Below are 43,626 nucleotides of genomic sequence, written 5' to 3'. Positions count from 1 at the left end.
TATCTGCAATCTCTTCTCTCCAACAGAATGCAGAAATTACTTCGCAGCCGCAGGGTATGGACTCACATGAAAGTCCGCCGCTCTAATGATCACGTCATCCCCGATTTCGATCTTCTCAGCCGCCACGAGGTGGCTCTTGCCGATATAGGATCTTTTTCCAACGGTGATCTTTGCATCGGCGCGATCGAAGGAAAAGACGCTGTTGATGATGCATTCTTCGCCAATCGCATGCTTGCCTCGCCGCAAACTGCGGACGCTCCGCAAACTTAGCTTCGTTGCGGGGCCGGAGTTGATGCCGGCTAGGCGGTAGAGGAATGGTGGAACGAATGGCATATCAGTTGCGGCCGAAGCGCGACTTTCGCACCCTCTCAGCGAAAAGCTGCGATCGCTCGAAGAAATGCTTCCAATGTTGGTGTTCAGATACCCCTTCGAAGAATGCCGGCGCCGCGTCTTCGAGGTCCGAATCAATAATTGCACGTGGGATCGGTGGCTCGTCGGCTAACTGAGCCGACAACCGAAATCGGCTGTTCGCAATAGACAGGTCAGCCTCCATCATCCATGCGTCTCTTTACGGCCTAGCTATTGCGACAAGCGGCGGCGGTTTGCAAGCTTGCGAGACGACCGCGTCCGCCAATATAGACGCCGTGAAAATCGCCGAAAGACGTCAGAAGAATCGGGAGCCGCGCGAGGTCACACCAACATGGCGCTGCAACTCGACCAGAAATCCTGGGGGGAGAGGTTTCGGCAAGAGTTTATCGCTGACGCCGACCCAGACCCACCGCGGCGGAGCCGCTACCGTCTGCTGTCCTGCGGCTTCTGGTGCGGGTCCTGGCTTTTCGACCACCAGACAAAATACAGCGAGCCCATCTTCATTACAGGCACGCGGCGGTCGCGTTCCCTGGCCCGCAACTCACGATAGGTCTTCATCTTCAGAGTGCCGCCAGGCAACCTGATACGCACTGCCATCGGTCCAACTCCCGTTGTGCAACGCAGCAATTTTCGTGCAATGCGGTAAGTAGAGACCTTCCGTTACGGAAGAGTCAACAGCAGGATCATCAACTTATTTTGCGAGCTGCGGAGGCTTCGCGGTGCCGGGCGGGCAGGCCCGGCCGAAGGAGCTTTATCCTGGCGACTGATCATCAATCAGGCGCTGGCGGTTCGACCACCAGGTGAAATAGATCCGGCCGATCTTGACGACGGGTATGCGGCGGGCGCGTTCGCGGTCGCGCAATTCGCGGTACACCTTCACCTTCAGTGTGCCGCCAGGCATCCTGATACGCACCGCCATCGATTCCGCCACCCCATTGTGCAATGCAGCATCAGAGACCTTCCGCTGCGGAAGAGTCAATGCCTGCCCGCTGACTATTTCTGGGACTAGTCGAGCGGTCTCGGAAGTTTTGGCGCGCACGGCGGTTCCTGATCACCGAGGCGTCATTGCCCAGCCGGCATCGTCTGGTGCGCGGGCTATTTCCTGGGCGAGGATTTTCTGGGCGAGGACGGGCGATCGGACACGCCGCTCGGCCACCAGATGACGAAGTAATTGCCGAGCTGCCAAACCGGCACCTCGCGGTTCTGCTCGCGGCGCCGCAGCTCGTTCCTTTTCTTGATCTTCAAGGTGCCGCCCGGAAGCCTGATTCTTATCGTCACGTGTCCTCCCGTACCCGCTACAGGTACGAACGATAGACGGGAACAGTTTCATCCCGGCTAAGCAATTTCATCCAGGTCGAGCAATTTCAGGCGCGGTAGACGCAGGAACCGGGACCTGAGCGAGATCGCCGGAACCGGCTTCATTTGAAGAAATCCGCAATGCCGTTGATGGCCAGCACCGCATAGACGATCGGTCCGACGATAAACGCACAATAGAGGCAGAGGATCGCCGCCAGCACCAGCAGCAGCGGCTTGTCGCGAGCGACGGCGCGGAGCTCGGACTTCACCGTCCAGCGCGCCGCAGCGGTTTGTTCATCATCAGACATGTGCACCATCCCGCGGCCATTTCACACGGCGGATCGAAAACATCAACCTTCCTTGCAACATCGGCACGGGCTGCCGCCCAATTCTGCTTTGCCGCCACGCATCTGCTTTTTCAACCGCAAAACCTTGCCCGCGAGGGCGGAAAGGACTGCCCATGGACATGACGTTCAGGGGCGCCGCCAGGCGCCTCGATGATATAGACTTGCCGAAACTCGGTGCCCGGATCGGCGTCGGCGAGGACGAGATGCACGCGTTCCTCGATGTTGAAACCAGCGGGCACGGCTTCGACGCCGTTGGCCGGCCGGTCATCCTATTTGAACCGCACGTCTTTTACCGCAACCTGTCGGGTGCCAAGCGGGCACAAGCGGTAGCCGCCGGCCTCGCTTATCCGAAGTGGGGCGAGAAGCCCTATCCCATGGATAGCTACCCACGGCTCAGGGCAGCTTGTGCGATCGACGAAACCGCGGCGCTCAAATCCGCGTCATGGGGGCTGGGTCAGGTCCTCGGCGAGAATTTCAAGGCCGCGGGCTTCCTTACCGTGCAGGCGATGGCCGAGGCAATGATGGCGGACGAGGCGCTGCAGCTCGGCGCGGCAATCGACTTCATCGTCGAGAACCGGCTCGACGGCAATCTGCGCAATCATGACTGGTCGGGATTCGCCAAGGGCTACAACGGCGCCGGCTATCGCAAAAACTCCTACGATACCAGGCTTGCCGAGGCCTATCGCAAATGGTCGCGCATCAAGGACACGCCCTGGCCGTCTGCCGGTCCGGCGTCATCCGCGGTCGTCCCTGCAGCCCCGCCAGAGCCCGCTAAGCCAATTGCCGTTCCACAAGCGACCGCTACGCCCTCTGTGCCTCCTGTGCCTGCCGCCAGGCCCGGCTTCTGGGCAGCGCCGATCGCCGCCATCCTCAAACTATCAGCCATCCTCAAACTGTTTGGAAGGAAATGACATGTGGACCCGGATCAAGAGCTTTTTCCGCGACAGCGAGACAATATTCTGGGCGCGGCTTCAGGCGGCCATCGGCGTCATCGCGGCCATCGTTACCTATGTCGACCCGCAGGTTCTTTCGCCGATCATCCCGGGGGAATGGTTCCCCTGGTTCCTCGTCATCAACGGCGTTTTGACCGAGTTCCTTCGCCGTCGCCGCGCGGAGGATCTGTGATGGCAGCGCTTCTCAGCATTCTCAGCGCCATCCTCGGCAACAAGGTCGTCATGACGGTATTCGCCGCTGTGGCCGGCGGCATCGGCCTTTATGTTGCGGGCGGCATCAACCGGGCGAAGAAGGAGGCGGTCAAACAGGCCGAGGCAAAAGTCGCGGCCGCCGAAGACCGCCTGGAAATGAGGCGCGAGGCCGCCGCCGAAGAGCGCAAGGCCGCCGGCATGCCCGATGCGGCAGCAAGAGCGGAGGCTGAGAAATGGGCAAAGCGCTGATCCTCTGCGTGGTGCTCGCCGGCTGCGCGACAACCGCACCGGCCGGCAATCCGCGCCAGGTCTGGTGCGACCACAACCAGCCGCGCCGGCCATCGGCGGCCGTGGTCGCCGCCATGACCCGGCCAGAGCTCGACGAGATGAACGCCTTCAACGGGCAGGGCGCCAGATGGTGCGGTTGGACGCCATGATGCACGAATTGCTCGATGTTCTGGGCATCAAGGCACCGGTGTTGGTCGCCGGCCTGTCCGGCGGCATTTTGCGGGCCTTGTCGCGCCATCGCTATAAGGTCCGCGAAATGGTGGCCTCGCCGATCTGCGGCGCGCTGGCGGCGGCCTATCTGACGCTGCCGGTCGTGCATTATTTCCGCGCCGCCGGCCTGCCCATCCCTTCTCCGGACGACGACACCACGACGCTGGCCGCGGCTTTTCTGATTGGCGTCTCGGCGATGTGGATTTCGGACATCGTCTTCGAGGTTATCGTGCGCCGGTTCGGGCCGGTGAAGGAGGAATAAGCCGCCCAAGCCCGACGAAATAGTGACGTTCGGTTGGAGCCCGCCGCGCCGCAAGGTGCGGCGGGCTTTTTGCATTTTCCCTCGCATTCTGTACGATCTGCCTCTGCGCGACGGCGGCTCGATCCGGCGCTGCCCGAGCAAGATGCGGGTTAGGCATGGGAGATGGTGTCATGCTTGCCAAGGTCCTGACACAAGCGGCGGTCCTGACAGCCGGGGCGCTTCTGTTTGCCGCGACGGCCCACGCCCGGCCGGACAGCCGCGCGATGACGTGCGAACAGGCACAGCTTCTGATCCAGAGGCATCGCTCGGTGGTGCTGACCACCGGCCAGAACACCTACGACCGTTACGTCCGCCAATTCGGCAATGAATGCGACTGGCCGCAGGTGCCGCGCGCCGCTTATATCAAGACGCGTGACGGTCAATGTCCGGTCTATCGCTGCCAGGATCCGGTCTTCGACCTCCCGGACTGAAAGCAAGGGTTTTTCATCCGGCCGCCGATGCAGAATGCGGAAGGCGGTGGCTCATTCCTCGTCGAAAGCACCACGTTCCCGTTCGAGATCGCGCGAAATGACGCGTTCATCGGTGTCGTCCGGCAAGGCCTCGTCGCTTTCCTGGTAAGCGTTATCGTCGTCCTCCTCCGGCAGTTCGCCGCTTTTCTCGACGTCATAGCGAATATCGCCGTTTTGCGGCACGCCGTTAGGGAGGATTCTCCCGCTCCGGATGGCATCCCAGTCCTGCTGCTGGATCGTCGGGCTCTCCGTCTCGTCGTCGGTTCGTTCTTTCCTGCGCGGTTCCATCGCCGGTTCTCCATAATGTCAGCGGCCCTGAATTGGCTCAGTGGTTGAACTCATAAGTCTGGCGGCCGGTTCCGTGCCGCTGCGGTCCGGGCGCATTGCCGCACGACGGAACCAATCGCGCCTGCCCGCCTTCACATTCAGAAGATACTGGCGCGAAAGGAGCTCGATATGAGACCGCTCATTTTCTTGCCGTATATGCTAGGTGCGCTGCTGCTGGCGGTGCCGGCGGCCGCGCAGCCGGGCGAACAGGCGCAATCCGACCGCTGCAAAGTCGAGCTGCCGGACCAGAACAGCGAGCAGCAGAAGCCGGCCGGCAACAATTTGTCCGATACGCTCGAGCCATGCGGTGGGGTCCTGAAGCCCCCGCCAACGGGCGATCAGGGCATGGCGGCGCCACCGCCGGACGAGGGCAGGACCCCGGTGATCAAGCCCGGCGAGGTGCCGCCACAGCCGCCAAAGCAGTAGCAGCGACGAGCGGCAACTTCGCGCCGCTTGCGCCGGCAGGTTTGTTGCAGTCGCTTAGGAACATTAGCTTGTCCTAAATGTTATTTCAGACGCAGTAGATATCACCCCCCTCCGGTATCGCTGCTGATCGGGAAACCGATCGGCCCGCGTCTTGCGACGCGGGCCACCGCAGTTCATTCGCAGTCCATTCGCCGCATCGCGCAGGCACTTCACCGCTGTTCGATTAGCCGCCACTTACGGAACAACAAGGTGGCGTGGGCGTTTCCCTAGAGGGTTCGCCGCTTCGACCGGAATGCCGCGTCGCAATTGTAAGGGCGAGGCCCGTAACAACAGGAGTAGACGATGAAAATCCACCTTGTTCCTGCTGCGGCGGGATTGGCGTTGCTTGCCGGCGTCGGCGTGGCCACCGCGGACCAGGTGATTGTCACGCCCGAACAGCAGACGGTCATCCGCGAATACGTCCACAAGCACCCGCTTGCGTCGATCAGTCTTCTGGGGGTGGAGCTCAATATCGGTTCCACGTTGCCCGATACGGTCGAGCTGCAACCGATCGATGTTCCAGACGTGCGGTACAGATACGTCGTCGTCGGCAATCGCACCGTGCTCGTCGACCCAGGCACCCGCAAGATCGTGCAGGTCATCGAGTGATCGGCGTTGCCAAACCGCGAACCGGGTTTGGAAAGGTCACGGTCTAATAACCAAATCAGAGCTCCATCCCGAGCGATCGGGATGGAGCCCTTATCGTCTCGAAACAAGGAAAGGAGCCATTCCCATGCTGCCGCATGTCGAGCCGGTCAACGTGGCCGCCGCCGTCGACAAACTGCTTGCTGAACGAGGCGATGGCCTGCTGTCGATGAAGGCGGCGATAGCACTGTTGCGCGAACGCACCGGAACCGAGCGCTCGGACGCGGACCTTGAAGGGCTGATCATCAAGAAGGCGGCGCTCCTCGGCGTTGCTGTCCTGTGTGACAGAGAGGTTCAATAACGGTGTTGCCTGCCGCTCATGACGCGGGTCGAAATTTCAGCTAGAACAAGGTTGCTTACGCATGAACCGAGCCGACGGAGGTATCAGTGACGGACAGGCAGGAACGGATTCGCCAGCGGGCACACGCGATCTGGGAACAGGCAGGCAGGCCCGATGGGGCACATCAGCAGCATTGGGATCAGGCTACCGCCGAAATCGACGCGGAAACCGCCGCGCCGGGGACCGCCAGCCGACCGAAGCCGAAAGCACGCCAGCCTAAGCCGGCCGCCGCCAAGGAGGAAACCAAATCCAAGGCGCGACCACGCAAAGCGTGAACTCGAGCGGATTTGATTCCATCGCTGGATCTCGCCGTTCGGTTGGACGGGACCAGTCCTAACCGGTCCCGCTGCCGTAAGCCCACCCGCGATTGTAAACCCGATTGTCGCGGCTAACTACTTACCGCAATTGTTGTCGTTGACAGTCGGTGAAACCGTCCCGGCAGGCTTGTTGGACGCATCGGGTTGAGCTCCCTGCGGGGTTGCAGGGCAGTTTTCATCCGCATTGGAGTTCGTGGCACCCGTCGTACCCATCGTGCTGCTGGTCGTGCCAGGGTCAATACCGTTCGGCTTGGGCTGGACGACGATGCTCTTCTCGCTGCCAGGCGCATTGTTGTCCGAGCCGGCGTTCTGGGCCATCGCCGCCGTCGCCAGACCGGCCGCAAGTATGGAAGCTGTCACGATTTTCGTAAGCATGCTGATCTCCATCGTTCGGTTATCATCATGTGGTGACTACAGAGAAAGCAACCCGGGTGATGGAAGGTTCCGGCAAAAATGACGCAGCACGGTGAAGCAAACCCGCGCAGCGCGGACCTTCTCGGTCCATTGTTCTATTGCCGTAGGTAGGTTTGATGTTGTGGGTTGCAGATTAGGAATTCGCCTTCTTTTGGCCGCCGACCGTCGCGACGTCCGTCTGTTGCGGCGCCATCAGCTGAGTCTCGCATCGCTTCAATCGGTAGAGGCCGTCCCAAAGTAAAACTTTCGGAAAATTTCACTACAAATTTCACGCGGCTGTTATTTGAAAATATACCATGGGGCCAGCGAGTTGACCGGCAAAGAAACCGATTATCTTCTTGCAAATTAGTAGGTATGCAAGCGGCGGCGTCGCGGGCTGTTCAGCGCAACTACAGCAAGGAGAGTGTTATGATCACAATAATCAAAACAATCACCGATGCGGTGGCAGGCAGCGCAGTTATTTTCATGCTCTCGATGCCCGTGAATGCCGCGGACGGAATTGCCGTTGGTGTTGGAACATCCATCGGCGGCATCAAAGCCGGCCTCGGCGCGACGGTTGGCGGTCGCGGCGGCATCAACACCGGTGCCGGCGCGACGGTTGGCGGCAGCGGCGGCATCAAGGCAGGCCTCGGTGCCTCGGTGGGCGGCAGCGGCGGCGTTAACGCCGGTGCCGGCGCAACGGTTGGCGGTTCCAGCGGCATCGCCGCGGGCGTCGGCGCGTCGGTCGGGGGCAGAAGCGGCATCAACGCCGGTGCCGGCGCGACGATCGGCGGTCCCAGTGGCATCGCCGCGGACGCCGGCGCATCGGTCGGGGGCAGAAGCGGCATCAACGGCGGTGCCGGCGCGACGATCGGCGGTCCCAGTGGCATCGCGGCGGGCGCCGGGGTAGGTATCGGCAGCGGCGTTAATGCAGGTGCCGGGGTCAGGGTCGGCAGTGGCATCAATGTCGGCGCAGGTGTCGGGATCGGTGGTGGAAGCAATCCGTCCAACCCGGGCAGCCCGTCCAATCCCAGCAATCCCAACAATCCCAGCTTGCCCCAGGTCGTTGCCGACATGTCGGGCGACAAGTTGGCCAGGATGAAGAAGCGCTGCGTTGACGTGCTCAGCAGCGCAGGCACTTACGACAGCGATCTGCGCCAATTGTGCCTGCTGATCGCCCGCCGCTAAGGCGAATACATCGGAAGAAATGTCGGACCGGGCCGAGAGGCCTTCGTCCACCAAACCTCCAGCAGTCCAAAGCCCGCCATTGCGGCGGGCTTTTTTGCCGAGCACGTGGCGGCAGCATGGCGGGGGCTCACACGAGCACGCGCCTCAGTGTGTTTGACGGCCAGGATCCGGCGAAGCGGACGCTCCGTCTTCCAAGGCGTCCCAGCCCACGGCGGGGCTGCTTTGCATCAGCTGAGGGCACGCAAACTCCGCCAGATCGGTTTCCGCGAAGCCGTCGAACTCGATAGCCGCCCCGTAGAGCTGGGCTGCTTGCATGACGAGCCATTCGATGTCTTCGCGCGCAACATTCTCGGCGAGGTTCTGCAGTCGCGCGGCTTCGGCGACAGCAGTCAGATTGATGGCAATCCCGGACCGCAATGTAGCCCGAACTCGGGAACTGACGTCTTCGTGCAGGCGAACTGAAAATCCGTAGCGCATGGAAAAACCTTCCCTTCAGGAGCGGTTTGTCCCTCGTGTTCCACGATGCGCCCAGGATTCGCGATTGGCAAGCGAAATTCCTTAAAACTCGTTTTATGTCAAATAGTTAGCGTATTTTGTTGATTGCCCATTTGATGCTTGTTCCGCTTCATCGGACTTCTGCATGACTCGCTGATCTGAAGGCCTTGACGCATTCTGCTCACGTACCTAACTATACAGAAAATTAGGAACATACTAACTCAGCTGCATTTAGGCTGGTATGACTGGAGGCCGAGATGTCCGAACTGGAACGCCCGGAACGATTGCAGATCATGCTGACCGCCGATGAACTGGCGGCGTTGGAGAACTGGCGCTTCGACAAGCGCATGCCGAGCCGGTCGGCCGCGGTACGGGAACTTTTGAGGCGAGGCCTCACAGCCGATGGTTTCCTGACGGCGGCGCATGGGATCAAGTCGCGCGACTTCGGCATCCTGCCGCATTCTGCAGATGGTGACGGGGCAGTCGAGGGGTCTTCCAGCAGCGAACAGTGACATCTCCAGCGACCCCGTTTGCCCGCTCCACCTCGTATGGCCTTCACGGCCTCTGGGTACCATCAAGCAGCTTGGTCTATCTGTGTGGCCCTCCGCGGTCGGTTGACAGAGCTGGCGTTGCAGATACATTGCACAGGACTATACAGGTGCAATGAACAGGTATGCCTATGGTCCGCCGCGTGGTCCCATCGTCTCCCGGTACGGGCAAGCCCGAACAGATCGCCACGGTTCTCGAACATGAAATCCGCTCCGGTGTTCTGGGCTTCGGCGACCGGTTGCAAAGCGAGAACGAGCTCGTCCAGCGTTTCTCCGTCAGCCGCAACACCGTTCGCAAGGGCCTCGAGGAACTGTCCAGCCGCGGGCTGATCACCACCAAGGTCGGCATCGGCTCTTTCGTCACCTTCGATGGCAAGCCCGTTGATGACTCAATCGGTTGGTCGCGGGCGCTCGCCAACGCCGGCGCAAATGCCGAGACGCGGACGCTGCGGCTCGAGGTGATCGAGGACCCCGATCTTGCCGCACTGCTTGGTATAGAAAACCCGTTTTTCATCGCTGTCGATCGGGTGCGCACCAATGCCAGCGACGGCCACGCTATCTCCATTGAGCGCAGCCGCCTGCCATTGTCACCCGAACTGGAGGACGTGCCGTTGCGCGGCCTGCGCGAAGGCTCACTCCACCAGACGCTGCGCGGCGCCGGCCTCATTCCCGACCATGGCGAGGAATGGGTCGGCATTGAAATGCTCAACGCCGACGATGCCGCAATCCTCGGCTGCCCGCAAGGCACGCCGTTCCTGCGTGGTCGCCGGTTAACCCGCGCCGCCGATGACCGGCCGATCGAATATGTGACCAGCCTGCTCAACCCGGCGCATTTTGCGCTGCATATGAGGTTCTGAGAGATGCCGGACGACACCGGGAGCATAACCGATCGGGCCATGGGAGCGCTTGTGGGCGGGGCACTGGGAGATGCGCTGGGAATGCCGACGCAGCTTTTGTCGCCGGCGCGGATTGCCGAACTCTACGGTCATGTCGAGGACTTCATTGCTCCTTTCCCCGACCATCCGGTGTCGAAGGGACTCCCGGCCGGGACGATCACCGACGACACAGAACAGGCGCTTCTGCTTGGCCGTATCCTGGTCGAATCCGGTAACCGGTTCGACCATGCGAGGTGGGTCAGCGCGCTGCTCGACTGGGAACGCGATGTCAAGGCGCGCGGCAGCTACGATCTGCTGGGACCATCAACCAAACGCGCCATCGACGCGATCAATAACGGTATGCCAGCCGAGGAAGCGGGACGCAGCGGCGACACAAATGGTGCAGCCATGCGCATCGCGCCGGTCGGCATCATGATGCCGCCAGAGCCGCTTGACGCATTGGTCGGCAAAGTGGCCGAAACTTGCAGGGCGACGCACAACACGTCAATCGCAATCGCTTCGGCCGCAGCGGTCGCTGCCGCCATCAGTCGCGGCATCGCTGGCGGTGACTGGCGCGCCGCTTCCGACAGAGCCATCGCCGGGGCGAGGCACGGGGCAACGCTCGGCTATTGGGTGACCGGCGGTGACATCGCCGCGCGCATTGGGTGGGCGCAGAAGCTCGTACGCGGCAAGGAGACGAGTGACGCGATCCGGCTGATCACCGATCTGGTCGGCACCGGCGTCGCCAGTCAGGAGTCCGTTCCGGCTGCATTCGCGGTGCTGGAAGTCGCCGGCGGCGATCCCTGGCAAGCGGCAGTCATCAGCGCCAATCTCGGTGGCGACACCGACACGATCGGCGCCATCGCGGCCGGCATGGCCGGTGCCTGCACCGGCTTTTCCCGATTGCCACAGAAACACATCGCCCGGATCAAAGGCCTAGACATTGGGCGGGTGCGCGCGCTCGCCGCCGACTTGGTCGCCCTGCGGGCGGCGAAGAGCAGGTCCGGCAAGGATGCGGCAGCATGAGCGGGCGTCTCGTCCATATCGGCAGCGCGGTGGTCGACTATGTCTACCGCATCGATTCCTTGCCGGCACCGGGCACGGAGAAGACCGCGTCAAGCTATGCACAAGTCGCCGGCGGCGGCTTCAACATGATGGTCGCGGCCAGCCGCACCGGCATGAAGGTGGTGTTCGGCGGCCAGCTCGGCAGCGGACCCAATGGCGACTTCCTGCGCGCGGCCTTAGCCAGTGAGGGAATCGAGACACTCACGCCGCCATCGGCGGTTATGGACAGTGGCAATTGCGTCGCCATGATCTCGAGCGATGCCGAGCGCACCTTCGTCTCATGGCCTGGTGCGGAGAGTGTGCTCAGCCTTGACATGATGGCGCTCATCTCGGTCGCACCGGGCGACTGGGTGTTCACCTCCGGCTATACGCTTAGCTATCCGGGAAGCCGAGAGGCGCTTGTCGACTGGATCGAGGTGCTGCCGGCGGAAATTCCTTTAGTCTTCGATCCGACGCCGATCATCTCAGACATTCCGCGCACCATTCTCGACCGGGTGCTGGCGCGCACGAGCTGGCTGAGCTGCAACGCCGCCGAAGCGGCTGAGATCGCCGGCACCGGCGATGTAGAGGCTATTGCTGCCCGGCTGCTGGCCAGCCACTGCCCCAACGCGGCAGGCGTTGTCGTCCGCGCTGGCGCAAAAGGCTGCTTCGTGCGGCTGGCCGACGGCACCGCCCAAGATGTGCCCGGGTTCAAGGTCGCGGCGGTAGACACTAACGGCGCCGGCGACACTCATATCGGCGCCTTAGTCAGCGCGCTGTCGCACGGCGTGTCGCCGTTCGAAGCGGCGCGTTACGCCAATGCGGCGGCGGCGCTCTCGGTCACCCGCCATGGCGGGTCGTCGGCGCCGAACGACCAGGAGATCCAGCGATTCCTCAGCCATGACGATCGACCGACGACCGTGCATGGCCGGAAGCAAGAGGCCCATTTGTGACAGCCTAATGGGATAACAAGCCCGCCAACCGGGCAATAATGAGAGGAACGAACATGCGCATGCCCAAACTGACTGCTTTTCTGACGGCAACCGCTGTCTTCGCTTCGGCGCTTACGCTGGCCGCCAGGGCCGACGAGGTGCACGTACTCAACTGGAAGGGCTATGGCGCCGACGAGCCGTGGGCCATAGCCGCCTTCGAAAAGGCAACCGGCAACAAGGTCGTCAACGACTTCTTCAATTCCGAACAGGAAATGCTGACCAAGCTCAGGACCAATCCCGGCCTTTACGATGTCGTCATGATCAATGCCGCCTTCAACGATCAGGCGATGGCGGAAAAGCTCATTCAGCCGATCGACACGTCCAAGCTGCCGAACTATGCCGACATCAGCAAGGACAAGGCCGGATCATCGATGCTTGTCCATGACGGCAAGGTCTATGGGGTGCCGTGGGTTTGGGGGCTGACGGCGCTCGCCATCAACGACAAGTCATTCGACAAGCCGCCGACCAGCATCGCCGAAATGTGGGATCCCGCCCACAAGGGCCGCGTTACCATCCGTGACGATGCCGTCGAGGCCGTGCAGTTCGGCGCCATCGCTACCGGCCAGAACATCAACGACGTCAAGGACATGGAGGCGGTCAAGGCGAAGCTGACCTCGCTGATGCCGCAGATCAAGACGTTCTGGAGCTCGGAGAACGACTGGAACCAGATGGTTGCCTCCAACCAGATCGACATCGGCACCTATTGGAGCGGCTCGGCCGACCGCGCCAAGACGCATTTCAAGCTGCCGGTCTCGCTGGTCATTCCCCAGGAGGGTGCCGTCGCCTGGCTTGACGCCTTTTCCATTCCGGTTGGTTCCAAGAACGTCGCCGGGGCGCAAGCCTTCATCAACTACATGATCGACCCGAAGTTCTATGTCGAATGGGTCACCAAGGTCGGAGCCCCGGTATCCGCCAACACCAAGGCTGTAGAAGCACTTCCCGGGGATGCGTTCAACCGCAAGGTGATGGGTGACCCGGCAGTCGCCAAGCGCATTCAGTTCCAGGCGCCGATCACAGACGCCCAGCGCGAAACCTATCTGTCGCTCTGGCAGCAGCTCAAGGTCGACGTGAAGTAACAGCAGAAGCCGGGATCAGCCGACCAAACATGTCGGCTGATGCTTCCCCATCCTGGGAGGAGGATGTCATGGCAGCACAGGTTGCGGCCGCGTCGCGCAGCGGATTGAGATCGGCCTTGCCGCTGCTGGCGCCTGCCTATCTCTGGCTGACGGTTGCGATCTTCCTGCCGCTTTCAGCCATGGTCTTCTTCTCCTTCATGACCGACCTGCCGCTGTCGGGAAAGCCGTGGGCATTCACGCTTGAAAACTATGCCGCCTTCTTTTCACAAAGCCTTTATCTGACATTGCTTTTGGCCTCGCTGCGCCTCGGCCTCGAGGTGACGCTGTGGTGCATCGTCATCGGTTATCCCGCCGCTTATGTGCTGGCCAAGGTGCTGAAAGGCCGCAGCCGAGAGGCGATTTTCCTGCTCGTCATCCTGCCGTTCTGGTCGAACGGGCTGGTGCGCATCTTCTCCTGGGCGATGGTGCTGCGTGAAGGAGGCATTCTCGACACCGCGCTCAACGCCGTGCTGCCGTTCAAGATCAACATCGACCTGATGTATTCTTATCCGGCTGTCATCATCGGGCTGGTGCACTCCTACGTGCCTTACATGGTGCTGACCTGCTACTTGACCCTGCAGGCCATCGATGACTCGCTGATCGAGGCCGGGCGCTCGCTCGGCGCCTCGCGGCTGCAGGTGCTGAAGCGGGTCATCATTCCGCTGTCGATGCCGGGGCTAGTGGCGGGCGCAGCCCTCATCTTCGTCCCGGTCGTTGGCTCGTTCATGGAGCCGCGCATCCTTGGCGGCCGTATCGGCACCTTTTATGGCACTGTCATCGAGGACCAGTTCGTCGCCGTGTTCAACTGGCCGCTGGGTGCTGCGCTCTCCTTCATCCTGCTGGCCGTCGTGCTGGTCATCCTGGCGGTTGCCTCGCCGGTGCTGAGGAGGGCTACGTGATGGCGACGACACGGGTCCTCGAATGGCTCGGCCGCCTCTACATCTGGCTATTGCTTGCCTTCCTCTATGTGCCCATCATCATCATGGCTCTAATGTCTTTCAACGTTTCGCCCTTCTACCAGCTGCCGTTCGAATGGACGACGGAATGGTATGCTTCGCTGTGGCAGAACGACCAGCTCATCTCAGCAACCTGGAACAGCCTCGAGATCGCTGTCATCACCACCATCATTTGCGTGGTGCTTGGCTCGGCGGCGTCACTGGCGCTCTACCGTTATGAGTTTCGCGGCAAGAAATTCCTGCAGGCGCTGCTGTTTCCGCCAATCGCCATTCCGTGGCTGATTACCGGCACGGCGATGCTGATCTTCTTCTTCGGCGTCGGCATCGGGCGCGGCCTGTTCGCCATCCTGCTCGGCCACGTCGCGCTTGCACTGCCCTATGTCATCGTCGTGGTGTCGGCGCGACTGCAGACCTTCGCGCCCGAGTTGGAAGAGGCGGCGCGCTCGCTCGGCGCCAATCAATGGCAGGTGACGAACCGCGTCACGCTGCCCTGGATCATGCCGGGCGTCATCGCCGGAGGGCTGTTCGCCTTCGCCGTGTCCTTCGACCAGTTCGTCGTATCCTACTTCCTGTCGACGCCCGGTCAGACGACGCTGCCGGTCGAAATCTACGCCGCGATCCGCAAGGGATTCACACCAGAGATCAATGCAGTCTCGACAATCATCATTGTCGTGTCGATGGCACTGATGCTGCTGACGGCGCGCTCCTTCAAATTCGGCGGAGAGAAGTAATGGCTGGCGTCCAAGTAGCGAACGTGTCGCGCGCTTTCGGTGCCCACAAGGCGCTGGACGATGTGTCTATCGATTTCGCCGATGGCGGCTTCTATGCCCTGCTCGGGCCGTCAGGCAGCGGCAAGACCACGCTGCTGCGACAAATCGCGGGCTTCGACTTCCCCGATTCCGGCCGCATCACCATAGGTGGTGAGAGCGTCGAACGGGTGCCAGTCGAAAAACGGCGCATCGGCATGGTGTTCCAGAACTACGCCCTGTTTCCCAACATGAGCGTTGCTGGCAATGTCGCCTTTGGCCTGTCGGTGCGCGGCGAGCCCAAGGCGGTAATTGCCAGCGAGGTACAGCGCGCACTCGACCTCGTGCAACTCGGCAGGCTCGGCGGCCGCCGGCCGCATCAGCTGTCCGGCGGCCAGCGCCAACGGGTTGCGCTCGCTCGCGCGATCGTCATCCGGCCGCGCGTGCTATTGCTTGACGAGCCACTCGGCGCGCTGGACAAGGCGCTGCGCGTCGACATGCAGATCGAGCTCAAGCGCATCCAGCGCGAGATCGGCATCACCACCATCTTCGTCACCCACGACCAGGAAGAAGCGCTGACGATGAGCGACCGCATCGGCATTCTGCGCGATGGCAAGCTGGTGCAGGAAGGCTCGCCCGAGGAGATCTACGATCGGCCGAAGAGCGAGTTTGCCGCCACTTTCCTGGGCGACGCCAACATCCTTCGCGGCGACAGCACGGGCAACGGCATCCGACTGCCTGACGGAACGGGGATTGCCGCAGGCGCGGGGGCTACGCTTGTCGCCGGCATGAAGGCGAGCTGCGCCGTGCGGCCCGAACGAATCCGCATCGCCACCAATGCCGGCGTTCCGGACCGAGCCCATGCCAACATGCTCACGGGTCGGGTCTCCAAGCGTATCTTCGCCGGCAACAACAGCACGTATTTTGTCGATCGCGATGGCCAGACAATCAAGGTCATCGTGCAGAACACCGGCATCGAAAAGCTGGCGGAAGGACAAGAGGTGGTGCTGCGCTGGTCGCTGGAGAGTACGGTGCTGATCGCCGCGAGCTAGCAGATTCAATCCTTCAGTCTTGCCAGACGCCCCGCAGTCGGGGAAAGCATGGTTGGGCAAACTCCGAAGCGGAATACTCGATGCCCCTTGAATTGAATGCCGGCGACCAGTCGATGCTGCATGGCGAGCAAGGCTCGGCAGCCGCTGCCGCCATGAAGATCCTGATTGCCTTTTCGAAGGCGGTCGGGGCGCGCAAGTTGCTGGACATTGCCGGTGCCCATATCGACGGCTGCCTCTATCACGGCCAGGCCAGCCTCGATTTCGTCGAAAGGCTGATCGAGGGCGGCGGCCGCGTTCGGGTGCCGACGACGCTGAATGTCGGCTCGTTCGATCTGATCCATCCCGGGCTGGTGAAGATGACGGCCGCGGAAGAAGTGCCGGCGCGCCGTCTGATGAAGGCGCATCTGGAACTCGGCTGCCAGGCGACCTTCACCTGCGCGCCCTATCAGACGCGGTTCCGGCCAGGGTTTGGCGAGCAGATCGCCTGGGGTGAATCCAACGCCATCGTCTTTGCCAATTCGGTGATCGGCGCGCGGACCAACCGCTATGGCGATTTCGTCGATTTGTGCTGCGCAATGACCGGGCGCGCGCCGGCATGGGGGCTGCACCTGAGTGAAAATCGACGAGGCCAGGTCCTGTTCGAGCTGACCGACGCTGCCTTAGAGCCAACCGACGCTCTGTTTGTCGGGGTTGGGCTGATCATCGGGCAAAGGGCTCGCGACCGCATTCCGGTGATATCGGGCCTGCCGCAGCCGCGCGACGAGGACCAATTGAAGGCGCTGGGGGCGGCGGCGGCAACGACGGGTGCCGTGGCGCTGTTTCATGCCGTCGGCATCACGCCGGAGGCGAAGACGCCGGATGAGGCGTTGCACGGCCTGGCGCCGGAGGAAAAAATCCGGATCTCTCGCGCTGACATCCACCATGCGCTGGCCAGGCTGTCGAGCGTCCCCGATGGCGTGCAGCTTGCAGCCGTGTCGTTAGGCACGCCGCATTTCTCCTATGACGAGTGGATGCGCCTGTTGCCGCTGCTGCGCGAAGTCGGTCCAGGCAAGGGTGTCCCAATCTATGTCAACACAGGGCGCGCGACGCTGACGCGGCTGCAGGACGAAGGCGCACTGGCCGGCATGGAAGCCTTCGGCCTCGTTCCGGTCACCGACACCTGCACCTATGTCACGTCGATCCTCGAGCGTCTCGATGGCGTGGTGATGACCAATTCGGGCAAATGGGCGCATTACGCACCTGGCAATATCGGTGTCTCGGTGGCCTTCGGTGACATGGAAGACTGCGTCCGCTCGGCTGCGGCCGGCCGCGTCGTGCGAGGCGCGCCATGAAGACGCCGGCCAGAACCGGTACATTCCACCTTTCCGGCTCGGCACAAGGCCCAGCGCTGGTGCTTTCGCAGGCGCTCAGCTTCTGGGGCGGGATCGACGTCGAAACGGGCGACATCATCGACCATTCGCATCCGGACCTGGGCGGCAATATCGCCGGCAAGATCCTGGTGATGCCGAGCGGGCGAGGGTCGTCGTCCTCGTCTTCGGTTCTGGCCGAAGCGATCCGCAGAGGCACGGCGCCGGCCGGCATTATCCTGGAGCGGCCGGACCCGATCCTTGCCGTCGGCGCCATCGTTGCCGAATTCCTCTACGAAATCAGCATGCCGCTGGTTGTCTGCGACATGTCAGGCATTGTCTCCGGCGACCGGATCGCAATCGGTCTGGGCCAAGATGCGCAAGCGATGGTGAGCAAGCTCTAGCCGGCCATCAGTCCCGCCGTGCCCCGCCGCCAGTAGGCTGCCGCCAGTGTTTCGTTGCGGCCGAGCGCCAGCGTGCCGCGCCAGTGTTCGCGCACCGTCGTGGCGGCTGCCGCTTCGGCCGCGAACCAGCCGAATGCCGAACCGGCCGGCCATGCGACCAACCTTACCCACAGGAGCGAAATGGCATGGTCGGCAGTGATAGCGGGCAGATGCGCTGGTTTCGATCGGGCAGCATGACGGTTATGCTGCCGCTGGCGTGTCTGTCCTTGCGCCGTCTTGCGGGTTCAAGGCGCTGGCCGCCGAGACGGTCGTCGCCGGCGGCGGAGACGAAGGCGCTGTTCGTATTGGACGGCGCATCTATGATCGGCTTCGGCCCTCCTTTCAGATCTCCGGAATGCTTTCCCTGAAGATCACCTGCAGCCTTGGCTGGTGCAATTCGTAAGGCAAGCCCCTGACCGCATGGCTCAAGGTGTTGAGCGCCTCGCGGGCTTCGACGCGCGGGTTCTGGTCGATGACCGCGTCCAGCGTGCCGTCGAGCAGAAGCTCCTTGGTGCCTTCCGTCACCTCATGGCCGAGAAAGACCGTCGACAGCGCGCGCCCGCGCTCCTTGAGTGCGCGGGCGATGCCGGTGTTGCCGGCGCCGACATTGTAGATGGCGGCCAGGTCCGGGTGCCGGTCGAGCAGGGCGGAGGCCTCCGAATAGGCCTTCTCCCGGTCGTCGAGCATCTCGCGCATCTCGACGATCTGCAGATTGGGCGATTCTTCCGCCAGTATGTGGCGGAAGCCCATCTCGCGCTCTTCGTGGCCGCGGTAGGAGAGCGAACCGGCGAACAGCGCGACCTTGCCCGGACGCCCGGCACCCATGAAGCGGTTGAGCAGATAGCCGGCGAGCCGGCCGGCGGCGCGGTTGTCGATGCCGATATAGGCAACCCTCGGCACATGCAGGATGTCGGAAGCGATGGTGACGACCTTGACGCCGCTGGCCGAAAGCGAGCGGATCGCCTCGCGGACCGTCGGATGGTCGAGCGCGATCACACCGACGCCCTGCGTCTGCCCGTGCAGTTCCTGCAGCAGACGCGCAAGCCGGTCCGGATTGAAGCCTTCGATAGTAGCGACACGGACGTCGAGGTCGGGCCGCGCCTGCGCCTGCGCCTCGATCTGGCGGTGCAGCATCTTGATGAAGGAATTGGTGCCGGCGGGCAGGGCGAAATCCAGCCGTATGACCTCGCCAGTAACCGCGTTGAGCGAGCTCGGATTATTCGAATTTTCAGCGATATAGCCAAGCCGCTGTGCCGTTTCGAGCACGACCTCACGGGTGCGCGCCCTGACCCCGGCGCGGTTGTTGAGCACACGGTCGACCGTGGCGGCCGAAACGCCGGCCTCCCGGGCTATGTCTGTCAGGGTGGACCGCACTGTCGATCACCTCATTCCAAAACGCGCCAGGGGCGCATCGAGATCACGCATTTCATGGGTCCACCGTCGGAGAGCGGCTTCATCGCCGTCCGCGATTCTGATGGGAAATGATGTAACCGGCCTTGGCCGATGCGCAAGCCGTTGCGCTACACCAGAGTGCCCAAGCAGACCAAAGCGGGGAGGTGGGCAGCCGGGCTCCCTCAAATTCAAGCACCGGCTTCAGTATGAGAGCCCTTACAAACGCCATTCTTCCCCTCCCGTGAGATGTTATGATGTATTTTGATTATTTATGATGTTGACAGGCTTCGTATAGTGCCGTCAATATCCATCATAAGGGCCGTGGAGGAAACAAGGCCCTGAGGGAGGAGTTCCAATGTCGAATTTGGTCCGCGTGTCGCGGCGCCGTTTGCTGGCGTCCGGTGGAAAGGCGGCAGTCCTTGTTGCCGCCGCAGGTATTGCACCGAAATTCATTCGCCCGAGCCGTGCCTATGCGGCCGATGCCCTGGCGCCCGGCATGATCGGTGGCCCGACGGGTTTCGACGGTTCGGAGCGCTATCAATATGGCGCCGATACGCCGGAGGGCCGCGCCATCGAGGCGGCCAAGGCGATGAAGGGCGCCGGCAAGGCGCCGGCCAAGATCGTACTTGGCCTGTCCGACGGCTCGATCGGCCAGTTGACCCAGCCGTTTCCGGCCGGCGCGCCGTCGATCAAGGATCTCTGGGAGAAGGAAACCGGCATTCCGTTGGAAATCGTCGGTGTGCCAAACGGCCAGGAATTCACCAAGACGATGCAGGACATCTCCACCAAGGGTGGGGCGTATGACATCTACGCGGTCGAATGGAACCGCCTTGGCGACCTCGCCGAAACCGGCGGCATCCTCAAGCTCGACGACTTCGTCGCGCAATACAAGCCGGAATGGGACGATCCCGAGCGCGGCTATGTCGACGGCGCCAAGGGCGTCTCGCTGCTCAATCAGTATCGCGGCTCGACCTATGGCGTGTCACTGGATGGCGACTTCCAGACCTGGGTCTACCGTACCGATCTGTTCGGCGACGCAAACGAGAAGAAGGCCTTCTCCGACAAATACGGTTATGAACTGGCGGCGCCGAAGACGTGGAAGCAGCATGACGAGATCGCGGCCTTCTTTCAGCGCCCGGACAAGGGCCTGTTCGGCTCGACCGATCTGCGCAACCAGGGCTGGGGCTACACCAACTGGTATCAGCGTTATGTCTCAATGGCTTCGCCCAATCAGTTCTTGTTCGACGATGCCGGCAAGCCGCTGATCAATTCTGAGCAAGGTATCGCGGCGACCAGCGAGTACATCGCTTCGCTTTCGCACCATTCGCCGGATGCGATCTCCTGGGGCTGGCCGGAGCAGTACGGCAATTTCGCCAAGGGCGGCGCGGCCATGACCTGCGCCTTCTCCAATCTGCCGAAATTCCTCGACAATGCCGGCAACAAGGATTCAGCTGTCACCGGCAAGATCGGCTCGATGCTGCCGCCCGGCCGCGAAATCGACGGCAAGCTGGTCAGCCGGTCGGTGCTGTGGCTCAATCTGTCGGCGTCGGTGTCCTCGCAAGCCAAGAATCCGGAGGCCTGCTACCTGTTCCTGCAGTGGCTGGGCTCAAGCCGCATCTACGCCTGGATGACTGCCAATCCGGGCGGCTACTTCGATCCGTTCCGGCTATCGGATTTCTCGGATCCGCTGGTTCGCCAGACCTATCACGCCTACCACATGGACGTGGTGCGAGAGACGGTCGCCCGCACCGTGCCCACCATCAACTATCCCGGCGCTACCGCCTTCCACAACGCGCTGGACGAGAACCTCGTCGCCGCGCTGACCAAGGCCAAGACAGCCGAGCAGGCGATGGCCGACACCGAGGCCGAGTGGAAGAAGATTGCCCGCCGCACCGGCGAGGAGAAGCTTCTCGAAGCCATCAAGACCAACAAGGAGGCCTGGCCGACCGTCCTCGATCCGATCGCCTGATCCTTCCAGGATCCTACCAAGAAGGGGAGGAGCGGTCGCTCTTCCCCTCGGCAACGAAGGGCCCAGCAAAGCCGCAAGATGAAGCGTTCAGTTCCTTTCGAGATATTCCGCTATGCCGCGATCCTTGCGGCGATGGCGGTGACGCTGGTGCCGATCCTGTGGATGGCGTCGATGGCGTTCAAGCCGATCGCCGAATGGTCGGCGACCGGCGCCGACCTGACATGGTGGCCGAAGAACCCGACACTCAGCAATTTCCGCTTCGTCTTCGGTGAATCGACCAACAATCTGATCGTCGCCCTCGACCGCACAGCTTTGAAGCCGATCCTGTCGTCGCTGCTGTCGGCCACATTCGGTACGGCAATCGCCATGTCGGCGGGCACCGCGGCGGCCTACGGGCTGTCGCGCTTCGGCTCGGGCCAGAACCTGCCGCTGGCGCTGATCCAGCTTCGCCTGTTTCCGCCGATGGCGGTCATGACCCCGGTGATGATCATGTGGGCCTTCCTCAATTTCACCGACAGCTGGTGGGGGCTGTCGTTGATCTACGGCATCGTCACGCTGCCTTTCGCCTTCTGGCTGATGAAGACCTTCTTCGACGACATGCCGCGCGAGATCGAGGAGGCGGCACTGGTCGAGGGCTGTTCGCGGTGGCGCGTCTTCATCCGCATCACGCTGCCGATGATGCGCGCGCCGCTGGCCAGTGCCGCGCTGTTCGTCTTCATCCTCAACTGGTCGGACTATCTGATTGCGCTGCTTCTGACGACGCGCGAATGGGTGACGGTCCCTGTCTACATGGCCTCGCTGTCCTCCTCGATGACCGGCCAACTCTACGGCGCCAAGGCAGCCCTCGGCCTGATAGCCGCAGTGCCGCCTGTCATCATGGGCATCGCCATCCAGCGCCATCTGGTGCGCGGGCTGACCTTCGGGGCGCTCAAGCAATGAGCGCGGTGACTGCGACGATTTCGGAGGGCGACATGCAAGCCTCCAAAGCGGCGTCGGTGCTGCCGGACGAGGGCGCAAAGCTCGGCTTCCGGCTGACGCTGCCGGCGCAGATCCTGGTGCTGTTCATCGCCGTCTTCCCGCTCCTGATGCAGCTCTACATCAGCCTGACCGACTGGTCGCCGCTGTCGGGCACCGGCTGGTGGAACGCCTGGTCGATGTGGAACAGTTTCGCCAACTACACCGACCTTGCCGCCGATGCGCGCTTCTGGAGTGCGCTGAAGCGCACGGCCATCGTCATGATCGTCTGCGTGCCGGCGGAGTTCCTGCTCGGCTTGGCGCTCGCGACATTGTTTGCCGACGAGTTCCCCGGCAAGCGGATCTTCTACTCGATCCTCTTGATGCCGATGATGGTGGTGCCGGCGGTGGCCGGCTACATGTTCTTCATGCTGTTTCAGTCAGGCGGCCCGGTCAACGACATCCTGTCGGCGATCTCAGGCTTTCCCGTCACCATCGCCTGGCTGTCGGACCCGACGCTGGCGCTCATCGCCGTCATGGTCGCCGATATCTGGCAGTGGACGCCGTTGATGTTCCTGATCCTGCTTGCCGGCCTGGTCGGCGTGCCTGAGGACCAGATCAAGGCGGCGACGCTGCTCGGTGCCAACCCTTGGCAGCGATTCATCACCATCGTGCTGCCGAAGATGAAGACGATCATCATCATCGCGCTGGCGATCAGGGTGATCGAGAACTTCAAGATCTTCGACACGCTCTACATCATGACCGGCGGCGGTCCTGGCGTCGCTACCGAAACCATCTCCGTTTACATCTATAAGCTCACCACCCAGGACCTGATCTGGGGCTATGTGGCGGCAATCGCGCTGGCCATATTGATCGTGCTGTCCATCGCCGCGGTGTTTGCCATGAAACGCATGGCTCGGGTACGCGAGGTGGCGGCCTGATGAGCACCATCCATCTGCAGAACCTGGTCAAGAAATTTGGCGATTTCACCGCGCTGAAGACGATGGACCTGGCCATTGCCGACGGCGAGTTCATGGCGCTGCTGGGGCCGTCCGGCTGCGGCAAGTCGACGACGATGAACATGATCGCCGGCATGGAAGAGCCTACCAGCGGCAAGATCCTGTTCGGCGAGCGCGACATGGCCGGCGTGCCGATGGGGCGGCGCGGCGTCGGCTTCGTCTTCCAGAACTATGCGATCTTCACTCATATGAGCGTGCGGCAGAACCTCGCCTACGGGCCGAAAATGCGCGGCGCACCAAAGGCCGAGATCGGCCGCCGTGTCGGCGCCATTGCCGAGATGCTGCAACTGACGCCGCTGCTCGACCGCAAGGCGGACAGACTGTCGGTCAACATATTGCAGCGGGTGGCGATCGGCCGTTCGGCGATCATGGAGCCGGCGATCTTCCTGCTCGACGAGCCGCTGTCCAATGTCGATGCCGCCTTCCGGGCGGTGATGCGGACCGAATTGAAGCAGTTGCAGCGGCAGTTCCGGCAGACCATGGTCTACGTCACCCACGACCAGCTCGAAGCGATGACCATGGCCGACCGCATCGCGGTGATGGACCACGGCGTGCTGCAGCAGGTCGGCACGCCGCTCGAGGTCTATAACAATCCGGCCAATGTCTTCGTCGCCCGCTTTATCGGCGCGCCGGGCATGAACCTGCTCAAGGGCAGGCCGGCGGAAAGCGACCGTGGTCTGGTCATCGATCTCGGCCCGCTCGGCGTGACACCGCCGCTGCCGGTCGAGATCGCCGATGCCGTACGCAGGATGCGCGGCGAGGTGTTTTATGGCTTTCGACCGGAGCAGGTGACGCTGGCTGAAGGTGGCCGTGGCCTGTCCATGCCGGTGAGTTTCGTCGAGCGGATCGGCGCGCGCACCATCATCCACCTTGGCGACGGCGAGACTGCGGTGAAGGCGGTGTTCGACAATGATGTCGGGCTGGCGATCGGGCAGACAGCTGTCGTCGCGCCGGCGGCGGAGGCGGTGCGCGTCTTCGACGCCGCCACCGGTCTTGCATTGAGAGCAGGTTGAGATGGCCGATATCGTTTTCCATAATGTGACAAAACGCTACGGCAACACGCTGGCCGTCGACGATGCGTCATTCGCGGTCGACGACAACGAGTTCTTCTGCTTCTTCGGGCCGCCGCTGTCGGGCAAGTCGACGATACTGCGTCTGGTGCTCGGGCTGGAAACCCCGGACGCGGGCGAGATCCTGATCGGCGGAAAGCCGGTCAACACGGTGTCGCCGGCCGAGCGCAACGTCGCCATGGTGTTCCAGAATTTGGCGCTGTTTCCGCATATGAGCGCGCGCGACAACATCCGCTTTCCGCTGGTCGAACGCCGGGTCGTCGAAGCCGAGATCGAAAAGCGCGTCGCCGACGTCGCGGCCAAGCTGCATATCGGCCATATCCTGCACAAGCCGCCGGCGCAGCTTTCGGGCGGCGAGCGGCAGCGCGTGGCGATTGCCCGCGCGCTGGTGCGCGACCCGGCCGCCTATCTGATGGATGACCCGATTTCGGCGCTCGACGCCCGGCTGCGCGAGGAGACGCGCGTCGAGCTCAAGCGCATCCAGCGCGAGCTTGGCAAGACGCTGATCTATGTCACGCACGACCAGGAAGAGGCGATGTCGATCGCCGACCGCATGGCCATACTGGAGAACGGCAAGATCAGGCAGATCGGCGCGCCGGCCGAGATCTATGACCGGCCGACCAGCACCTATGTGGCGCGGCTGCTCGGGTCGCCGATGATGAACATATTGAAGTCGGTGCACGGCGCTGAAGGCGTGGAGGCGGCGGAAGGCACGATCCGCATCGCGGACAAGGCTGCGCCGGCCGATGCCGTCGAGATCGGGCTCAGGCCGGAAGACATCAAGGTTAAGGCCTGGTCGGAGGAGGGCGCGGGCCGCCCGGCGCGAGTGTTCGAGGTCGAGCCGCTCGGCGGCTACACCGTGGTGACGCTCGCCGCCGGAAAGACGCGTCTGCGGGCGCTGTTACGCGGCCAGCCGGACGTCAGGCCGGACGCGATGGTGGTGATATCCTGCGAGCCGGGCAGGGTGCATTATTTCGGACAGAGCGGGGGAGCCTTGGCACGATGACGGCGGCTGCAAGGAACGAGCTTCGGGAGGAACATATGGCAAGCCAAGAAATGGTGGGCAACGGCTTCGAGCCGGACGTTAAAGTCCGCACCAGGGAATACAGGATCGGCTGCGTCGGCGCCGGCATGATCATGGCCGAATGTCACCTTGCCGCCTACAAGGAAGCCGGTTTCCCCGTGGTGGCGATTGCCTCGCGGACCAAGGCCAGCGCCGAGAAGGTCGCCAAACGCTGGGATATCCCAACCGTCCACGACACGCCGGAACAGCTCATCGAGGACAAGAACGTCGAGATCATCGACCTTGCCTTTCCACCGGACCAGCAGCCGGCGCTGATCCGCCATGCTCTGAAGCAGGCACATATCAAGGCGATCCTGGCGCAGAAGCCATTGGCGCTGTCCCTTGAAGAGGCCGTCAAACTTCGCGACGAGGCGGCCAAGGCAGGCAAGATCCTCTCGGTCAACCAGAACATGCGTTACGACCAGTCGATGCGCGTCTTGAAGCAGATCATCGATAGCGGCGCGCTCGGCGACATCGTTTTCGCCCAGATCGACATGCATGCGATCCCGCACTGGCAGAGCTTCCTCGAGGACTATGACCGGCTGACGCTCGCCAATATGAGCGTCCACCATCTCGACGTATTGCGCTTCCTGTTCGGCGATCCCCTGGAGATCACCACCCTGACCCGCAAGGACCCGCGCACCCGCTTCGACCATTCGGACGGCATCACCGTGTCGACGATCAAGTTCCCGTCCGGCGTGCTCGCCGTATCGCTGGAGGATGTCTGGTCCGGGCCGCGCCAGGAGGGCTACAAGGACGACCAGCACATCAATTGGCGCGTCGACGGCACCAAGGGCGTCGCCAAGGGTACCATCGGCTGGCCGACTGGCGCTGCCTCGACGCTGACCTATGCCTCGACCGAGACCACCGGTGGTGAATGGGTGACACCCAGCTGGGACACGATGTGGTTCCCGCATGCTTTTATCGGCGTCATGGAGCAGCTCCAGCACGCGGTCAAGACGGGCGAGCCGCCGGCGCTGTCGGTCGCCGACAACGTCAAGACTATGGCGCTGGTCGAAGCCGGCTATCGTTCGATCGACAAGGGCCGGACAGTCAAACTTTCCGAAATATCAACTGACTGAATCACTTACAGGGAGGACTTCACACCATGATGCAGGCAGGTATTTTCACGGGTTATTTCCCGTATGGCCTCAAGGAGACCGCGCAGAAGATCCGTGCGCTCGATTTCAACACCGTGCAGCTCGACCTGCATTTCAGGGATATCGACCTTTCCGCCGGACAGATCACCAAGGACAAGGCCAAGACTGTCCGCGATACGTTCCGCGACCACAATCTGCCGATCTGCTGCGTATCGGGCTACACCAACATCATCCATCCGGATATGGCCGAGCGCGAGAGGCGCGTCGGCTATTTGAAGGAGATCATCCGCAACGCACGCCATTTCGGCACCCCTTACGTGATCTCGGAAACCGGTACCTACAACACCGAGTCCGACTGGGTGCATCACCCGAAGAACAAGACCGAGGAAGGTTTTGAGGAATGCCGCAAGGTCATCGCCGACCTTGCCCAGACCGCCTATGACCACGGCGCGGTCTTCCTGCTCGAGACCTATGTCAACAATGTCGTCGGCTCGGTCGAGGAGACGGTGAGGATGTTCGCGCAGGTCGACCACCCAGGCCTCGGCCTGCTGATGGACCCGACCAACTATTTCGAAACGCACAACATCGACAGGATGGACCAGATCCTGAACCAGGTGTTCGACACGCTGACCGACAAGATCAAGATAGCCCACGCCAAGGACGTCAAACGCTCCGGCGGCGACAAGTCGGAGAAGCACGCCGACATCGGCGACGAGGACGCGCTGGAGAGCCACACTTTCCGCGGCGTCGGCGAGATCGAGCTGCCGGCGCCCGGTCTCGGTTCGCTGAACTACGACCTCTATCTCAAGCGGCTGGCCGAAAAGCACCCGAACATCCCGGTCATCATCGAGCATCTTTCGGAAGACGACGTGCCGCGCGCCAAGAAATTCCTCGACGGGAAATTCCGCGCCAACGGACTGTGATGGCGCGGTTCGGCTACGAAACAAGGGAGGAAGAGAAATGTTGAAATTCGCGTTGAAAATCGCTGCCGCGGCGACCGTTCTCGCCGGTGTGGCGCTGGGTACGCCGGCGCTGGCGCAGGACGCTCAGAAGACGTTCTACCTGCTGTCGCATGGCGGCCCGTCGGATGCCTTCTGGATCGACTGGAATGCCGGCGCCACCAAGGCCTGCGACCAGCTCAAGGTGACCTGCAAGATCTCGTTCAGCGGTGGCGACATGGCGGCGCAGAAGGAGGCCTTCAACTCGGCACTCGCCGCCAAGCCGGACGGCATCGCCACGACCTCGGCGCAGCCCGGCCTGTGGACCGAGGAGGTCAAGGCAGCCAAGGCGGCCGGTATCCCGATCGTGTTCTTCAACACCGACGATCCGGCAACCGGCCGGCAGGCCTATGTCGGCGCCGACCTCAAGGAGGCCGGTGTCATCTGGGCGAAATATCTGGTCGACCACAAGATGGTGAAGCAGGGCGACAAAGTGTTCCTGCCGGTCGAAGTGCCGGGCGCCAGCTACCAGCAGCTCGAGACCGAAGGCATCGCCAGCGTCTTCGATCCGCTCGGCATCAAATATGATGTGGTCGATTGCGGCACCGATCCGGCCGGCATCATCGCCAAGATGACCGACTACATGGTGGCCAACAACCCGCCGGCAATCATAGCGCTCGGCGATTCCGTCGCGGCCAGCGTCAAGCGGGTGTTCGACGGCGCCGGCGTGCCGGCCGGCAAGATCCCGGTCGTCGGCTGGGGCAATTCGAAGGAAACGGCCGAGTCAGTGAAGTCTGGGTTCATCAACGCGGCTGCCTGGCAGTTCCCATCGGCGCAGGGCTTCATGCCGGTGGCGCTGCTCGGGTTGGCCGCCGCTGGCGAACCGATCGGCTACGACATCCACACGTTCAGTCTCTACGACGCCTCGAGCGTCGAACCGATCCTGAAACTCTACAACAAGTGATTGGAACTGACGCTCGCCGCGCAGGCGGCGGGCGTCACCTTGAGATATGGTCGAAACAGTCATGACAATTGCCGCAGAAGAGGAAATGCCGCGTGCCAAACGCAGGTCGAGCCTGATGCGCTCGCCGCAGTTCTCTTCGCTCGTCATCCTGATTGTCCTGCTGGCGGTGTTCGCGATCGCCGACGCCAATTTCCTGTCGCCGCTCAACATCTCCAACATGATGGCGTTCCTGCCCGAGCTCGGCATCATCGCGCTCGGCATGACGCTGCTTCTGACGGCGGGCGAGTTCGACCTTTCGGTCGGTGCCGTGTTCGGGCTGGCGCCGGTCGTCGTCATGCTGCTGGTGCAGAACGGCGGGTTTGATATTGGCGTCGCGCTGCTGGCCGGCCTGCTGCTCTGCATAGCGATCGGTGCGATCAACGGGCTGATCGTCACCAAGATCGGCATCTCGTCCTTCCTGGTGACACTGTCGATGTTGCTCGTCGTGCGTGGGGCAGCGCTTTACATCACCCAAGGCTTTCCGCTGAAATCCTGGGACCAGCCGGGCTTCTTCGTAACGCTGCTGGCCGGCAGCTTCAATATCGGAACGTTCCGTTTCTATACCTCGCTGTGGTGGTTCATCGGCCTGTCGCTACTGGCGATCTATGTGCTGCGCTACGCCAAGCTCGGCAACTGGATCAGTGCTATCGGCTCGAACCGTAACGCTGCCGTGGCGCGTGGTGTGCCGGCCGATGCGGTCAAGATCTGGCTGTTCATCCTGACCTCGGTGCTTGCCGGTCTCGCCGGCATGATCAGCGCCTTTCGCATCTCTGCCGCCTCGCCGGTGGCCGGCACCGGGTACGAGCTCGAAGTGATCGCCATGGTGGTGGTTGGCGGCACCGCGCTGACCGGTGGACGCGGCACCATTTTAGGCACCATCGTCGGCGCGCTGATGCTGCGCAGCATCCGCAACGGCATCGTGCTGATCGGCGTGCCTGGGCTCGCCTACAACATCTTCGTCGGCGTCATCATCCTTGCCATGCTCATCCTGCACGCTTTGCTGCAGAAGAACGCCGCCAGGAGCTGATCATGGAAGTGCTTCGGCTGCAGAATTTGCAAAAGTCCTTCGGCAGCGTCCGCGCCCTGAAGAGCGCCTCCCTCACGCTCAACGAGGGCGAAGTGGTGGCCTTGCTCGGCGACAACGGCGCCGGGAAATCGACGCTGATCAAGGCGATCTCGGGCGTGTTTCCGGTCGATCGCGGCGAGATCTATGTGCGCGGCCAGAAGGTCTCCATCCGCTCGACGCGCGACGCGATGGATCTCGGCATCGAGACCATCCACCAGGACACCTCGCTGGCGCCCGACCTCAGCATCGCGCGCAATCTTTTCCTCGGCCGCGAACCGGTCAATCTCAAATGGCTGGGCGTGTTCGCGCCGCTCGATCTTGCCAAATTGCGCGATGCCGCCTCGGCGCTTTTGAAGCGCGTCGGCATCTCGAAGAAACTCGACGCCGATGCACTGGTCAGCACGCTGTCGGGCGGCGAGCGCCAATCGATCGCCATTTCGCGTGCCATGCAATTTGCCGCCAAGGTCATCATCCTCGACGAGCCGACCAACAATCTCGGCGTCGAGGAAACGCACGGCGTGCTGCGCTTCGTCAAGGAAGTGCGCGACGCCGGTCATTCGGTGCTTTTGATCACCCACAACATCCATCACGTCTTCCAGGTCGCCGATCGCATCATCGTCATGCGCCGCGGCGAGATCGTCGCCGAGCAGACGGTCGCCGATACCGATCTGCTGACCGTGGAAAGCATCATCACCGGTGCCGACATGTCGGCCCTGCTCAAGGAGACGAGAGCGAAGTGAAGGACGGGAGCAAAGTGAAAGAACTGGCCGTCACATGGTAGAGCTTTACGGCAAGACGCTGTCGCGCCGGCAGGTCTCGGAACGCTCGGGCATGCTGTCGCAATTCGCCGGCGTGCGGCTGATGACGCTTGGCGATGGCGTCGAGCGCGGCATCCGCATGCTCGAATTCCGCACCGGCTCCGGCCTGCGCTTCACCGCGCTGGTCGACCGGGCGCTCGATATCGCCGACTGCGACTTCAAAGGCCAGGCGATCGGCTGGCACTCGCCGAGCGGTTTTCGCCATCCCGGCCTGCACGAGTATGAAGGCGAGGAGGGATTGGCGTGGGCGCGGTCGTTTTCCGGCCTTCTGCTGACCTGCGGCCTCGACCATATATTGTTCATGAACGAAGTACCGGCCGATACCTACAACTACCCGCCGAAGAAGACGGTGCGCCATTCGCTGCACGGCCGCGTCAGCACCATTCCGGCGCGGCTGACCGGCTATGGCGAGACCTGGGACGGCGACCGCTGCGTGTTGTGGGCCGAAGGCATCGTCCAGCAATCGACTGTATTCGGCGAAGATCTGCACCTGCTGCGGCGGATCGAGGCCAATGTCGGCGGCAACGAGATCCGGCTTTCGGACCGTGTCGTCAATCACGGTTTCAACCGTACGCCGCATATGTATTTCTACCACATCAATGTCAGCCATCCGGTGCTCGACGAGGGCGCGCGCTACCTGGCGCCGATCCGCGACGTCGTCTGGGCAGGCCATGCCGGCGAGCGCTATGAAGCGCAGAAGGTCGGCTACCGCACGGTGCCGGCGCCGCAACCGGGATTCAAGGAACAGGTCTGGCAGCACGAACTCGGCGCCGACAGCGCCGGCGAAGTCCCGGTGGCGGTGGTCAACGATAGGCTCGGCCTCGGCTTCGAGGTGGTCACGCGCAAGGACCAATTGCCCTGCGCCTATCAATGGCAGAATTTCCAGGCCGGGCAGTACGCGCTTGGGATCGAGCCCTCGACGCATCATGTGCTGGGAAATCTGGCGGCGCGCGAACGCGGCGAGATGATCTGGCTGGAGCATGGCGAGAGCCGCTCCTACAATGCCGTTTTCCGGGTTCTCGACGGCGCCGGCGAGATCGCCGTCGCCGAGAGCCGGATCGCGGCAATCGCCAGGCAGCCGCAGCAGGATTATCCCCAGCCGTCGGGCCATTTTCCTGTTCTTGGAGGCAGGTCGTGATAATGGCGAAGACGATACGGGACACCAGTTGGGAGGCTGGCTCCGGCCGGAGCGGGGAGGGCTCGCGGCAGATCGGGAATCGGAGGTCACAATGGCTGGCACGGTAAAGCGCGATTACAGCCTGGTCGGCGAAAGCACGCGCAGGGCGATCGAGACGGGACTGGCCTCGGCGGAGTGGTACCACACGGATGTCCCTCGCAAGGCGATCAAGGAGCTGATGCAGCGCTCAGACAGCCCGGCGATCCGCGACACGATCATCTGGATCGTCGCCATCCTCGGCTCCGCCGCCGGCGCCATCTATTTCTGGGGCACCTGGTGGTGCGTGCCGTTCTTCTTCGTCTACGGCGTGCTCTACGGCTCCTCCAGCGACTCGCGCTGGCACGAATGCGGCCATGGCACTGCCTTCCGCACGCGCTGGATGAACGATGTCGTCTACCAGATCGCCAGCTTCATGCTGATGCGCAACCCGGTGACCTGGCGCTGGAGCCATGCCCGCCACCACACCGACACCATCATCGTCGGCCGCGACGCCGAGATCGCCGTGATGCGCCCGCCGGACCTTTTGCGTGCGGCGCTGGCTTTCACCGGCATCCTCGATTTTCGCTATTCGCTTCCGGCACTGGTACGCCAGGCGTTCGGCAAGCTGACGCCCGACGAGAAAAGCTACGTTCCCGAGATGGAACAGCACAAGGCCGTCATCGCGGCGCGCTGGCACATCGCCGTCTACATCGCCACGATAGCACTCGCCCTCACCATGCAGTCGTGGGTGCCGGTGGTGCTCATCGGCGTGCCGCGCCTCTACGGCACCTGGCACATGGTGATGACCGGCCTGCTGCAACACATCGGTCTGGCCGACAACGTCGTCGACCACCGGCTCAACACCCGTACCGTGTACATGAACCCGATCAGCCGGTTCATCTACTGGAACATGAACTACCACGTCGAGCACCACATGTTTCCGATGGTGCCCTATCACGCGCTGCCCAGGCTGCATGAATTGATCAAGCACGATCTGCCGGAGCCGAACCCGTCGATATGGCATGCCTATCGCGAGGTCTGGCCTGTCCTGCTCAGGCAGCTCAAATACGAGGATTATTTCCTCAAGCGCGAACTGCCGCCAACGGCGAGGCCCTATCGTGGCGAGTTCCACGAAGTGAACATGTCGGCGGCGGCTGAATAGGCACCGCACCGGCGCCATGCAGAAAATTTCAGGAGAGATATAGAATGGCCGATTGGGTCGAAGCGTGCGCCGTGGACGATGTCGACGAGGAAGACGTCATCCGCTTCGACCATGGCGGCCGCACCTTCGCGATCTACCGTTCGCCGGACGATGAATTCTTCGCCACCGACGGGTTTTGTACGCATGAGAAGGCGCATCTGGCCGACGGGCTTGTCATGGGCGACATCATCGAATGCCCCAAGCACAATGGCCGCTTCAATTATAAGACCGGCCAGGCGAAGGGCGCTCCCGTTTGCGTCAATCTCGCGACCTATCCAGTCAAGGTCGAAGCTGGCAAGGTGATGATCCAGATCGCCTGACCGGCCTTCTGTCACGTAGCAAAGGGAACCAAAATCCATGAGCCGGAAAAGACCGACCGTCGCAGACCTGCGGGCCATGAAGGGCAAGCGGCAGCTGACGATGCTGCGCGTGCTGACGATGGATGAGGCCGAGGCCGCCGAACGCGCCGGCGTCGACATCGTCTCGGTGCCGCCGGAGCTGGTGCTCAATCCGCAATACCGCGATGCGGCACCCAGCCTGTTCACCATGCCGGGCGAGAATTTCTTCGAGATCGGCACCGCCGACGATTTCGTCCGCTGGGCGTTCCGGCTCTACAAGGCCAGCGCCGATGCGGTCTATTGCAGCGCCGGCTATGCCACCATCAAGCGGATGGCCGACGACGCCATTCCGGTAATCGGCCATGTCGGCCTCATCCCGTCACGCGCCACCTGGACCGGCGGCTTCAAGGCTGTCGGCAAGACCGCCGATACCGCCATGCAGGTGTTCGAGGCGGTGAAGCAACTGGAGGCCGCCGGCGCGATCGGCGCCGAGATCGAGGTGGTGCCGGTCGAGGTGGCCAAGGCGATTTCGGAACGCACGTCGCTGATCATGCTGTCGATGGGAGCGGGCACCGGCTGTGACGCGCAGTATCTGTTCGCCGACGACATCCTCGGCCAGAACCGTGGCCACATGCCGCGCCATTCCAAGGTCTATCGCAATTTCGCCGCCGAATACGATCGCCTGCAGGCCGAACGAATCGCTGCCTTCTCCGAATATGTCGCCGATGTGAACAGCCTGGCCTATCCCGAAGACAGGCACGTCGTGCACATGGACCCGGACCAGCTCAGCCTGTTCCTGGAGAAGATCGAAGCCGCATAAGACGCCCCGGCAGCGGCACAAAGCATCATCGCGGATCGTGAAAGGCCGGTTCGGCGCCAGGGCCGGGTCATCGCATGGCCGGCTGCGATGCCACACGAAAGTTTGTTGGACCAGGTCTGGACGGCACCGGCCAGATGCTGTTGAAGCCGGTGCGTCATCGGTTTGCCGGACAATTGTGCGGTTGCCGATGGAGCGGGTGAAAATTCCCCTTCGGACAGTTCTGTGCATGACCGCCATTCCCGAAAACAAAGCCTTGCCCGAAACCGCGCCGGCGGCGCGGCAAGCCCGGCGGGTGGCGCTGATCGTCGCCGTCGCCTTCTTCATGCAGCTTCTGGATTCGACCATCATCTCGACGTCGCTGCCGCAGATGGGAGAATCCTTCGGCGTGCCGGCGGTGGCGATGAGCATCGGCATCACCGTCTATATGCTGACCATGGCGGTGTTCGTGCCGCTGTCCGGCTGGGTTGCCGACCGTTTTGGCGCGCGCAACATCTTCCTCGTGGCGATCGCCCTGTTCACATTGGCCTCGCTCGTTTGCGGCATCTCACAGAACCTGGCCGAGTTCGTCGCCGCACGCGCGGTTCAGGGCCTGGGCAGCGCGCTGATGACGCCGGTCGGCCGCATCCTGGTATTGCGCAACGCGCCGAAATCCGAGCTTCTCAACGCCACGGCGCTGATCACCTGGCCGGCGCTGTTTGCGCCGGTGGTCGGGCCGGTGCTTGGCGGCTTCATCACCACCTATCTCTCCTGGCACTGGAATTTCTTCATCAACATCCCGCTTGGCGTTGCCGGTTTGGCACTGGTCGCCCGCTTCATTCCCGGCGACCGCGAAGCTGGGGCCAAGCCACTCGACTGGCCGGGCTTCCTGCTGACCTCGGTGGGGCTCGCCGCGATGCTCTATGGCCTCGAGCGCATCGCGCATCCGGAAGAGGGTGTGTTGCCGACCGTGGCACTGCTCGGCACGGGCATTTTGGTCGGCTGGCTGGCGGTGCGGCATCTGCAACGCGCCAACCATCCGCTGCTCGACCTCACAGCTTTCAAGGTGCAGACCTTTGCCATCTCGACGCTGTCGGCCGGCACGATCTTCCGCATCGCCATCAACGCCACGCCGTTCCTGCTGCCGCTTTTGTTCCAGGTCGGCTTCGGCCTGAGCCCGGTCGATGCCGGCATGATGATCCTGGCCTATTTCCTCGGCAATCTCGGCATGAAGGCGGTGACGACGCCGACACTGAGGCGCTTCGGCTTCCGTTCGGTGCTGATCGTCAACGGGGTGATCGCCTCTTTATCGATCATGGCCTGCGCGGCGCTTTCGCCGCAGACGCCGCAAGCGTTGGTGGTGGTGCTGATGCTGATCGCCGGCCTTTCGCGCTCGATGCAGTTCACCGCGCTCAACACACTGGCCTTCGCCGATGTGGCCCCACCGCAGCGCAGCTCGGCGGCGACGTTGTCCAGCATGCTGCAGCAGATGGCGATGCTGTTCGGCGTAGCGGTCGCCGCGGCACTGCTCAACCTGTCGCAGATCGCCAGGGGCGCTGCGGCGCTCGATCTCGTCGACTTCCGACTTGCCTTCGTGGCGATCGGCGTAATCGGGCTCGTCGCCTCGTGTCGCTTCCTGGCGTTGCCGAAGGCTGCCGGCGCCGAGGTCTCGGGCCATGTTTTGCGGATTTGACGCAGGAATCCAGCGGCAATCGCGGACATAAATTATGCCTGCTTCGCTCGCTCCGGAGCAAACCTTTGCCGGCGCTTCGATCGGCGCGATCAATTGCAAAACAGCTTGAGTTCCCGGCATTGCGCCAGCCTCGCCAATCGGTGCATCCAAGCGCGGAATTTCCTCGCAAGCCGGCCTGCAATGCGCGGATTCATTTGACGAATTGGTCTTGAGCCGATTAGCTTTCGTTCCGATGGCCGCAGAGGGAGCAGGGCGTAGCCATCGCGGGTGAAAGCGGGCAATGAACGCGACCGGCTGGCTAAACTGGAGAAGCCTTAACCAGGAGGGCGTTGTCTTTGCCATCGCGGTTGTGCTGTTCATTGCCGCCGCCATCGGACTGCCCGGGTTTATCAATTCGAACAATCTCGTTGCCATCGTGCGCTCGGTCTCGGTGCTGGGCATATTGGCGCTCGGCATGGCGGTCGTCATCATCGGCAGGGGCATCGACCTGTCGGCGGTGGCGATCATGGCGATGTCGGTCGCGTGGTATCTGCAACTGCTGAATTCGGGGATGCCCGACGGGCTGGCCTTCGCCTATGTGCTCGCCGGTGTTCTCGCCATCGGGCTGTTGAACGGAATCCTGGTCGCCTACGCCGAGGTCCCGGCGATCTTCGTGACGCTGGCGACCGCATCCTTCGTCTTCGGCTATGTGCGTTCACAACTGATCACGCAGGACGCCGTGCCGGTGCCGCCCGGCCATTGGGTCGAGCTTCTGGGCGGGCTGCGTTTCCTCGACATCCCGGTCGAGGTGTTTGTCTTCGCCGGGCTGGCTTTCGCCTTCTTCCTGTTCCTGCGCTACACCAAATGGGGCCGCTACGTCTATTTCGCCGGTGACAACCCGGTCGCCGCGCGCAACATCGGCATTCCAGTGCGCCCGATGCTGGTGCTGCGCTACGTGCTGTCGGCCCTGGTCTCGCTGGTGGCCGGCCTGCTCACCGCCGCCAGCCTGCATTCGATCAACACCCGCATCGTCAATTCCACGCTGCTCTACGACATCGTGCTGGTGGCGGTGATCGGCGGCATCGGTCTGTCGGGCGGGCGGGGCGGGGTGCGCAACGTGCTGGTGGGTGCCGCGCTGATTGGCATCCTGCTCAACGCGATGACCATCATCGACATTCCGCTGCTCTATCAGAACCTGATCAAGGCCGCGATCCTGCTGGCGGCGATCATCGTCGATGGGTTCATCAATCCGCGCGACGAGCAGACCGCGCAGCAAGGCGATATTTAGACTGACGCGAACGGTTGGGGCCGGCCGCGAACGACAACGACCAAACCAGAGGATGTGACATGAAAATCATCAGGACGTTTATGGCTGCCGCGGCAGCGCTTGCCGCCTCCGCATTCGTGGCGCCAGGCTTCGCGGCCGAAGATCCGGGTCCGGGCGCCTATTCGCAAGCACTCAAGGGCAAGCGCGTGATGCTGGTCCCGATGGCGATGGGCTTCGACCTGGCACAGGGCTGGGCGCATTACCTGAAGACGGAGGTCGAGGCCTGGGGCGGCGTGTTCGAGACGCGTGACCCGAACTGGGTGGTCGATGCCGGCGCGCAGGCGATAACCGACGCGATCTCGTCGGACGCCAGGCCGGACGTGCTGATCATCCACTCGCCCGACCTCAACTCCTATGCCAAGCTGATGAAGAAGGCGCAGGCGGCCGGCACCTATGTGCTTTTGGTCGACAATCCGGCGAACTTCCCGGCCGATGCCTTTGTCGGCAGCGACTGGGATCGCCTCGGCCAGCTGGAAGCCGAAGCGGCGATCAAGGGTTGTGGGCCGAACTCGTCCAAGAAGATCGGGCTGGTGCAGGGCGACCAGGCCAACTCATCGAGCCTCTACCAGTATGCCGGCATCATGAAGGTGCTGGACAAGAACCCCGACTTCAAGGTCGTGGCCAAGCCGGACTCCAACTGGGATGCGACGACCTCGCGCAACGTGACGACGACGATGCTGCAGCAGAACCCCGACATCTGCGCCATCATCGATTTCTGGGACGGCGACGCGACCGGCGCATCGGCTGCGATCCGCGATGCCAAGCTCGAAGGCAAAGTCTTTCTGGTCACCACCGGCGGTGGCGAAAAGACCGCCGACTGCGACAAGCTGCAGGACGGCACCTATGGTGCGGTGGTGATGACCGACCTTGCCCGCCAGTCGGGCGACATGAACGCCGTCATCAAGTTCCTGCTGCAGAGCGGCCAGCCGGCCGGCACCTCGCACACCTACATCTATACGCTGGAGAAGGCGACAACCAAGGCCGACCTCAAGCCAGACAGCTGCTGGGACTTGAAAGCACTGCAAGCCCAAGCTGCGGCCAAGTAGGCCGGCTTTCCTGAGCTTCGCGCTGCCCCTCATCCGCCTGCCGGCACCTTCTCCCCGTATAGTGACGGGGAGAAGGGATACGCTCCAACGCTGGCGACCCCCTCTCCCCGTCTCTATACAGGGAGAGGGTAAGGGAGAGGGGCAACGCAAACCTGAGGCGATTGTTCTGCGGATAGCCCGGCCCCTTTTTCCTTTTTCTCTCGAATAGCAGCAACCGATGTCCTTTCGCGAACGCCTTCAATCCTGGCGCTACAATCTCGTGCCCGACCACCTCGTCGGCGAGATCCTAAGCAAACGCTGGACCGACAACGCCATTCCTTTCCTGGCGCTGGTGGCGACGCTCGGCGTGTTCGGTTCGATCATCCCCGGCTTCTTCAAGCCGATGTCGCTGCAGGAATCGACCCGCCAGCTCGGCGAGTTCTCGCTGGTCGTCACCGGCATGACGGTGGTCATGCTGGGCGGCGGCATCGACCTTTCGGTCGGCTCGATCTTCGCGCTGTCCTGTTTTTCCGCCGTGTTCGTCTTCTTCATCCTCGAACAGTCGGTGTGGCTGGCGCTGGCCGCCTCGATCGTCACCGGCCTGCTGTTCGGCGCGATCAATGGCTATCTGATCGGCTATTTCCGCCTGCGCGCTTTCCTGACGACACTGGTCACCTTCATTTTCGGGCGGGCGCTGTTCGACATACTGGTCACCACCTATGCCGCCGACGTCCAGCTTTCCGATGCCACATCGGATGTGCTGGACTTCATCGGCGACGATACCTTCTGGGGCCTGTCGGTTGCGGTGTGGGCGGCGATTATCCTGGCCATCATTACCCACGTCGCGCTGACGCGCTCGCGGCCCGGCTGGCACGTGCAGGCGGTAGGCGGGTCGCGGCGCTCGGCCCACAATGCCGGCATCCGCGTGCGCCGCACCGTGTTCATGACTTATGTGTTCTCCGGCTTCTGCGCCTCGCTCGGCGGCTTTCTCATCGCCTGCCGGCTGAGCGGGGCAGGGCCGGGAACCGGCCTCAACCTCGAGGTCATGGCGTTGACGGCGGCGGTCGTCGGCGGCGTCAGCCTGGGCGGCGGCCGCGGTTCGGTGATCAAGGGGCTGATGGGCGCGATCATCGTGCTGACGATGACCAACGGGCTGATCCGGCTGGGCTATGGCACCGGCACCAACCAGATGGTGCTGGGCATCATGCTGGCCGTCGCCGTCACCATCGACATTCGCTGGCTGAAGAACCGCCACAAGGTTCTGGACGAGGTCTATGTCGCACCGGTCTACCTGAAGATGGGGGCAACGCAGTCGGCGGCACCGGGTTCGGGCACCCCTTACGAACTCGACAACCGATTGTCGGAGGCCGACCATATCGGGCTCGGCGAGCTGGAAGGGCCGGAAGACGTCATCCTCGACCGCGACGACCATCTCTATTGCGGCACCAGGCATGGCGAGATCGTCCGCTTCTTCGCGCCGGACTACAAACGCTCGGAGGTCTTTGCCCATATTGGCGGCTTTCCGCTCGGCCTGGCCTTCGACAAGACAGGCAATCTGATCAGCTGCGTTGGCGCGATGGGGCTTTATTCGGTCTCGCCGCAGCGCGAGGTGAAGCGGCTTTCGGCGGAAACGTCGCGCTCCTGGACTTCGATCGTCGACGATGCGCGGCTGCGCGACCCCAATGATTGCGACATCGCGCCGGACGGCCGCATCTACTTCACCGATTCCACCAAGCGCTATGACGCGCACGACTGGGCGCTGGATTCGATCGAGAACCGCGCCACCGGGCGGCTGCTTGTCTATGATCCGAAGGACGGTTCGACCAAGACATTGCTCGGCGGCTACCGCTATACCAACGGCGTGTGCATGGCGCATGACGGCAAGTCGCTGTTTTTTGCCGAAAGCTGGGCCTGCCGCGTGCATCGCTATTGGCTGGTGGGGCCGAAAGCAGGCACCGCCGAATGCGTCATCCGCGACATGCCGGGCTACCCCGACAACATCAACCGAGCGTCAGACGGCAATTACTGGATGGCCTGGCTCGGCATGCGCACGCCGAGCTTCGACCTGTCGCTGCGCCATCCCGACATGCGCAAGCGCATGACGCGCCGGCTGCCGCAGGACGAATGGCTGTTCCCCAACATCAACACCGGCGGTGTGGTAAAATTCAACGAGAAGGGCGGCATCGTCGAGGCGATGGGCGACCTGTCGGGCGCCGCGCATCCGATGGTCACCTCGATGCGCGAGCACAAGGGTTTTCTGTTCGTCGGCGGTATTCTCAACAACCGCATCGGCCGCTACAGTATTGCCGGGGCCGACCCGAACTGGACCAGCCCCGCTTCCTACTGGGGTGCCAAGCCATGATGCTGGACCCGATCCTCGACATCTTCCGCGGCAAGGCAGTGACCATCCCGCCGCTCGACGGTGCGTTCAGGCCGAACACGCTGCTGGACGATGTTGCGGCCTTCGCCGAACTGCCCGAGCCCGACAATCTGCTGGTCGCCGACGGCCGGCTGCTGGCGTCCAGCGGCAATGCCCTCTACGCGCTCGCCGCCGGTGGCGCGCCTGTTCTGGTCGAGACATTTCCGGCCGCCGTCACCGCGCTCGCGCGCTCGCCCGCCGGCGAACTGACGGTCGGGCTCGAAAGCGGCAGGCTGCTGATTGCAGGCAAGGAGGCCGCCCTGCCGGCCGAGATCCGCTGCATAACAGCACTCGCCTACGCGGAAGACGGCACGCTTTGGCTGGCCAATGGCTCGGCCGAACACGCGCCGTCGGAATGGGCCGCCGATCTGATGAAGAAGGGTGCGTCGGGTTCGCTGTGGAAGCGCGATCCGGCAGGCAGCGAATTCCGCAAGCTCGCCGGTGACATCGCCTTTCCCTATGGGCTGCATCCAACCGGCAAGGACGTGCTGGTCGGCGAGAGCTGGCGGCACCAACTCGTCTGCTTCGACGGCGCGACAGGCAGCCGCTCGACGGTGCTGGCGCATCTGCCCGGCTATCCCGCGCGGCTGTCGCCCGCCGCCGATGGCGGTGCCTGGCTGGCGCTGTTTGCGCCCCGCAACCGTCTGATCGATTCGTGCTGCAGGAAACGCACTATCGGAACGACATGCTGGCGCAAGTGTCGCCGCAACACTGGATCGCGCCGGCGCTCGCCTCCAACCGCAGCTTCCTCGAGCCGCTGCAATGCGGCGGCATCCGCACTATGGGCATCCACAAGCCGTGGTCGCCGAGCCGCTCTTACGGGCTGGTGGTCAGGCTCGATCGGGAGATGCGGCCGCAATTCAGCCTGCACAGCCGCGCCAACGGCACGCGCCACGGCATCTGCAGCGTGGCGGAGACAGACGGTCGCCTGTTCATTGCCTCGAAAGGCGGCGATTGCCTGCTGGCCATCGATCTGACTTCAGGAGGGCATCGCTGATGGAACCGATCGTCCGCCTGGAGAACGTGACCAAGACCTATCGCGGTGTTCCCGCGGTGAAGAATGTCAGCTTCGAGCTGCGCAAGGGCGAGATCCACGCGCTGCTCGGCGAGAATGGTGCTGGAAAATCGACGCTGACCAAGATCATCGCCGGCGTTGTCGACGCGACATCGGGAACGATGTTCCACAAGGGTCAGGAGATCGCCTACGCCTCGCCGCATGCGGCACTTGAAGCCGGCATCGCCATGGTGTTCCAGGAAACCAGCCTGGTGCCGTCGATGACGGTGGCGCAGAACCTCTACCTCGGCACGGAGCGCTTTCTCAACCGGCTGCGCGGCACCTATATCTCGGCGCAGCAGTTCCTGCAGTCGCTGAATTTTCCCGTCGACCCCAATGCCATGGTGGCGACGCTGGGCGCCGCCAAGCGGCAGATGGTCGAGATCGCGCGCGCCGTCCACCACAATGCCGAGATCATCATCTTCGACGAGCCGACGGCGACGCTGACGCCAGAGGAAAAGCGGCACTTCTTCGCGCTGATCCGCCGGCTTAAGGCAAGGGGCGTGTCGATCGTCTTCATCAGCCATGCGCTCGAGGAGGCGCTTGATATGGCCGACCGCATCACCATCCTGCGCGACGGCGAGCTGGTGATCACCGACGATACCGCCGCCTTCGATCGCGACAGGATCGTCGCGGCGATGGTCGGACGGACGCTGTCGGGACAGCTCTACAGCCAGCGCGACGAGGCCAGGCTGCGTAGGGCCGGCAGGAAGGTGCTGTCGGTACAGGACATCTCGATGAGCAATGTCGTGCGCAACAATTCCTTCTCGATCTTCGAGGGCCAGATCACCGGCGTGTTCGGGCTGATCGGCTCGGGCCGCACCGAGACGTTCAAGATCGTCTCCGGCATCTACAAGCGCGACTTCCTGCGCGGCGGCAGCATTGAACTGCACGACCGGCCGGTGCGCTATCTCGTCCCCAGCGAGGCGGTGGCGGACGGCATCGTCTATGTCACCGAAGACCGCAAGAGCGAGGGGATTTTCGAGACGATGGACGTCGCCGAGAACCTGTTCGGCGGCTTCCTGGCGGCAGGGCGGGAAAAGGGCTGGGTGATCAATGCGCAGGAGATGCGGGCGCTGTCGGCCGAATGGACCAGGACGCTGAACGTCAAGGCGATCAACGACAATGCCCGCGTGGTCGAGCTTTCCGGCGGCAACCAGCAGAAGGTGGTGATCGGCAAGGGGCTGGTGCAGAAGCCGCGCATCGTCATCTTCGACGAGCCGACGCGCGGCGTCGATGTCGGCGCCATTGCCGAAATCCACCAGATCATCAACCGGCTGGCCGATGAAGGCCTCGCAGTCGTCGTCATCTCGTCCTACCTGCCGGAGATCATGAACCTGTCCGACCGCATCCTGGTCTGCCGGCAAGGCCGCATCGTCGAGGAATTCTCGCCAGCCGAGGCCACGGAGGAGAAGATCATGTACGCGGCGGTGCATTAGGTTCCCGGGCGCGGAAGGTTGACATTTGGGTGGTTTTTGCGCCGGCGGATCGTACACTTTGGAGATTGGCCGAGGCGCCCGTCGTTTCGTCATCCTGGGGCGAAGCAAGGAGCGAAGCGACGCGGCGCAGACCCCAGGATCCATGCCGCTACATCAGAGCGCTGCTGCGGTGCAGAATTCTGTTTCGCTGCGTTCTTCGGCTAAGGTCACGGCATGGATCCCAGGGTCTCCGCGACGGAGCTTCGCTCCTGCTTCGCCCAGGGATGACGAAGGTGAGGGGCCTGGGCCAGCCTTACGGTCTTGCCTCAGCGCGTCAATTGCTGATTCATCCAAGGCGGTTAGCCGCCTTTTCTCCCGACCTGATTCAACGACCTCGCATAACGATTCAAAGCGAAAGGACCAAGCCATGGCCACGACGAAACTTCTGACCGATGCCGAGGTCCAGGCGATTCCCGCCGTGAAGGCTGTGTTCGACGATATCCGCGCGACGCGCAAATCCGACTTCGTCAACAATTTCTGGCGCGGGCTGGCCAATGATCCGGTTTCGCTGAAGCGGGTCTGGGAGCAGCTCAAAGCGGTGATGGTCGCTGACAGCGCCATCGATCCGCTTACCAAGGAGATGATCTACATCGCCGTCTCGACCGCCAATGGCTGCTCCTATTGCGTCCACTCGCACACCGCCGCAGCGCGGGCCAAAGGCATGACCGATGCGCAGCATGGCGAACTGGTGTCGATCATCGGGCTGGCCGGGCAAACCAACCAGATGGTGACAGCGCTGCAGATCCCGGTCGATCCGGAGTTCGAGGTGCGGTGAGGTGAGGCGCGGCGCCTTCCCTTCTCCCCTTGTGGGAGAAGGTGGCCGAGCGAAGCTCGGTCGGATGAGGGGTGCTGGACGGATCGCGGCATTGGAGACGTAAGGGCTTCAAATCGCTGGGACTTTCTCCGCCGAGTTTCTTCCAGCACCCCTCATCCGTCTCGGCGCTTCGCGCCGATCCACCTTCTCCCACAAGGGTGTTTGGACCGGAGACATCGCGAACAGGTGTGCGAGGACATCGCGAACAGTTTTGCGCGTTTTGCGCGAGGGGGTTCGGGAT

At 62.8% G+C, this 43,626-nt stretch carries 53 protein-coding genes; 43 read left to right on the top strand and 10 right to left on the bottom strand.

Annotated elements, in window-relative coordinates; translation table 11 throughout:
• Positions 1-270: hypothetical protein (locus tag NKH16_RS30385; protein WP_352749684.1), on the top strand; the 270-nt coding region annotated here is incomplete at its 5' end.
• A 64-nt stretch (positions 271-334) separates the two neighbouring features.
• Here NKH16_RS30385 and NKH16_RS30380 read toward each other — a convergent pair.
• The 5 genes from NKH16_RS30380 to NKH16_RS30360 form a co-directional block, all read right to left on the bottom strand.
• Entirely contained in the window at positions 335-556 is a 222-nt protein-coding gene (locus NKH16_RS30380) for a hypothetical protein (RefSeq protein ID WP_352749682.1), read from the bottom strand.
• Between the two features lie 236 nt (positions 557-792).
• On the bottom strand, positions 793-966 hold the full coding sequence (locus NKH16_RS30375) for a hypothetical protein (protein WP_352452704.1): 174 nt from the start codon (positions 964-966) through the stop codon (positions 793-795).
• 154 nt (positions 967-1,120) lie between these two features.
• Complete coding sequence (locus NKH16_RS30370; RefSeq protein WP_023675755.1) at positions 1,121-1,288, bottom strand: hypothetical protein; 168 nt, start codon at positions 1,286-1,288, stop codon at positions 1,121-1,123.
• Positions 1,289-1,464: 176 nt separating this feature from the next.
• Complete coding sequence (locus tag NKH16_RS30365) at positions 1,465-1,647, bottom strand: hypothetical protein (protein WP_352749681.1); 183 nt, start codon at positions 1,645-1,647, stop codon at positions 1,465-1,467.
• Positions 1,648-1,787: 140 nt separating this feature from the next.
• Positions 1,788-1,973 carry a hypothetical protein gene (locus NKH16_RS30360; protein WP_352749678.1) on the bottom strand — a complete coding sequence of 62 codons (186 nt, stop codon included), beginning with the start codon at positions 1,971-1,973 and terminating at the stop codon, positions 1,788-1,790.
• Between the two features lie 152 nt (positions 1,974-2,125).
• Here NKH16_RS30360 and NKH16_RS30355 point away from each other — a divergent pair, with 152 nt between their 5' ends.
• The 6 genes from NKH16_RS30355 (at position 2,126) to NKH16_RS30330 (ending at position 4,387) form a co-directional block, all read left to right on the top strand.
• A complete protein-coding gene (locus NKH16_RS30355) occupies positions 2,126-2,923 on the top strand; it encodes an N-acetylmuramidase family protein (RefSeq protein ID WP_352452707.1) in 798 nt (265 codons plus the stop codon).
• A 1-nt stretch (position 2,924) separates the two neighbouring features.
• Complete coding sequence (locus NKH16_RS30350; protein ID WP_352452708.1) at positions 2,925-3,137, top strand: hypothetical protein; 213 nt, start codon at positions 2,925-2,927, stop codon at positions 3,135-3,137.
• Positions 3,137-3,406 (top strand): hypothetical protein, encoded by a 270-nt coding sequence (locus NKH16_RS30345; RefSeq protein ID WP_352903302.1) that lies wholly within the window; start codon positions 3,137-3,139, stop codon positions 3,404-3,406. The genes NKH16_RS30350 and NKH16_RS30345 overlap by 1 nt, the downstream gene beginning before the upstream one ends.
• Positions 3,391-3,594, top strand: coding sequence for a hypothetical protein (locus NKH16_RS30340; RefSeq protein ID WP_352903300.1), 204 nt, complete (start codon positions 3,391-3,393; stop codon positions 3,592-3,594). The genes NKH16_RS30345 and NKH16_RS30340 overlap by 16 nt, the downstream gene beginning before the upstream one ends.
• Complete coding sequence (locus NKH16_RS30335) at positions 3,594-3,917, top strand: hypothetical protein (RefSeq protein ID WP_036245970.1); 324 nt, start codon at positions 3,594-3,596, stop codon at positions 3,915-3,917. The genes NKH16_RS30340 and NKH16_RS30335 overlap by 1 nt, the downstream gene beginning before the upstream one ends.
• Positions 3,918-4,087: 170 nt before the next feature.
• Positions 4,088-4,387: a hypothetical protein gene (locus tag NKH16_RS30330; RefSeq protein WP_352749671.1), complete on the top strand. Its 300-nt coding sequence runs from the start codon at positions 4,088-4,090 to the stop codon at positions 4,385-4,387.
• Between the two features lie 51 nt (positions 4,388-4,438).
• On the opposite strand, the gene NKH16_RS30325 is transcribed toward NKH16_RS30330, so the two are convergent.
• Complete coding sequence (locus tag NKH16_RS30325; RefSeq protein WP_352452712.1) at positions 4,439-4,714, bottom strand: hypothetical protein; 276 nt, start codon at positions 4,712-4,714, stop codon at positions 4,439-4,441.
• A 168-nt stretch (positions 4,715-4,882) separates the two neighbouring features.
• Between NKH16_RS30325 and NKH16_RS30320 the strand changes: the two genes are divergently transcribed.
• The 4 genes from NKH16_RS30320 (at position 4,883) to NKH16_RS30305 (ending at position 6,478) form a co-directional block, all read left to right on the top strand.
• Positions 4,883-5,179: a hypothetical protein gene (locus NKH16_RS30320; protein WP_352571258.1), complete on the top strand. Its 297-nt coding sequence runs from the start codon at positions 4,883-4,885 to the stop codon at positions 5,177-5,179.
• A gap of 342 nt (positions 5,180-5,521) precedes the next feature.
• A complete protein-coding gene (locus tag NKH16_RS30315; RefSeq protein WP_023675766.1) occupies positions 5,522-5,827 on the top strand; it encodes a DUF1236 domain-containing protein in 306 nt (101 codons plus the stop codon).
• A 124-nt stretch (positions 5,828-5,951) separates the two neighbouring features.
• Positions 5,952-6,164 (top strand): hypothetical protein, encoded by a 213-nt coding sequence (locus NKH16_RS30310; protein ID WP_352452715.1) that lies wholly within the window; start codon positions 5,952-5,954, stop codon positions 6,162-6,164.
• Between the two features lie 86 nt (positions 6,165-6,250).
• Positions 6,251-6,478, top strand: coding sequence for a DUF2934 domain-containing protein (locus tag NKH16_RS30305; RefSeq protein WP_352452716.1), 228 nt, complete (start codon positions 6,251-6,253; stop codon positions 6,476-6,478).
• A 117-nt stretch (positions 6,479-6,595) separates the two neighbouring features.
• On the opposite strand, the gene NKH16_RS30300 is transcribed toward NKH16_RS30305, so the two are convergent.
• Positions 6,596-6,895, bottom strand: a complete 300-nt coding sequence (locus NKH16_RS30300; protein ID WP_352452717.1) for a hypothetical protein — start codon at positions 6,893-6,895, stop codon at positions 6,596-6,598.
• 393 nt (positions 6,896-7,288) lie between these two features.
• On the opposite strand from NKH16_RS30300, the gene NKH16_RS30295 reads away from it, so the two are divergent.
• Positions 7,289-8,101: a hypothetical protein gene (locus NKH16_RS30295; RefSeq protein ID WP_352903297.1), complete on the top strand. Its 813-nt coding sequence runs from the start codon at positions 7,289-7,291 to the stop codon at positions 8,099-8,101.
• A gap of 144 nt (positions 8,102-8,245) precedes the next feature.
• Here NKH16_RS30295 and NKH16_RS30290 read toward each other — a convergent pair whose 3' ends face one another.
• Positions 8,246-8,578 (bottom strand): hypothetical protein, encoded by a 333-nt coding sequence (locus NKH16_RS30290; protein ID WP_352452718.1) that lies wholly within the window; start codon positions 8,576-8,578, stop codon positions 8,246-8,248.
• Between the two features lie 275 nt (positions 8,579-8,853).
• Here NKH16_RS30290 and NKH16_RS30285 point away from each other — a divergent pair, with 275 nt between their 5' ends.
• The 10 genes from NKH16_RS30285 to NKH16_RS30240 all read left to right on the top strand — a co-directional run bounded on the left by NKH16_RS30285 (position 8,854) and on the right by NKH16_RS30240 (position 17,674).
• On the top strand, positions 8,854-9,108 hold the full coding sequence (locus NKH16_RS30285) for a hypothetical protein (RefSeq protein WP_352749664.1): 255 nt from the start codon (positions 8,854-8,856) through the stop codon (positions 9,106-9,108).
• A gap of 167 nt (positions 9,109-9,275) precedes the next feature.
• The gene (locus tag NKH16_RS30280) at positions 9,276-10,001 is read left to right on the top strand and encodes a GntR family transcriptional regulator (protein ID WP_352452745.1); all 726 of its coding nucleotides are present in this window, start codon (positions 9,276-9,278) and stop codon (positions 9,999-10,001) included.
• A 3-nt stretch (positions 10,002-10,004) separates the two neighbouring features.
• Entirely contained in the window at positions 10,005-11,045 is a 1,041-nt protein-coding gene (locus NKH16_RS30275; protein WP_352749661.1) for an ADP-ribosylglycohydrolase family protein, read from the top strand.
• On the top strand, positions 11,042-12,016 hold the full coding sequence (locus NKH16_RS30270) for a PfkB family carbohydrate kinase (protein WP_352452721.1): 975 nt from the start codon (positions 11,042-11,044) through the stop codon (positions 12,014-12,016). Before NKH16_RS30275 ends, NKH16_RS30270 begins: the two co-directional genes overlap by 4 nt.
• Positions 12,017-12,069: 53 nt before the next feature.
• Complete coding sequence (locus NKH16_RS30265; protein WP_352749655.1) at positions 12,070-13,131, top strand: ABC transporter substrate-binding protein; 1,062 nt, start codon at positions 12,070-12,072, stop codon at positions 13,129-13,131.
• Between the two features lie 68 nt (positions 13,132-13,199).
• Positions 13,200-14,069 (top strand): ABC transporter permease, encoded by an 870-nt coding sequence (locus NKH16_RS30260; RefSeq protein WP_352452723.1) that lies wholly within the window; start codon positions 13,200-13,202, stop codon positions 14,067-14,069.
• Positions 14,069-14,857 (top strand): ABC transporter permease, encoded by a 789-nt coding sequence (locus NKH16_RS30255; RefSeq protein WP_352749652.1) that lies wholly within the window; start codon positions 14,069-14,071, stop codon positions 14,855-14,857. The genes NKH16_RS30260 and NKH16_RS30255 overlap by 1 nt, the downstream gene beginning before the upstream one ends.
• Complete coding sequence (locus NKH16_RS30250) at positions 14,857-15,924, top strand: ABC transporter ATP-binding protein (protein WP_352452725.1); 1,068 nt, start codon at positions 14,857-14,859, stop codon at positions 15,922-15,924. Before NKH16_RS30255 ends, NKH16_RS30250 begins: the two co-directional genes overlap by 1 nt.
• Before the next feature lie 80 nt (positions 15,925-16,004).
• Positions 16,005-17,255, top strand: a complete 1,251-nt coding sequence (locus NKH16_RS30245; RefSeq protein WP_352823091.1) for an aconitase X — start codon at positions 16,005-16,007, stop codon at positions 17,253-17,255.
• Complete coding sequence (locus NKH16_RS30240; protein ID WP_352708556.1) at positions 17,252-17,674, top strand: aconitase X swivel domain-containing protein; 423 nt, start codon at positions 17,252-17,254, stop codon at positions 17,672-17,674. Before NKH16_RS30245 ends, NKH16_RS30240 begins: the two co-directional genes overlap by 4 nt.
• Here the strand turns inward: NKH16_RS30240 and NKH16_RS30235 are convergent.
• A complete protein-coding gene (locus tag NKH16_RS30235) occupies positions 17,671-17,835 on the bottom strand; it encodes an SIP domain-containing protein (protein WP_352708554.1) in 165 nt (54 codons plus the stop codon). The two genes, NKH16_RS30240 and NKH16_RS30235, sit on opposite strands and share 4 nt — an antisense overlap.
• 220 nt (positions 17,836-18,055) lie before the next feature.
• Positions 18,056-19,087, bottom strand: coding sequence for a LacI family DNA-binding transcriptional regulator (locus tag NKH16_RS30230; protein WP_352819973.1), 1,032 nt, complete (start codon positions 19,085-19,087; stop codon positions 18,056-18,058).
• Positions 19,088-19,460: 373 nt separating this feature from the next.
• Between NKH16_RS30230 and NKH16_RS30225 the strand changes: the two genes are divergently transcribed.
• The 21 genes from NKH16_RS30225 (at position 19,461) to NKH16_RS30125 (ending at position 43,346) form a co-directional block, all read left to right on the top strand.
• Entirely contained in the window at positions 19,461-21,074 is a 1,614-nt protein-coding gene (locus NKH16_RS30225) for an extracellular solute-binding protein (protein ID WP_352749190.1), read from the top strand.
• Positions 21,075-21,152: 78 nt separating this feature from the next.
• A complete protein-coding gene (locus NKH16_RS30220; protein ID WP_352749187.1) occupies positions 21,153-22,013 on the top strand; it encodes a carbohydrate ABC transporter permease in 861 nt (286 codons plus the stop codon).
• Complete coding sequence (locus tag NKH16_RS30215; protein WP_352505504.1) at positions 22,010-22,969, top strand: carbohydrate ABC transporter permease; 960 nt, start codon at positions 22,010-22,012, stop codon at positions 22,967-22,969. The genes NKH16_RS30220 and NKH16_RS30215 overlap by 4 nt, the downstream gene beginning before the upstream one ends.
• On the top strand, positions 22,969-24,060 hold the full coding sequence (locus NKH16_RS30210; RefSeq protein ID WP_352505506.1) for an ABC transporter ATP-binding protein: 1,092 nt from the start codon (positions 22,969-22,971) through the stop codon (positions 24,058-24,060). The genes NKH16_RS30215 and NKH16_RS30210 overlap by 1 nt, the downstream gene beginning before the upstream one ends.
• 1 nt (position 24,061) lies before the next feature.
• A complete protein-coding gene (locus NKH16_RS30205; protein WP_352749182.1) occupies positions 24,062-25,123 on the top strand; it encodes an ABC transporter ATP-binding protein in 1,062 nt (353 codons plus the stop codon).
• A gap of 50 nt (positions 25,124-25,173) precedes the next feature.
• Positions 25,174-26,262 carry a Gfo/Idh/MocA family protein gene (locus NKH16_RS30200; protein WP_352749199.1) on the top strand — a complete coding sequence of 363 codons (1,089 nt, stop codon included), beginning with the start codon at positions 25,174-25,176 and terminating at the stop codon, positions 26,260-26,262.
• 26 nt (positions 26,263-26,288) lie between these two features.
• Positions 26,289-27,203 (top strand): sugar phosphate isomerase/epimerase family protein, encoded by a 915-nt coding sequence (locus NKH16_RS30195; protein ID WP_352749179.1) that lies wholly within the window; start codon positions 26,289-26,291, stop codon positions 27,201-27,203.
• A gap of 37 nt (positions 27,204-27,240) precedes the next feature.
• Complete coding sequence (locus NKH16_RS30190) at positions 27,241-28,182, top strand: sugar ABC transporter substrate-binding protein (RefSeq protein WP_023675781.1); 942 nt, start codon at positions 27,241-27,243, stop codon at positions 28,180-28,182.
• A gap of 61 nt (positions 28,183-28,243) precedes the next feature.
• Positions 28,244-29,248, top strand: a complete 1,005-nt coding sequence (locus NKH16_RS30185) for an ABC transporter permease (RefSeq protein ID WP_352452735.1) — start codon at positions 28,244-28,246, stop codon at positions 29,246-29,248.
• On the top strand, positions 29,245-30,027 hold the full coding sequence (locus NKH16_RS30180) for an ATP-binding cassette domain-containing protein (protein WP_352749196.1): 783 nt from the start codon (positions 29,245-29,247) through the stop codon (positions 30,025-30,027). Before NKH16_RS30185 ends, NKH16_RS30180 begins: the two co-directional genes overlap by 4 nt.
• A 34-nt stretch (positions 30,028-30,061) precedes the next feature.
• The gene (locus tag NKH16_RS30175) at positions 30,062-31,243 is read left to right on the top strand and encodes an aldose 1-epimerase family protein (RefSeq protein WP_352465285.1); all 1,182 of its coding nucleotides are present in this window, start codon (positions 30,062-30,064) and stop codon (positions 31,241-31,243) included.
• Between the two features lie 91 nt (positions 31,244-31,334).
• Complete coding sequence (locus NKH16_RS30170) at positions 31,335-32,423, top strand: fatty acid desaturase family protein (protein ID WP_352749177.1); 1,089 nt, start codon at positions 31,335-31,337, stop codon at positions 32,421-32,423.
• A 44-nt stretch (positions 32,424-32,467) separates the two neighbouring features.
• Positions 32,468-32,782, top strand: a complete 315-nt coding sequence (locus NKH16_RS30165) for a MocE family 2Fe-2S type ferredoxin (protein ID WP_352749175.1) — start codon at positions 32,468-32,470, stop codon at positions 32,780-32,782.
• A gap of 37 nt (positions 32,783-32,819) precedes the next feature.
• On the top strand, positions 32,820-33,620 hold the full coding sequence (locus tag NKH16_RS30160; RefSeq protein ID WP_023675787.1) for a 3-methyl-2-oxobutanoate hydroxymethyltransferase: 801 nt from the start codon (positions 32,820-32,822) through the stop codon (positions 33,618-33,620).
• 226 nt (positions 33,621-33,846) lie between these two features.
• On the top strand, positions 33,847-35,289 hold the full coding sequence (locus NKH16_RS30155; protein WP_352749173.1) for a DHA2 family efflux MFS transporter permease subunit: 1,443 nt from the start codon (positions 33,847-33,849) through the stop codon (positions 35,287-35,289).
• A gap of 280 nt (positions 35,290-35,569) precedes the next feature.
• Entirely contained in the window at positions 35,570-36,556 is a 987-nt protein-coding gene (locus NKH16_RS30150; protein ID WP_352749170.1) for an ABC transporter permease, read from the top strand.
• Positions 36,557-36,615: 59 nt separating this feature from the next.
• Entirely contained in the window at positions 36,616-37,641 is a 1,026-nt protein-coding gene (locus NKH16_RS30145; RefSeq protein ID WP_352458300.1) for a sugar ABC transporter substrate-binding protein, read from the top strand.
• A 217-nt stretch (positions 37,642-37,858) separates the two neighbouring features.
• Positions 37,859-39,982, top strand: a complete 2,124-nt coding sequence (locus NKH16_RS30140; protein ID WP_352749168.1) for an ABC transporter permease — start codon at positions 37,859-37,861, stop codon at positions 39,980-39,982.
• A complete protein-coding gene (locus NKH16_RS30135; RefSeq protein ID WP_352903288.1) occupies positions 39,979-41,016 on the top strand; it encodes an SMP-30/gluconolactonase/LRE family protein in 1,038 nt (345 codons plus the stop codon). Before NKH16_RS30140 ends, NKH16_RS30135 begins: the two co-directional genes overlap by 4 nt.
• A 19-nt stretch (positions 41,017-41,035) precedes the next feature.
• Positions 41,036-42,532 (top strand): sugar ABC transporter ATP-binding protein, encoded by a 1,497-nt coding sequence (locus NKH16_RS30130; RefSeq protein WP_352749163.1) that lies wholly within the window; start codon positions 41,036-41,038, stop codon positions 42,530-42,532.
• Positions 42,533-42,938: 406 nt separating this feature from the next.
• Complete coding sequence (locus NKH16_RS30125) at positions 42,939-43,346, top strand: carboxymuconolactone decarboxylase family protein (protein ID WP_352749973.1); 408 nt, start codon at positions 42,939-42,941, stop codon at positions 43,344-43,346.
• Positions 43,347-43,626 lie beyond the last annotated feature (280 nt).

It is taken from the genome of Mesorhizobium sp. M1307 (assembly GCF_040318155.1).
Classification (GTDB): Bacteria; Pseudomonadota; Alphaproteobacteria; order Rhizobiales; family Rhizobiaceae; genus Mesorhizobium.
The sequence above is the reverse complement of the archived record's forward strand: the minus strand, read 5'-3'. Positions and strand labels throughout refer to the sequence as shown.

What these genes read in the sequence shown, in the direction of transcription:
- NKH16_RS30335 (WP_036245970.1), top strand. Translation starts at nt 3,594, where the DNA reads ATGCACGAATTGCTCGATGTTCTGGGCATCAAGGCACCGGTGTTGGTC.
- NKH16_RS30170 (WP_352749177.1), top strand. Translation starts at nt 31,335, where the DNA reads ATGGCTGGCACGGTAAAGCGCGATTACAGCCTGGTCGGCGAAAGCACG.
- NKH16_RS30290 (WP_352452718.1), bottom strand. Translation starts at nt 8,578, where the DNA reads ATGCGCTACGGATTTTCAGTTCGCCTGCACGAAGACGTCAGTTCCCGA.
- NKH16_RS30340 (WP_352903300.1), top strand. Translation starts at nt 3,391, where the DNA reads ATGGGCAAAGCGCTGATCCTCTGCGTGGTGCTCGCCGGCTGCGCGACA.
- NKH16_RS30160 (WP_023675787.1), top strand. Translation starts at nt 32,820, where the DNA reads ATGAGCCGGAAAAGACCGACCGTCGCAGACCTGCGGGCCATGAAGGGC.
- NKH16_RS30375 (WP_352452704.1), bottom strand. Translation starts at nt 966, where the DNA reads ATGGCAGTGCGTATCAGGTTGCCTGGCGGCACTCTGAAGATGAAGACC.
- NKH16_RS30155 (WP_352749173.1), top strand. Translation starts at nt 33,847, where the DNA reads ATGACCGCCATTCCCGAAAACAAAGCCTTGCCCGAAACCGCGCCGGCG.
- NKH16_RS30360 (WP_352749678.1), bottom strand. Translation starts at nt 1,973, where the DNA reads ATGTCTGATGATGAACAAACCGCTGCGGCGCGCTGGACGGTGAAGTCC.
- NKH16_RS30220 (WP_352749187.1), top strand. Translation starts at nt 21,153, where the DNA reads ATGAAGCGTTCAGTTCCTTTCGAGATATTCCGCTATGCCGCGATCCTT.
- NKH16_RS30370 (WP_023675755.1), bottom strand. Translation starts at nt 1,288, where the DNA reads ATGGCGGTGCGTATCAGGATGCCTGGCGGCACACTGAAGGTGAAGGTG.
- NKH16_RS30380 (WP_352749682.1), bottom strand. Translation starts at nt 556, where the DNA reads ATGATGGAGGCTGACCTGTCTATTGCGAACAGCCGATTTCGGTTGTCG.
- NKH16_RS30250 (WP_352452725.1), top strand. Translation starts at nt 14,857, where the DNA reads ATGGCTGGCGTCCAAGTAGCGAACGTGTCGCGCGCTTTCGGTGCCCAC.
- NKH16_RS30255 (WP_352749652.1), top strand. Translation starts at nt 14,069, where the DNA reads ATGGCGACGACACGGGTCCTCGAATGGCTCGGCCGCCTCTACATCTGG.
- NKH16_RS30190 (WP_023675781.1), top strand. Translation starts at nt 27,241, where the DNA reads ATGTTGAAATTCGCGTTGAAAATCGCTGCCGCGGCGACCGTTCTCGCC.
- NKH16_RS30275 (WP_352749661.1), top strand. Translation starts at nt 10,005, where the DNA reads ATGCCGGACGACACCGGGAGCATAACCGATCGGGCCATGGGAGCGCTT.
- NKH16_RS30310 (WP_352452715.1), top strand. Translation starts at nt 5,952, where the DNA reads ATGCTGCCGCATGTCGAGCCGGTCAACGTGGCCGCCGCCGTCGACAAA.
- NKH16_RS30140 (WP_352749168.1), top strand. Translation starts at nt 37,859, where the DNA reads ATGTCCTTTCGCGAACGCCTTCAATCCTGGCGCTACAATCTCGTGCCC.
- NKH16_RS30280 (WP_352452745.1), top strand. Translation starts at nt 9,276, where the DNA reads ATGGTCCGCCGCGTGGTCCCATCGTCTCCCGGTACGGGCAAGCCCGAA.
- NKH16_RS30300 (WP_352452717.1), bottom strand. Translation starts at nt 6,895, where the DNA reads ATGCTTACGAAAATCGTGACAGCTTCCATACTTGCGGCCGGTCTGGCG.
- NKH16_RS30225 (WP_352749190.1), top strand. Translation starts at nt 19,461, where the DNA reads ATGTCGAATTTGGTCCGCGTGTCGCGGCGCCGTTTGCTGGCGTCCGGT.
- NKH16_RS30285 (WP_352749664.1), top strand. Translation starts at nt 8,854, where the DNA reads ATGTCCGAACTGGAACGCCCGGAACGATTGCAGATCATGCTGACCGCC.
- NKH16_RS30215 (WP_352505504.1), top strand. Translation starts at nt 22,010, where the DNA reads ATGAGCGCGGTGACTGCGACGATTTCGGAGGGCGACATGCAAGCCTCC.
- NKH16_RS30175 (WP_352465285.1), top strand. Translation starts at nt 30,062, where the DNA reads ATGGTAGAGCTTTACGGCAAGACGCTGTCGCGCCGGCAGGTCTCGGAA.
- NKH16_RS30330 (WP_352749671.1), top strand. Translation starts at nt 4,088, where the DNA reads ATGCTTGCCAAGGTCCTGACACAAGCGGCGGTCCTGACAGCCGGGGCG.
- NKH16_RS30125 (WP_352749973.1), top strand. Translation starts at nt 42,939, where the DNA reads ATGGCCACGACGAAACTTCTGACCGATGCCGAGGTCCAGGCGATTCCC.
- NKH16_RS30325 (WP_352452712.1), bottom strand. Translation starts at nt 4,714, where the DNA reads ATGGAACCGCGCAGGAAAGAACGAACCGACGACGAGACGGAGAGCCCG.
- NKH16_RS30210 (WP_352505506.1), top strand. Translation starts at nt 22,969, where the DNA reads ATGAGCACCATCCATCTGCAGAACCTGGTCAAGAAATTTGGCGATTTC.
- NKH16_RS30195 (WP_352749179.1), top strand. Translation starts at nt 26,289, where the DNA reads ATGATGCAGGCAGGTATTTTCACGGGTTATTTCCCGTATGGCCTCAAG.
- NKH16_RS30205 (WP_352749182.1), top strand. Translation starts at nt 24,062, where the DNA reads ATGGCCGATATCGTTTTCCATAATGTGACAAAACGCTACGGCAACACG.
- NKH16_RS30350 (WP_352452708.1), top strand. Translation starts at nt 2,925, where the DNA reads ATGTGGACCCGGATCAAGAGCTTTTTCCGCGACAGCGAGACAATATTC.
- NKH16_RS30150 (WP_352749170.1), top strand. Translation starts at nt 35,570, where the DNA reads ATGAACGCGACCGGCTGGCTAAACTGGAGAAGCCTTAACCAGGAGGGC.
- NKH16_RS30165 (WP_352749175.1), top strand. Translation starts at nt 32,468, where the DNA reads ATGGCCGATTGGGTCGAAGCGTGCGCCGTGGACGATGTCGACGAGGAA.
- NKH16_RS30320 (WP_352571258.1), top strand. Translation starts at nt 4,883, where the DNA reads ATGAGACCGCTCATTTTCTTGCCGTATATGCTAGGTGCGCTGCTGCTG.
- NKH16_RS30130 (WP_352749163.1), top strand. Translation starts at nt 41,036, where the DNA reads ATGGAACCGATCGTCCGCCTGGAGAACGTGACCAAGACCTATCGCGGT.
- NKH16_RS30145 (WP_352458300.1), top strand. Translation starts at nt 36,616, where the DNA reads ATGAAAATCATCAGGACGTTTATGGCTGCCGCGGCAGCGCTTGCCGCC.
- NKH16_RS30295 (WP_352903297.1), top strand. Translation starts at nt 7,289, where the DNA reads ATGCAAGCGGCGGCGTCGCGGGCTGTTCAGCGCAACTACAGCAAGGAG.
- NKH16_RS30355 (WP_352452707.1), top strand. Translation starts at nt 2,126, where the DNA reads ATGGACATGACGTTCAGGGGCGCCGCCAGGCGCCTCGATGATATAGAC.
- NKH16_RS30185 (WP_352452735.1), top strand. Translation starts at nt 28,244, where the DNA reads ATGACAATTGCCGCAGAAGAGGAAATGCCGCGTGCCAAACGCAGGTCG.
- NKH16_RS30240 (WP_352708556.1), top strand. Translation starts at nt 17,252, where the DNA reads ATGAAGACGCCGGCCAGAACCGGTACATTCCACCTTTCCGGCTCGGCA.
- NKH16_RS30270 (WP_352452721.1), top strand. Translation starts at nt 11,042, where the DNA reads ATGAGCGGGCGTCTCGTCCATATCGGCAGCGCGGTGGTCGACTATGTC.
- NKH16_RS30135 (WP_352903288.1), top strand. Translation starts at nt 39,979, where the DNA reads ATGATGCTGGACCCGATCCTCGACATCTTCCGCGGCAAGGCAGTGACC.
- NKH16_RS30260 (WP_352452723.1), top strand. Translation starts at nt 13,200, where the DNA reads ATGGCAGCACAGGTTGCGGCCGCGTCGCGCAGCGGATTGAGATCGGCC.
- NKH16_RS30265 (WP_352749655.1), top strand. Translation starts at nt 12,070, where the DNA reads ATGCGCATGCCCAAACTGACTGCTTTTCTGACGGCAACCGCTGTCTTC.
- NKH16_RS30245 (WP_352823091.1), top strand. Translation starts at nt 16,005, where the DNA reads ATGCCCCTTGAATTGAATGCCGGCGACCAGTCGATGCTGCATGGCGAG.
- NKH16_RS30315 (WP_023675766.1), top strand. Translation starts at nt 5,522, where the DNA reads ATGAAAATCCACCTTGTTCCTGCTGCGGCGGGATTGGCGTTGCTTGCC.
- NKH16_RS30200 (WP_352749199.1), top strand. Translation starts at nt 25,174, where the DNA reads ATGGTGGGCAACGGCTTCGAGCCGGACGTTAAAGTCCGCACCAGGGAA.
- NKH16_RS30345 (WP_352903302.1), top strand. Translation starts at nt 3,137, where the DNA reads ATGGCAGCGCTTCTCAGCATTCTCAGCGCCATCCTCGGCAACAAGGTC.